Below are 56747 nucleotides of genomic sequence, written 5' to 3' on the forward strand. Positions count from 1 at the left end.
GTTCTGGGTCAATTATAGTCCGACACGTCGGGTTATTTAAAGTTCAGGATGTAAGGCTGACAAAGGAGAGCAGCCGTTACACTCACGCCTCGCCAGGGCCGATACAAGGGCCATAGAGAGGGAACAGACATGCCACGCGTTCGATCAGACGACTACGACGCCAAGAGCCAGTCCATCATGGACAGCGCTGCCGCGCTTTTTGCGAAGGTGGGCTACCCGAACGCAAAGATGCAGGACATCGCGCAAGCCTGCGGCGCGACCAAGTCCATGCTGTACCACTACTTTCCGACCAAGGACGACCTGCTCAGCGCGATGCTGACGGAACACCTGGAACGGGTGATCGCGAGCGTGGACGAGGCCGTGGCCGGCAACCGGCCGGTGAAGGAGCGCTTTGCGGCGTTCGTTCAGACGTATGCACAGAAATCGGCGCAATCCCGGCGTCGCCATGTCATCGCGATGAACGATGTGAAGTTCCTCCCCAAGGCCATGCAGACGCCGCTTCGCCAGCTGGAGAAGAAGGTGACCGACCAGGTGGCCGACCTGCTGCGCGAGGTCAACACGGGCCTGGACGACGGTGTCTACAAGCCCTACGCCATGATGCTGCTGGGCATGCTGAACTGGACCGACTACTGGTACCGCCCGGGCGGTCCGATGAAGTCCGACGAGCTGTGCGAGCGCATTACGCGCCTGTTCCTGCTGGGCTTCATGGCCGAGAAGTGATCCCGGGCCCCGGGGCGCAGTCCGTCGGGTCGTGAACGGGCAAGACCCTCCTGTGCCTGTTCTGAATCGGTGAGAGCCGTGCCTCGCTGCTCCCCTGCTGGCCGGGGCCGACGACCCGGGTTCAGCGGCGGCGAAACACCGGCTTGCGACGCTCGACGAAGGCACGAACACCCTCCGCGAAGCTCTCGCCATCGATCAACACTTCCTGGCGCTCGCGCTCCAGCCGCAGCTGCTGTTCCAGGGTGTGGGTTTCGGCCGCGGCGAACAGCGCCCGCGCCTCCTGGATCGCATGCGCGGGCAGCGCGGCCAGCTGGCGCGCCATGCGTTGCGCCTCGGCCTGCAGCTGGTCGTCCTCCACGCAGTCCCAGATCAGTCCCCAGTCGGCGGCTTTCTGTGCCGCCAGCTTGTCGCCGGTGAGCGCCAGCCCCAGGGCGCGCGCACGCCCCACGGCCCGTGGCAAGGCCCAGCTCGCGCCCATGTCCGGCACGGCGCCAAGCGCCGGAAAGAAAGGCAGATAGAAGTAGGCCGATCGCGCGGCCAGCACCACGTCACCCGCCAGCGCGAGGCCGAAACCACCGCCCGCCGCGACGCCGTTGATGGCGCACACGACGGGCACCGGCAGCTCGCGCAGCGCAAGGATGAGGGGATTGACCTTCGCCTCCATCAGTTCGCCCACGTACTGCCCGAGGCTCTGACCCGGCTCCGGCCTTTCCAGGCGGGCCATGTAGCAGGGCAAGTCGGCACCCGCGCAGAAGGCACGGCCCTGCGCGGTCAGCACCACGGCCTGGACCGATCCGTCCTCGCGCACACGGCCGATGGCGCTTGCCAATGCCGCGGCGATCTCGTCGCCGAGCGGGTTCATGCGGGCGCCATCGTTGAGGGTCAGAGTGGCAATGCCCTGCTCCACGGCGTACAGGACGAAAGGCTGCGTCATGCGTGTGAGATCCGTTGAAAACACAGAGGGCGGCGGTGCGAGGCAGGGTTCCTCGCCCCGCCGCTCGATGCCTTACTCCACCGCTTTGTAGGTGGCGCCGGCCGGGTCGGCCTTGAGCAGGAACAGCTTGGGCGCGGCCAGATGGTTGGTGGCGGTGAAGCCGATCGGCGTCATGGCACCGGTATCCAGGTTGTTCACCTTGGCAAGCTCCGCGTTGGTGCAGTCCCAGGTCAGGGCCTTGCCGCAACGACCCATGGCATCGATCAGCGCGCGCGTGGCCGCGTAACCCGTGTAGGTGTAGCGATTCACGCGAGCCATTTCCTCAGGGCTCAGGTGCTTGCCGATCCTGTCGGTGAACGTCTTGCCCTGCGCCGAGCTCTCCAGGTACACGTAGTCCACCGTGTACACATTCTCCGCAGCCGCGCCCATCAGCTTGGCGCTGGCGGGGACGCGGGACACGTAAGTCACGCCCACCGGGATCTTGTGGTTGATGCGCTCGAGTTCCTTGACCATGGTCACGTTCTCTCCGAGCACGCCGCCGGCCATCAGCACCTCGGCACCCGCCTGCTTGACCTTCAGGATTTCCGAGGAAAAGTCGGTCTGGCCCTTCTTGTAGATCTGCGTGGAGACCACCTGCAGCTTCTTGGCCTTGACGGCACGCTCGAAACCGTCGCGCACGTTCTCGCCGTAGTCGTCATCCTGCGAGATCAGTGCCCATTTCTTGCCGGGGTAGCGATCGGCCATGCGACTCACCAGCTCATCCACCGCGTTGGACATGTCGTACCCCACGGCGAAGACGTTCTTGATGGTCGGCTTGTAGAGACCCTCATAAGTCGTGATCGGTGCCATCGCAGGCAGCCCCGCCTGCTGGATCAGCGGCATCGCGGCCTGGGCCTGGGCGGTGCCGGAGACCGACGTCAGCGCGAACACCTTGTCGCTGTTGATCAGCTTGCGCACGCCCTGAATCGTGCGCGAGGGCACATAGCCGTCGTCTTCCGAGATCAGGCGCAACTTGCGCCCGTTGACACCGCCTGCCGCGTTGACCTCGGCAATGGCGGCCTTCACACCCAGGTTGTGGGCGACGCCCAGCAGCGCGGGTGGCCCGGTCAGCGGCAGGATGTCTCCCAACACGATTTCGGTGTCGGTGACGCCTTGCTGCTGGGCGGCAGCGGTGACGCAGGTGCCTGCGGTCAGCAATGCGAGCGCCGCGAGTCGGGTGAGTCTGTGCTTCATGTTGTCTCCTGTGGTTGGGGTGAGGCGGTCGAGGAAATCCAGGGGTCAGTAGCGCAGCGGCCAGAAGACCCAGGTGTGCCGGATGTCGTGCCAGATGCCGCGCAGGCCGCGCGGATCGAAACGCAGGAATCCGATGATGGCGAGGCCGTAGAGCACGCTCTTGACCTCGTGCGCGCTGGTGGTCATCACGTCCTGCAGACGCCCGCCGAGCAGTTGCACGAGCGAGCTGAAGACCTCGGGCAGCGTGACGATGAAGATCGTGCCGAGCACGGCACCGAGCACCGAACCCAGGCCGCCCACGATGATGATGGCCAGCGCCTCGATGGACAGCAGGAAGGGGAACGCCTCCACGCTGACGATGCTCAGGTACATGCCCATGATCGCCCCGGCCACGCCGGTGAGCGCCGCGCTGATCAGGAAGGCCAGCAACTTGTAGCGCACGAGGTTGATGCCCATGGTGCGTGCGGCAATGTCGTTGTCGCGCAGGGCCACCAGCGCGCGCCCCAGAACCGAACGACGCAGGTTCAACGTCACCAGCACGGCCAGCGTGCACATGAAGAGGCAGAACCAGTAGAAGGCCCGGTCGCTGGAGAGATCGACACCCAGCATCGTCGGCCGCATCACCATGATCCCCCGCCCGCCCCCGGTGAACTTGCCACCGGCCAGGATGGCGGTGGCCACGATGTGGCTGAACGCCAGTGTCGTGATCGCCAGGTACAGGCCATGCAGACGCAGGGACGGCAGGCCCACGAGCAAGCCGAAGAAGGCGGGCACCACGGCCGACATCAACAGCGCCAGCTCGGGTGGCAGCCCCAGGCGCGTGACGCCGATGGCGTACGAGTAAGCCCCCAGCATCAGGAAGCCGACGTGACCGAGAGAGATCTGCCCCGCGAAACCGGTGAGTACCGTCAGCCCCAGCACACCAATGAGGGTGAACAGGATGATGGTCACGTGCGACAGAGCGAAGTTGCTCAGCAGGAAGGGGGCGGCCACCAGCGCCACCATCAGGATCGCGACCCAGGCCTTGACGGCGGGCGAGTCCGTGAGGACAACCAGCCCGTTGTAGTGCTCCTTGAAATATCCGCTTCTCATCAGACCCTCTCGATCCGTTTTTCACCAAACAACCCGAAGGGCCGCACCATGAGCACCACCAGAATCAGCATGAAGCCCGCGATTTCCTTGAGCGAGCTCGACAGGTAGCCGCCCGTCATGTTCTCCAGCACACCGATGATCAGACCGCTCACCCCCGAGCCGAGCACCGAGTCGAAGCCGCCCAGCACAGTGGCCGGAAAGGCCTTGAGACCGAGCTCGTAGATGGTGGGCGTGAGGCCATAGATCACGGCGAAGAGCGCACCGGCCAGGCCCGCCAGCCCCGAGGAAGCGGCCCAGGCCACGGCCTGCACGCGGGCGGTGGACACGCCCATGAGGCGTGCCGTCTTCTCGTCGGCGGCCACGGCGCGCATCGCCACCCCGAAGCGGCTGTGGCCAAGGAAGTACCAGAAGCCCGCCACCGCCAGCAGCAGGGCAGCCAGCACGCCGAGCTGGCTCACACGCAACCCGATCCCGGCCACGCTCACGAGCTCGTCCGCGCCCGCCACCTCGAACTTGTGCGGCGAGGCGCCCCAGATGATGGTGACGATGGAGCGCAGCACCACCGCCAGGCCGACCGTGACCAGCACCACCGAGAGCACCGGCTCGCCCAGCATCGGTCGCATGATCAGGCGTTCGCACAGCAGCCCCAGCAACGCGCCAACCACGATGGCCAGCACCACCGTGGCCAGACTGCCGGTGCCCAGCATCGTGGCCAGCGACCAGGTGGCGTAGGCGCTGAGCATGCCCATCTCGCCCTGCGCGAAGTTCACGATGCCCGTGGCCTTGTAGATCACGGCAAAGCCCATGGCCACCAGGCCGTAGATCGCGCCCACGGCAAGGCCGGAGACCAGCAGTTCAATGAAGTAGTTCATGGCGCGCTCCCATAGATGATCTCGAGCTCGCGTGCGAACTTCTTGTTGATGAGGCCTCGGCGCACCTTCTGTGTCGCGGTGAGCTCGCCGTCGTCGTGGTCCAGTTCCTTTTCCAGCAGCACGAAGCGGCGCACGTTCTCCACCCGTGCAAAGCGCGAGTTGACCTCGTTGATCACGCCCTGCACCAGCTCGATCACCTCGGGCAACAGGGTGAGGGACTTGTAGGTCGTGTACTGCAGGTCGCGCTCGGCGGCCCAGCGGCCCACGGTGTCGAAGTCGATCTGCACCAGTCCGCCGAGGAACTTCCTGCCCTCGCCCACCACGATCGCCTCGCGGACGTAGGGGCTGTCCTTGATCGCGTTCTCGATCTCCGAGGGCGCGATGTTCTTGCCACCGCTGGTGATGATGATGGCCTTCTTGCGGTCCACCACGGCGATCTCGCCCCCGTCGTGCTTCTCGACGATGTCGCCGGTGGCGATCCAGCCATCGGCCGAGAGGATGTCGTTCGTTCCTTTGTCGTCGAACAGGTAGCCCCTGAACACGCCCGGCGAGCGCACGAACACTTCGTTGTCCTCACCCAGCCGCCACTCCACGCCTTCCATGGCCGGGCCGCAGCTGCCCCGGATGAACGGCCGGCCCGGCACCTGCACGAAGGCCAGACCACCGGCTTCGGTGAGACCATAACCCTGCCCCACCGGCAGACCGATGATGTCGAAGAACTTCAGCGTTTCCGGAGACACCGAGGCCCCGCCACACATGCGGGTGTGGGTCCGGTTCAGGCCCATGTGGCGCTGCATGTTGCGGAACAGCAGGAGGTACCAGAGGCCGAACTCCAGCCGATCGACCGGCGAGGCGAGATGACCTTTCTCGGCCCGACGGTCCGACAACACGCGACCGCGCTTCATGCCCACCCGGTACAGCCAGCGCTGCACGCGCCCGCTGTCCTTCATGCGGAATTCGAAACCTTGCTGCAGCTTTTCCCAGATGCGTGGAACACCCAGAAAGAAGGTCGGTCCGATCTCGCGGATGTTTGTGGCCACGGTGTCCACCGACTCCGCAAAGTTGACGCAGCCCCCGGCAATCAGGTGCTGCACGGTGGAGTAGGTGCGCTCGGCCACGTGGCACAGCGGCAGGTAGCAGACCGACTCGAATGGCTTGTCGGTCATCTGGCGCGCCACCATGTAGGCATAGGCGCCGTACACGAAATTGCGGTGCGTGAGCATGGCCCCCTTCGGCGGCCCCGTGGTGCCCGATGTGTAGACCAGGATGTTCACGTCATCGGGCATGAGCGCGTCAATCTGGTCATCCAGGCGGCGCTCCGCCAACGGGTCTTCCGCCACCAGCTGGTCACCCAGTTCGAGGAGGTGTTCGAACGCGTGCGGGCGGCCGGCCTCATAGCGGCGCAGGCCTTTCATGTCCACACAGAAGATGTGCTGCAGGTGCGGCAGACCGTTGCCCTCGCGCATGGCGTCGAGCACCTTGTCGGTCTGCTCCTGGTCGCCCGTCACCGCCAGTCTGGCCTGGCAGTGGCCGGCGATGTACTGCACCTCGGCCCAGGGGTTGGTGGGGTAGATACCCACCACCTGGACGCCGATCATCTGTGCGCCCAGGTCTGCGTAGAACCACTCGGGCACATCCTCGGCCGCGATGATGATGCGATCGCCGCGTTGCAAGCCCAGCCTGGTGAGGCCGTGCGCCACCCGGCGCGCGGTCTGGTAGTACTCGAGCCAGGTCCGGCCCTGCCAGATGCCGTGGATCTTTTCGCGAAGAGCCACCTGCGAACCGCGCTCCTTCGCGCGCAAGCGCAGCAGGCCTGGCATGGTGGCCTCGCCACGAATGAGCTGTGCGTGCTCAAGCATGCGCCACCTCCCCGCCCAGGTAAGCCTGCAGAACCACCGGGTTGGCGGCCACCTCGGCCGGTGTTCCCTCCGCGATCAGCAGGCCGAAGTCCAGCACGTAGACGCGGTCCGACAGGTCCATCACCACCTGCATGTCGTGTTCGATCATGAGCACCGAAATCCCGAATTCGTCCCGGATATCGAGCGTGAAACGCGCGATGTCCTCTTTCTCTTCGCGGTTCATGCCCGCGACGATCTCGTCGAGCAGCAGAAGACTCGGCTCGCAGGCCAGCGCCCGCCCAAGCTCCACACGCTTCTGCTGGCCATACGCCAGCTGCGACACGGGCTTGTCACGCAGTTCCTCGATCTCCAGGAACTCGATGATTTCCTCCACCTTGCGCCGCGCTGCGATCTCCTCACGTCGGGGCCGGCCCCAGAACATCAGCGACTCCAGCACGGTGTAGTTGAAGTGCACGTGGCGACCCGTCAGCAGGTTCTCCACCACGGTGCCGTGCTTGAACAGCGCCAGGTTCTGGAAGGTCCGGCCGATGCCGGCGCGCGCATATTCCGAGGAGCGCAGGCCCGCCGTGTCCCGGCCCTTGAAGAACACCTGGCCGGCGCTCAGTCCCAGCACGCCACTGATGAGGTTGAAGGTGGTCGTCTTGCCCGCCCCATTGGGGCCGATCAGGCTCACGATTTCGCCCGGCATCACCCGCAGGCTCACGTTGTTGACCGCGGTCACGCCACCGAATTTCTTCGTCGCACCGCGCACGTCCAGAATCGGCTCGGGCATCGGGTGGCCCCCGCCCTGCGGGCTGACGGATGAATGGCCCTGCACAACGCTCATGACAGCCACCTCTTGCGACGCTTGTAATGTTTGACGTCGCGCATGCTCGTGCGACCTTGCTGCGCGCTCAGGCCCAGGTAGAACTCGCGCACATCCGCATTGCGGCGCAGCGCCTCGCTGGTGCCGTCGAGCACCACCCGCCCGTTTTCCATGATGTAGGCGTAGTCGGCAATGGCCAGCGCGCGGCTGGCGTTCTGCTCCACCAACAGAATCGTCAGGCCCTGGGTATGGCGCAGCGTCTGGATGGTGGAGAAGATTTCCGAGACGATCAGCGGCGCCAGACCGAGCGAAGGCTCGTCGAGCGCCAGCACCTTGGGCCGGCTCATCAGTGCCCGGCCGATGGCCACCATCTGCTGCTCGCCACCCGAGAGATAGCCGGCCACCACACTGCGCTTCTCGGCCAGGCGGGGAAACAGGCGGAACACCTTGTCGCGCTCCTCTTCGAGCACCGCCCGGTTCTGGAGGTGCGCGCCGACGAGCAGGTTCTCTTCGACGGTGAGCGTGGCAAACAGGCGCCGGCCTTCGGGCACCTGCACCAGGCCACGGCGCACGATGTGGGGCGCGGCCGCCCTTTCGATGTTTTCGCCGAACAGCTGGATCGAGCCTTTCTCGATCTCGCCGTCCTCGGCATCGAGCACGGCCGAGATGGCCTTGAGCACGGTCGACTTGCCCGCGCCGTTGGAGCCCAGCAATGCCACGATCTGGCCCGCTTTCACCTCGAGCGACACGTCGCGCACCGCCTCGATGGCGCCGCCGTAGACGATCTGGATGTTGTGGATGGCCAGCACGGTGGACTGACCCGTCGCGGTGCCCGCAGGGGGTGCGACGGCCGTGAATGAAGAAGACATGGGGCGATGGTTCTGGAAGTCGTTGCGTGGTCTGCGGAAGAGGAATGGAACTAATAATTAGTCCGTCCCGTCGGTCTTTAATTGGCGCGATTATGTGGCGATGGCCCTCCCGACGGCCTAGGATTTACCCTAGGCCGGGGTGGTGGCGGCCAGAAGGTCTTTCAAGGCCAGGGTGGTGTCTGACAGGGCCTGGGCGTCCACGCGCGCGCCGGCCGCCACGGCCTTTTTCGCGAGCATGAAATCGGCTGGGCGGTTGACCGCGTCGACCGCGATCACCCGTCCTTCCCGCAGGTAGAACGCGCAGAAGCTGCGCTGCGCGAGGTCACCGCGCACCACACAGGTGTCGTGCCCGTCGGCCAGGCCGGTCATCTGCAGCTTGAGGTCGTACTGGTCGGACCAGAACCAGGGCACGGCGTGGTTGGGCCGAGGCTTGCCGCACAGCCAGCCCGCGGCCGCGCGCGCCTGCTCCAGCGCGTTGGGCACCGATTCCAGCCGCATGCGCCGGCCGTACAGCGCGCTGTCCTGCACCGTGCAGTCGCCGGCGGCGAACACGTCGGGATCGGAGGTGACCGAGTGCTCGTCCACCACGATGCCGCCCTCCACCCGCAGGCCGGCCGCTTCGGCCAGGGCCGTGTCGGCCACCATGCCGATGCCGACGATCACCACATCGGCCGGCAGGCGCTCGCCATCGCCACACACCACGGCGCTCACCGCGCCCGCCGCGTCGCGTTCGATCGCGCGCACCGTGGCGCCCGTGCGCAGATCCACACCGGCCTCACGGTGCACCGATTCGTAGAAGGCCGAGAGCGTGGGCCCGGTCACCCGTGCGAGCACGCGCGGCTGCGATTCGAGCACCGTCACGCTCGCGCCCAGCTTGCGCGATGACGCTGCCACCTCCAGCCCCACGTAGCCAGCGCCGATGATGATCACGCGGGCGCCCTCGCGCACCGCGCTGGCGATGGCCATCGCATCGGCCTGCGTGCGCAGGCTGAACAGGTGGCGCGGCGCGCCACCTTCCATGCCCGGCACCTCGAGGGCCCGAGCCCGCCCGCCCGTGCAGAGCGCCAGCTTCGAGTACGGGACAACGCTGCCGTCCTGCAGCAGCACCTGATGGCCGGCGCGGTCGATGGCGCGCACGCGCGTGCCCAGCCGCAACGTGATGTTCGAAGCCTCGAAGGCCGTGTCCTGCCTCAAGGCCAGCGAAGCCGCATCGGCGGTGCCACAAAGAAAAGCCTTCGACAGCGGTGGCCGGTGGTAGGGCAGGCAGGGTTCTTCGCCCAGCAACACGATGGCGCCAGGCCAGCCTTGCTGCCGCGCCGCGAAAGCCAGTTCAACGCCCGCGTGTCCCGCGCCGATGACGACCAGAGTCTCCGTGTTATCCATGCTTTCCCTATGTGAGTAATGGGGCATTGGACTTATAGTCCGACTAGTCGGTCTAATATAAAAGGGAAACGCCATCCATGCAACACGCGATCCAGCGGCCGGAAGGACATGTGCGATGACGCGCGTGAGGGCCAGCGACTACGAACTCAAGAAGCAGGTCATCCTCGACAGCGCGGTCACGCTGATTGCGCAGAAAGGTTTCGATGGCGCGACCATGAGCGACGTGGCCGCCGCGTGCGGTACCTCGAAGTCGCACCTGTATCACTACTTCTCGAGCAAGGAAGACCTGCTCTACGCGATCGTGAAGGAGCACATCACCGAGCAGGTGGCCACGCTGTCGGCGATCGTGCAGGAACCACGGCCCGCGGCGGAACGCTTCCGGCGCTTCGTCGACTCGTTCATGCAGGAAGGCGCGAAGTCGCGCAACCACCACCTGGTGATCATGAACGACATCAAGTTCCTGCCGACGGTGCAACGCGAGGACGTCCGCAAGCTGGAGCGGGAACTGATGCACCTGATGGTGACCCTGCTGCGCGAGATCAACCCCGAGCGCATGGCAACACCGAAAGTGAACTCGCCCTATGCCCTGCTGCTGTTCGGCATGGTGATCTGGAGTTTCACCTGGTACGAGAGGAATGGTCCGATCACGCCGGCCGAACTCGCCGACCGGATTTCCGCGCTCTTTCTCGACGGCTTCCGTGGCAGCTGAGAACCGCCTCAGTTCACCGCGCGCGTGCGGCCTTTCCAGAAAGGCTCGCGCAACACGTTCTTCATGATCTTGCCCGCACCCGACAGCGGCAGCGAGTCGGTGAAGGTGACCGAGCGCGGCACCTTGTAGCCGGCGATCTTCGTGCGGCAGTGATCGATGATGTCCTTCTCGGCGGCGATCTGGCCTTCCTTCAGCACCACGACCGCGTGCACAGACTCTCCCCACGCCTCGTTGGGGATGCCGATCACGGCGCAGTCGCGCACCGCAGGATGTGAGTGCACCGCGTTCTCGACTTCCCGCGAGTAGATGTTCTCACCACCGCTGATGATCATGTCCTTCACGCGGTCGACGATGAACACGAATCCGTCCTCGTCCATGTAGGCCGCGTCCCCGGTGTGCAGCCAGCCGTTGCGCAGCGCGGCTGCGGTGGCCTCGGGCTTGCGCCAGTAGCCGATCATCACCTGCGCGCCGCGCACCGCGATCTCGCCGTGCGTGCCACGCGGCACCTCGGTGCCCTCCTCATCGACGATGCGCACGTCCATGCCGTAGGCAGCCCGTCCGGCGGCCAGGCGTTTGCTGGGCATGCCTTCCTGGTCAAAGTGGTAGCGCCACGGCAGGCTCACCGTGAGTGCGGCCGATTCCGTCATGCCGTAACCCTGAATGAACTCCCACGTGGGCAACTTTTCCATGGCCGCGGCCAGCACGGGCACCGGCATGGGCGAGGCACCGTATTCGCAGTAGCGCACGCTGGTGAGGTCGTAGCGGCTGAAGTCGGGGTGGTTCACCATCATGTTGACCATCGTCGGCACGAACAGGCAGTAGTTCACGCGGTGGGTCTGGATCGCGTCGAAGGCCAGCACGGCGTCGAACTTGGGCAGGCACACGTGCGTGCCACCGGCCAGCGTCAGCGCGATCGCAGGCGAACAGCCGGCCAGGTGGAACAGGCCGGCGGAGTGCATGTACACCGTGTCTTCGCTGAAGTGCAGCGTGGCGATCCAGTTCACCGAGGCCGAGATGAAGTTCTTGTGCGACAGCATCACGCCCTTGGGGTGGCCGGTGGTGCCGCCGGTGTAGTAGATGCCACACAGCTCGTCGTCACGCCCGCACTCGTCGGCCATGGGCGGTGTGTCGGCGATCAGGGCTTCGTAGCCGAGCAGGCCGGCAGGCGCTGCACCCTCGCCCGCGTGAATGACGTGCGCCATGGCATGGCCTGCGAGCAGCTGCGGCACCTGCGGCACGAAGGCGTCGTCCACGATCAGCGCCTTGCATTGCGCATCGTCCAGCGTGTAGATGTTCTCGGGAACGGCCCAGCGCGTGTTCAGCGGCACCAGCACCAGGTTGGCCCAGGCGGCAGCAAAGAAGATCTCGATGTAGTTGTCGCTGTTGAGCGCCAGGATGCCCAGTCGATCACCAGGCGCAAGACCCAGCGCCCGGAAAGCCGCGGCCGCACGCGGCACGCGCTGCCCCACCTCGGCCCAGGTGCGTTTGCGGTGGGCAAAAATGGTGGCGGTGTGGTTGCGCCGGGTCTGCACCGCGCGGGTCAGGGCCTGTGTCATCTGCATCGGGATCTCCTGCTGCTGTCTTTCGGCTTCAGAGTGCGGGGTGCTTCTGGGGCCCAGGGTAGCGAGGATAGCCGTCGGCCACCCCGTATTCGCTGATGCCGACACCCTGGCGGCCTTCGCAGGTGGCCCGCACGACGTGATCGCCCAGTGTGCGGGCCCGGGCGCGCGTGGCCGCGTCGTCGAGATCCCAGACATCGTGCTCGTCGTGATAGTCGCCCTTGTGGTCGCCGTGGTTCCAGCCCTTGAAACCACCATACAGGCCACCCTTGAGATAGAAGCGCGCCACCATGCCGTCCATGCGGACCGTGCGCGGCGGGCCATCGGCGAACTCGAGGGTGAAGCGACCGGTGGAGATGGTCTGCCCCAGCGGGTCGTCCGCCCATTCCAGCTCATGAGTCACAGCCGTGGCCTCCCGGTGCGTCACCTGGCCGTCGGCACCGCGCAAGAACTCGGAGGCCGAGAGGTAGTGCGGCTTGCCGGGCTCGCGCTCCTTCAGGAAGATCGAGATGCCCATGTCCTCGAACTGGAACATCGACCAGGTCCAGAAGAAGTTGCTGTGCTGCTGCACCGGCGGGGCGGCTTCGTCGGTGCGCATCTCGGAGCGGATGCCCCACGAGTGATCGCGCTGGCCCCACCAGCTGGAGGGCGTCACCTGGTGGCGCTGGCCACCGATGGCGAACCAGCCGCGCCAGCGGCCGAACTGGGAGATGCGCACCATGTCTTCCTCGATCACGCCCTTTCGCTCGCGAAAGTTCTGTTTCTCCTGCGCAGCGGGAAAACTGGCCTCGAAGTCCAGCTCGAAGCTCAGGCCCGAGGCGTTGTCTTTCAGCGTGAGGCGGTGTCGCTTCATGCCCTCGAGCACCTCGATGCGCAGCGGCCCGGCGCCGGCCTCCAGCGGCGCCGCGCCCAGCGCGCGCGAAGCCCTGAAGTTGTGTTGCCGGCGGCCCACCGTGATGCCCGCGAAGACATCCATCACACCCTTGTTGGGGTAGTAGCCCATACCGACGTCGATGATCATCGGCACGCCGTCCACGCTGCCTTCGATGGGGTGCAGGGTGTACCAGTAGCGCTCGGTGAAGCGGGGGTCACCATGGCCGGCGCGCTCTGCGAACGGTGCGGCGGCCTGGTGGCCGATGAGATCGTCCTGGGCAGACATCATGTGCAGTCTCCTTGTGCACCGGCGGCGGCGCGCGGCGCGGTCATCGATGAAAAGTCGGCACTGGGCACCAGGCGCCGTTGTGCCTTGAGCGTGTTGCGCAGCGCGGTCCGCAGTGCCTCGTGCAGTTCCTCGGCAAAGTCCGGGGGCAGCCCAGCGGGCGATGAGAACACCCAGTCCACCAGCAGGGCGAAGCGCCGTTCGGCGTCTTCCAGCGCCGCCGACAGCGCGGCCTGCGTGATCGGGCTGGCTGGTGCGGTCACCCATGCCACACCGGCGGGCACGGTCAGCCCGATGCCTGCAATGCGGGTCGCGGCTTGCGAGAGGCAGGCTTCGAGCAGGTCCAGCTGTTCGCGCACCACATCGGGCGACCACACCACCATGCGCTCGACCTTGGCCAGCACGTCGAGCACGCCGGCCAGCTGAGAGCGAGCGTGATCACTCGCGAGTTCGGGCAGGATCTCCTCGCGCAGCGCGCGCTGGATGCTGCCCATCAGGGCATCGAGCGACTGGTTCATCCCGCCTCCGCGATCAGCTTGTTGAGCTCCATCAACGTGGAGGTGAGCTGGAAGCCCATGGCGGCCATGCGCACGTCTCGCGAGCGCCCTGCCTGCACGCGGATCATGGCGCCCATCAGCATCGATGCCATCTTGAATTGCACCATCACCTCGTAATAGCGCACCTTCTCGGGCCGAACGCGCAGGCCGGTCCTGGCCTCCCAGCGGCGGTAGAACTCATCGCGCTCGATCAGTCCGCCGATGCGCGTCGTGCCGGCGGCGAACGTGCGCAGCCCGGCCCAGGCCAGGTCCGCGTGCGGGTCACCGAGGTGAACGAGTTCCCAGTCAAGGATGGCGGTGATCCGGCCATCCTGCTGCAGAAAGTTGCCCACACGGTAGTCGCCGTGCACGATGGTGATGCGCTCGGCCTCCGGCGCATTGGCCTCGAGCCAATGCATCGCGTAATGCATCTGCGGCGGCGTGGGGCCCAGGCCCAGTCGCGCATGCCGCGTCCAGTGGCGTGTTTCGTGCAAGGCGGTGGTCTGCGGCGTGATCGTGCCGTCGCTGTCGTCCACCCAGGCCGCCAGTGGCGTGTTCGTCCAGTCGAAAGCATGGATGGCGCCCAGCGCGTCGGCGAAATCCCGGCCCAGCGAACGGTTGACCGCCTCGCCGCGTTCGTGCGCACCACCCCACGGTGTGGGCGTGTCGCCCGGCACACGTTGCGTGATGACGAAGGGCGCTCCCAGAATGCCGGGGTCGTCGCTGTGCTCGTAGGCCTTTGGAATGGGCAGGCCCGGTACGCTGGCCAGCGCGGCCAGGGCCTCGTACTCCGGACGCGAGCTGTAGGGCGAGAACAGGCCACCGGGGTCACCCACGCGAAGGATCAGCTCCAGCGGAGGCTCACCGAGCGATGCCGCCACGAAGCCGATGGTCACCCACGACATGCCCGCAGGGAAGCGGTGCATGTCGACCACCGCCACCGGTTTCTGCCAGCGATCGGAAAGCCAGGACTGGAGCCGCGCCGCGAGTTCGGGCGCTGCTGGATCGAATACAGGGTTCACGGTGTCAGACGGCTGCCTTGAACAGCAGATGGGGCAACCAGAGCGAGATGGCCGGCACGGCAGCGATGAGGAGGATGCGGAGGATGTCAGCGACGATGAACGGGATCACGCCGCGCACCACGGTCATCATGGGAATGTCGGGCATCACCGAGCGGATCACGAACAGATTCACGCCGATGGGGGGGGTGATCAGGCCGATCTCCACCACCATCACCACCAGAATGCCGAACCACACCGGGTCGTACCCCAGCGCCAGGATGATCGGGAAGAAGATCGGCACCGTCAGCAGGATCATCGACAGGCTCTCCAGCACCGTGCCCAGCAGGATGTAGAGCACGATCATCAGGAGAATGACCCCGAACGGTGGCAGGCCACTTTCTTTCACCACCGCCAGCAGGCCTTCGTGCACACCGGTGAGGTTGACGAACTCCCCGAACATCGCGGCGCCCAGGATGATCGCGAACATCATGGCCGAGGTGCGTGCCGTGTCGACGAGGATCGCGTAGATGTCCTTGAGCTTGAGCGAGTGGTGCGTCAGCGCGAACACCAGGGCGGCGGTGGCACCGATGCCGGACGCCTCAACGGAGGTGAAGAGGCCGCCGTAGATGCCACCCATGACGACACCGAAGATCAGCGCCACGGGCCACAGCGTGCGCAGCAGCGCCAGCTTGCTGACCTGCTCCTTGCCTTCGGCGAGTGGAGCAAGCGCCGGGTCGTGCCAGACCGACCATTTCACCGCCATCACATAGCCGCCGACGGCGATGAGGCCAGGCACGATGCCGGCGGCGAACAGCATGCCGATGTGCGTCTGCGTCGCCACGCCGTACACCACCATGATCACGCTGGGCGGAATCAGGATGCCCAGCGTGCCACCCGCAGCGACCGCCGCCGACGAAAGCGAATCGCCGTAACCGAGCTTGCGCATCGACGGAATGGCGACCTTGCCCATGGTGGCGGCCGTGGCCACACTCGAACCGCAGATGGCACCAAAACCGCCGCAGGCCACCACAGTGGCCATGGCCAGGCCACCACGCCGCTTGCCGATGAAGGCCTGTGCCGCACGGAACAGGTCACCGGAAATACCGGCGCCCGCGACCAGGTTGCCCATCAGCACGAACAGGGGCAGCACGATCAGCGAATACACCAGCGTGCTGTCCTTGGTGACCGTGGCGACCATGCTCAAGGCGGGCGTGAGGCCGTTGAGCACCACATAGCCGCCGAAGCCGACCAGCGCGAGCGCCGTGGCGATCGGCACCTGAAACAGGATGAACGCGAACGCGACGAGAAAACCGAGACAGGCCGCCAGCATCAGATCACCTCGGTGGAGGGCGGCGCATCGGGTGCACCAGGGTCACGGACCGTGCGCACTGCGGCCACCAGGAAAGCCAGGGTGCTGACCGCCCCCATGACGCCGATGCCCCCCAGCACCCAGGACAACGGCACGTTCAGCAACGGCGTGGCTTCGCCGTAGCTGGCCGCGCGGATGGCCTGGCGGATCAGGCACCACGCGATCAGCGCGAACACGATCGCGCCCACCGCGCAACTCAGCACACGCTGCACCACGTGCAACGAAGGCCGGACCCGGATCAGGTCCACCGTGATGTGGCCAAACCCGAGGGCGAGCAAGGGGTAGATCGCGAAGATCATCAGCGCCAGCACGATCTCCAGCAGCTCGGTGCCCCAGGGCAGCGGCCTGTTGAACAGGTTGCGACCAACGACGTCGATGAAAACGGTGACCATCAGGGTCAGCAGGCTGACCGCACCGATGGCCTCCATGGCCTGGACAATGCGGCCGCCCGAGCGGTGTGTGGACATGGTGGTGTGTTCGTTACTTGGCGGAGGCGACATCGGCGCGCAGCTGGTCCAGCACCTTCTGCGGATCCGCCATGCCCTTCTTCTTCGCCTTCTCCATCCAGTCGCGCTCGATGGGCAGCAGCACCTTCTTCAGGTCTTCCAGCGCGGTCGCCGGGAACACCTCGGCAGGTTTGCCGGCCTTGCGCATGATCTCGAAGGCGGCCTTGTCGCCATTGGCGTAGGCGCGGCCGATGTTGCGCGCAAACACATCGCCCGAGATGCGGGTGATGGCCTCGCGGTCTTCGGCGCGCAGCGATTTCCACTTGTCTTCGTTAATGCCCAGCACCAGCACGGTGTTGTAGATCGCGCCGGGAACAATGGTGGCGTAAGGCACGAGCTCGGTGAGCTTGAATGCGGGAATCGACTCGGGCGGCATGAAGGTGCCGTCGATCACGCCAGAGGACAGCAGCTCATAGGTCTCGCTCACCGGCTTGGAAATGGGCACAGCGCCCAACAGCGTGAGCGCCTGCGTGGCACTGGTCTGCGGACTGCGCATTTTCAGGCCCTTGAAGTCGGCCACGGTGCGCAGCGGCCGCTTCGAATTGAACACCTGACCCGGAGAGACCACGTAGACCGACAGCGGGTGAACGCCCTTGAACTCGTTGTACGAGGCCAGGTGCTTGCGATAGAAGCGATCGGCCAGCGGCGCGAGCACCTCGGGGTTGTCGCTCACGAAAGGCAGTTGCAAGACCTCGAGCAGGTCGAACCGGTTGGGCGTGTAGCCCGGAATGAAGATCACCAGATCGGCCTGCCCGTCGCGTGCCACATCGAACTGGGCCGGGAGTGTGCCCACCACTTTCGGCGCGGTGTCGATCTTGACCCGGCCTTGTGTGGCCTTCTCGACTTCGGCGATCCAGGGCTCCACCACCTCCACGCGCATCGCCTGACCGGGCGGCAGCCAGTTCGAGTACTTGAGGACGGTGGTCTGTGCCATGACAGGGTGGCCGGCCATGAGGGCACCCGCCATGGCCAGGGCGGCGGTGAGTCGGGGAAAGGATTTGTGCATGCTTGTCTCCAGATGGAATTGACGTGGAACGACCAACAGTTGACAAGCCATATAATAGACCGACGGGACGGTTTAACAAAATCCTTCCACAACAAAAATCCTAGGGATTTCCCGCATGCATGATGGAAATTTTCATCCTTGGGTGGATTTTCATCCACATATAAACGACCAGTGAGACGGTTTTGATGGCATCAAAACAGCAGACTCCAACCCGCTCAGGAAAGAGCGCGTGGCTGGCGCTGGTGGTCGCCCTGCTCCTCATGCTGCTGTGGGGCAGCAACTACAGCGTGCAGAAAGCGGTCATGGCGCAGATCGGACCGGGAGCCATGGTCTTCGCGCGCTACCTCGTCACGCCGGCGTGCGCGATTGCCCTGCTGCTGTGGCAACACGGGCTGCGCTGGCCATCGCTGGAACGGCGCGACTGGCTGGCGCTGATGGGCCTGGCCGCGCTCGGCCACGTGGCGCACGTGAACGTGATGACGCAGGCCATGCATCTGTCCACCGCGTTTTCAAGCGCCCTCATCTCCGCGCTCGGTCCCATGTTCACCCTGCTGCTGGTGCGGGTGCTTCACGGCCAGCGCTTCACGCACGTGCAGGTGGGTGGCGTGGTGCTGGCCATGGTGGGCGTGCTGGTGTTCCTGTCGGACAAGTTCGCGCTCATGCGCACGCAAGGCCTGGGCGATCTGCTGCTGCTGCTCGCGGCTGTGCTGTTCTCGGCCCACACCGTGGCCGCGACGCGGCTGTTCAGCCGCCACGGTGTCACCCTGATCATGGCGTACACCACGCTCCTGGCCATGGTGCCGATGCTGCTGATCAACGCGCCGCAGGCCCTGCAGGTGCCATGGTCGAGCCTGCCCGCCGTCACCTGGTGGGCCTTGCTGTGGTCGCTGGCCGTGGCATCGTTCGCCGGGTGGCTGGCATGGGGTTGGCTCAACGACCACCTGGGGGTGGCGCGCACCGCCCCGCTGCTCTACCTGCTGCCGCCGGTGGCCGGGCTGGTGTCGTGGATGGCGCTGGGCGAGACCTTCAGCGCGCTGAAGATCGCCGGAGCCGTGATGGCTGGCGTCGGCGTGGCAGCCACCCAGTTCAGCGATAGCCCGGCGGGTGATCCCCACCGTCGAAACCCTTGAGAAACACCTCGGTCAGGCGGTCGGCCAGTTCGTGTGGCGTCATGCCCCCGCCTCGGCGGTACCAGGTCGCCGTGGAGATCATCGAGCCGTAGAGAAACAGCGCGTAGGAAGCGCCTTCGCGTCGCCGCCGCATCAAATGGGGGTTGATGTCATTGAGCAGCTCCACCACGAAGTCCAGCGCCTTCGCTTGAGCCAGCTTGATCTCCTGCTGCTGCAGCGCCGGCAGGAATTTGAGATCGTTGGTGAGCACCATGTGCTCGTGGCGCTTTTCAGCGGCCCGCTTCACCATCGCCCGCACCAGCGAAGTCAACCGCTCGCGGCTGCTGCCGGAACCATGCGCGATGGTCTCCAGTTCGGCCACCGAACTCATGATGTGCTCGCTGATGATCACGTACAGCAGCACTTCCTTGCTGGGGAAGTAGTGGTACAGCGCGGACTTGGACACATTGCACGCAGCGGCAATGTCAACCAGGCGGGCGCTCTCGTAGCTCGTGCTGGCAAACAGCGCGGCAGCGACGTCGAGGATTCGCTGGCGCTTGTCGTCATGGTTGCTTGCAAGCGATCGGGCCATTGTGCTCAGCTCTGGTTTGGGAGCTGGCTATTCTGACCCAACCCGCGCGCGGCATGTTCCACACCCTCATCCCGCTTCGCGCTCATCGCGGATGGCCGATGGCTCCTGAACAGGTCGGCGCTACGACCCATTGAACGGCCCTCGATCCAGCAGGCAGTCGATGAACGCACCGAGGAGCGCGGGTCGATGTCGCCTGCTCGGGTAGTAGAGGAACAGCCCCGGGCGTGAAATGGACCAGTCTGCGAGAACCTGGACCAGACGCCCTTCGGCCAACAACTCACCCACGCCGTCTCTTTCGAAGTGGTAGGCGATGCCCAGTCCGTTGAGCGCAGCAGCCACGCCGATGTCGGCATGGTTGGTGACAACGGGCCCGTCGACCGCGACTTCGAGACGCTTGCCCCTCTTCTCGAATTCCCAGCGGTAGTGCCTGCCGTCCATCTGGAGCCGCCAGTTGACGCACGCATGGTTGTGCAAATCGGCGGGTGTCCTGGGTGTACCCCGATGGGCGAGGTAATCGGGAGATGCCACGGCCACCATGTTCAGGTCCGGCGTGAGACGGATGGCCACCATGTCTTTCTCGAGCTGTCCCCCCACGCGGATCCCCGCGTCGAAGCGGCCACCCACAATGTCGGCCAGCGCGTCATCGACCACGATGTCGAGCACCACGTCCGGGTAGGTCCGATGAAAGCGTGAAAGCCGGGGCGCAATGATGGTCCTTGCTGCGATCCCCAGCGTGTTGATACGAAGCGTGCCCGTCGTCTGCCCCGCCGCTTCACTGGCTTCGGACACTGCGGCATCCATCTCCCGGAACAACGGGGCTATGCGCCTGTAGAGCATTTCGCCACTGGCCGATGGAGCGACGCTTCGGGTGGTGCGATTCAGAAGACGGGCACCGATCCGGCTTTCGAGCTGTCGAATGGTCTGGCTGAGTGCAGAAGGCGACAGGCCCAGATGCTCTGCCGCGCGGGCGAAGCTCGCCCGTTCGACCACCGCAGCAAAGGCTTTCAGTTCGGCGAATTCGGACCCGCGCATTATGTATTCCCATCTACATAGATCATATGGATTCTAGGGCATTCACTAAATTTAACCGGGCGCGCATCCTGAGGCCTTCACGAACCCCTGGAGCCAGCAACATGACCAGCTTGAACCTTCCTGAACCCATTGCCACCTTCTTCGCGGCCGAACACGACCCCGACGCCTTGGCGACTTGCTTCACGGCGCAGGCCGTCCTCAAGGACGACGGTCACAGCTACGCAGGCATCGACGCCATCCAGGCCTTCATGGCCGAGGCCTCTGCCAGGTACAACGCGACGAGCGTGCCGTTTGCCAGCCACCGGGAGGACGACCTCCAGCTCGTCCGCGCCAACGTCACCGGCAACTTTCCTGGCAGCCCGATCGTTCTGTCCTACCGATTCCGCCTGGAAGGCGACCTGATCGCCAGCCTGGAGATCACGGCATGAACTTCGATCTTCACCTGAACGGCCTGCGGGCAGTGGTCACCGGGGGCACGCTGGGCCTGGGCGCTGCCGTCGTGAAAACCCTTGCGGAGGCCGGCGCCCGGGTGGCGACATCCGCGCGCACGGTGCCAACGCAGCCCGTGGAAGGGGTCACCTACGTGGCCGCCGACCTGTCGACGGCGGAAGGCACGAGTCACCTGGCCCGGAGCATCCTGCAGGATTGGGGTGGCGTCGACATCCTGATCAACGTGCTCGGCGGTTCCAAGACGCCCGGGGGCGGTTTCGCCGCGATCAGTGATGCGCACTGGTTCGCCGAGCTGGACTTGAACCTGATGCCTGCCGTGCGCCTGGATCGTGCACTGCTGCCAACGATGCTGGCTCAAGGTTCGGGCGTCATCATTCACGTCAGTTCCATCCAGCGCGTGCTGCCCATCCCCGAGTCGACCACCGCCTACGCCGCGGCCAAGGGTGCTCTCACCACCTACAGCAAGTCGCTGGCCAGAGAGGTGACGCCAAAGGGGGTTCGCGTGCTGAGCGTTGCGCCAGGCTGGATCGAGACCGAAGCTTCCGTCGCGTTTGTGGAGCGGATGGCCGCAGACGCCGGAACGAACTACGAGGGTGGCAAGCGAATCGTCATGGATTGGCTGGGAGGCATACCGGTGGGTCGCCCCGCCAAAACACAGGAGGTGGCCGATCTGATCGCCTTCCTCGCGTCCCCGCGATCCGCTTCGATCACGGGGGCCGAGTATCGGATCGACGGCGGTACGGTCCCGACCTTGTAGCCGACAGCCGCCACCCGGCCAGCGGCGGCGATCCCTGGGCGGGCCGCTCACCGGTCCGGCAGGGTGTCAACTGGCGCTAGACGATGCCCCGCGCCCGGAGGCCGCCGTACTGGGCCTGGGTGATGCCCAGCAACTCGGACAGCACCTCGCCTGTGTGCTGGCCCAGCGCAGGCGCAATGCCCGCCGGCAGGCGATCCATGCCGGAGAAGTTCAGCGGCAGCCCGGCGGCCAGGTGCGGCCCGACCCCTGGCTGATTGATCATGCGAAACATCGGATTGGCCGTGGAGCAGGCTTCGTCCTGCGTCACCAGTTGGGTGAGGGTCTGGTACTTGCCCCAGCAGGCGCCCTGCTTCGTGAGCGCTTCACTGGCCTGTGCGAAGCTGTGGCGCGACATCCAGGCGTCCACGAGCGCAGCCAGCTCCTTGCGTGCCTGGAAACGGTGGCCCTCGAGGTCCAGGTTCAGGCCGAGGCGCTCGCCCAGTGCCTTCACCGCCTCGTGCAGCCCCATGGCTTCACAGATGGCCTGCCATTGCTTGAGCGTCAGGCCGACCACGATCAGTCGTTCGCCATCGGCGGTCTTGAAGTCGCGGCCGAAGGCGCCGAAGAGCTCGTTGCCGTGGCGCTCACGCTGGTGGCCCAGCTGAGCCTCGGCGATCAGCCCCAGGTGGCTCACGGCAGCCAGCGCCACGTCTTCCAGCGGCAGTTTCACATGCTGGCCCTGGCCGGTCTTGAGCCGGTGGCGCTCGGCGGCCAGCAGGCCGACCGCCGCCATCTGGCCGGTGACAAGGTCCCACGCGGGCAGGACGTGGTTGACCGCTTCCTGCGTCGCCGCGCCGCCCTCATCGCCGGTGATGTACGGAATGCCGACGCGCGAGTTGATGGTGTAGTCCACCGCCGAGCCGCCGTGCCGATCGCCCTGCACGGTGAGCTGGATGAGGTCCTGCCGCCGTTCCCGCAGCTTGTCGTGATCCAGCCAGCCGCGCGGGGGAAAGTTGGTGAGCAGAATGCCCGCGTCCTCACCCGGTGCGGTGATCAGGTCCATGGCGATCTCGCGGGCCTCCGGCTTGCCCAGGTCCAGCGCGACAGAGCGCTTGGACTTGTTCAGGCCGCACCAGAACAGACTGACATCGTCGTGTGTCACCGGCCAGCGCTTGTGGTCCAGCCCTCCGCCCAATGGATCGATCCGAATCACGTCGGCCCCCATCTGGGCCAGGGTCATGCCGCCCAGCGGCGCCGCGACGAAGGCGGCGGCTTCGACAACCCGCATGCCGCTGAGGATGGCATTCATGGCAGCAACTCTCCAGAAAAGGGGTCAGGATTTGAGCGCATCTTCAAGCAGCGTCCGCCCGATGACCTTGAGCGCCAGCGTTTCCTCCGCGCCTTCGAAGATCGAAAGCACACGCGCATCGACAAAGTACCTGCTCACGGCGCTCTCTTCCGCGTAACCCATCCCCCCGTGCAGCTGCAGCGCTTCGCGCGTCACGATCTCGGCGGAGCGGCAGGCCAGCAACTTGACCAGGCTGGCCTCCATGCGCCCCCCGCCCGCATTGAGCTGTTCGGCGATCGTGTAGGCCAGCGTGCGGCAGGCTGCCAGCCTCGCGGCCATGCGCGAGAGCTTGGCCAGCGTGAGCGCGTAGTCTTGCAGCGGCGCGCCGAACACCTTGCGGTCGGCCGTGTAGCGCATCGAGGCACGCAACGCCGCGCGCATCACACCGCAGGCACGCGCCGAGGTCTGCATGCGCCCGCCCACCATGCCGGCCATGGTGAAGTAGAAGCCTTTCCCCAGGCCACCCGCCTCGCCGATCACGTTGGCGTCGGGCACGAAGAAGTTGTCGAATGCCAGGTCGAAGGAATGCATGCCGCGGTAGCCGATGGTGGGAATCGCCTTGCCCGTCAACCTTCCGCCACCGGGCTGGCAGTAGTCGAATGCATGGCCGTCGTACGACGGTTTTTCCACCAGCAGCACGCTCAGGCCACGGTAGCCGGCGGCGCGATCCGGGTCGGTTCGAGTCACCACCATCAGCAGTCCGGCCTTGCCCGCGAAAGTGCACCAGGTCTTGGCACCGTTGAGCAGCCAGCCGCCTTGCGTGCGCGTGCCCTTGAGCGCCAGGCTGGCCACGTCGGAGCCGTAGTCGGGCTCCGTGATGGCGATGGCACACAGCGGGTCGCCCGCCGCGATGCGCGGCAGCCAGACGGTTTTCTGTTCGTCCGTGCCGCCACTGATGAGCGCGCGACTCAGGATCTCCGGCCGCGTGATCAGGCTGCCGGCCGCCGCCAGTGAAGCCTCGGACAAGGCCTCGGTGACCACCACCATCATGGTGGCGTCTTCGCCGACGTCGGGCCCGGTACCGCCGTGCGACTCGGGAATCGACAGGCCGAACACGCCCATGTCCCGCATGGGCTGCAGCAGCGACTCGGGCACGGTTTCGTCGTGCCGGTGGATGGCCTCGGCCTGGGGCGACACCACGTCGGCAGCGAAGCGCCGGAACGCGTCCTGGGCCATCACCACGGCGTCGTCCAGCGTCACGCTGCCCAGTTCCACCGCATCACCCGCCGCCACCAGCGCACGGCCGGCGGTCTTGAGCGCCGGTGCTCCGCAGGCCGCACCGCGCAACGAAGCCCATCGGGCGTCGGCACCGATCTCCTGCAGGGGACCGAGCGCCAGCCCCAGCTCGATGTACAACGCCTCCAGGCGCGGCAGCAACGCGGCGATGGCATCCACCGCGAAGATCAGGGCGAGGCGCGACTGAAGCGCATCGCCATCGAGCCGCGCCAGTGCGGTCTCGGCAGCCAGCAGATCGGCGCTGGCCCAGGCGATCTCGAAGGTCGCTACCTGATGGTCGTCCAGACGAGCGTTGTCGAGCCCGCCGTGTGGGGCACACGCCTTCGCGAGCATGGTCACGCCCTGCTCGAACAGCGGTCGAAGGCGAGCCAGCAACGCGCGCGCGTGCGCGACCTGCGATGGCAGTTCAGCAACGACCGTCACGCTGCCACCACCGCACGCGCGCTGTCCAGGTGCGCCTCGGCCTGTCGCGCCGCCTCGCGACCGGTGTAGGCACACGCCTGGGTGCCCCCATCGCCGTAGTCTTTCACCGCGTCGCCCACATGCCACAGGTTGGCCAGGGGTGTGGTCTGCGGCATGTCGAAACCGGCGCAGGAGCGCTGGGCTGGCCAGCCATCCCGCATCACGCGGACCGACAACATCCTGGCCTGAGCAAAACCGGGGAATTCGTCGCGCAGGTCCTGCAGCGAGGCCTCGATTTCGGTCTTCTCGTCGAAGTCGCCGATGGCCGGACGCGGCACGGCATAGGCCACGTACTGGTACCAGCCGGCGGGCGCGAGCTCCGGACAGGTGGCCGTGAGTTCGCCCATGTTGCACAGGCGCCGCGTCTTGCCGAAGGTGACGAGGCCGGGCACGTCCACCAGGCGCTGCTGGGTGGCGAAGTTGATGACGATGTTGGCCGATGGCCTGGGCGCGGTGCGCGCGAGCTGGATGTAGTCGGCACCGAAGGCATCGCCGCCGGGCAGGTCCACGGTGGCGCGCGGCCCGATGTTGCTGATGACGGTGCGGGCCTGCACGCGCGTGGCCACGCCGCCCCTGGTCACCGTCACGCCGGTAGCCAGGCCGTCCTGCGTGTGAAGCGCCATCACCGGCGCGTCGAGCCAGATGTCGCCACCGGCCCTGCGGATGCCATCCGCCAGATCATTCCACAGGCCGACGGTGCCGCGCGGGCAGAAACCGAAGCGCTTGAACGCACCCTTCACCGCGAAGTAGGTGAGGAAGGCGCGCGCGGGCACTTCGTCGTCATTGGCGGCGAAGATGGCCGCGCACAGGTTGCGGAAGATGGCATGCACCGTGTCGTTCTTCGTGTACTGGCTGAGCCACTCCCGGGTGCTCATCTTGGCCTCGGGCAGGTCGCCCGCGCGCGCGTCGGCGAATTTCGATCCGATCTTGGCGGCCTGCCTGGTGAAGGTGCCCAGCAGCATGCCCCAACCGCCCTTGGCGACGTTGATGACCTTGCCGTCGATCAGGAACACGGTCGCCGGACTGGGCTCCCGGATGTCCAGCGGCACGTTGAGCAGGCCGAAGGTTTCCTCGAAAACGCCACCGCGCTCGATCGCAATGGCGCCGATGTTGACGGTGAAGCCGTCGATCTGTTCACTGGAAGCGCGGCCGCCGACGCGGCCGAGACTCTCGACGACGAGCACCTTGCGGCCGGCGGCCACAAGGCGCGCTGCCGCGCTGAGTCCGCCAGCGCCTGCGCCGATCACGATCGCGTCGTACACCGTGCCGTGTGTGTTCATGGGTTTGTCTCCTGTGGGGTGGAAAGGGGAGCAGTGGCGATGCGGCGCAGGATTTCCCGTGCCCGCACCACCACTGGCAGATCGACCATCTTCGAGCGGTACTCGGCAGCACCCCGCCCTTCGCGCTCGGCGTTTTCAAAGGCGTCGATGACACCTCGCGCGTGCTCGATGTCTTCGGCGGAAGGCGAGAAGCCGGCGTTCATCACCGCCACCTGTGTGGGATGGATGCACAGGCCCCCGACGAAGCCGAGCTGGCGCGCGAGACGGATGGTCTGGGCAAAGGCATCGGCGTCACCGTAGTCGGCGATGGAGCCAGGAAAACCGAAGGGAAGGATGCCCGCACGGCGGCAGGCAAACAGCACCAGCTGGTTGGGCAGCATCAGCGCGTCGCGCACCGGCGCCATGCCTGCGGAAACAGAGAAATCCTCGGGGCCCAGCATCATGCCCAGCATGCGCGGCGTGCTGCGCGCAATGTCATCCAGCGCGGGCAGCGCCTGAACGTCTTCGATCAGCGCCAACAAACGGGTGTGCCCCTGTCGCAGGCCCTTCTGTGCCTCAACGCGGTCGATGCGGTGCACCACCTCGTGCACCATCGCGGCGTCGTTGACCTTGGGCAGCACCAGCCCGCGCACGTCGGGGCCGACCACCGCCTCGATGTCGGGAATGGCAAGCGCTGAAGGCTGGTTCACCCGCACCAGCACCGGGGTGCCCCGCCCCGCGATGGCGGCCGCCGCACCAGGCACGGCGGCCCGCGCCTGCGCCTTCTGCGCCAGCGGCACGCTGTCTTCCAGATCGAGCACACAGGCATCGGCGCCGCGCGCATGCGCGCGTTCGACAAAGCGCTCCACATGCGCGGGCACGAAAAGCATCGAACGCCAGATCGGATCCTGTTCGCCCATGGGAGTCATCCGAGCGTGGCACGTGCCACCATGCCGACCTGGCCTTGTGCATCCTGCGTCCAGAGCTCCACCATGTCGCCCTCGGCGGCGGCGCAGAGCTGCAAAGTGTCGGTGTCGAAGGCGGGGCGCAGCGCGCGAAACGAGAAGGCGCGCACCGGCGCGCCGGGCCGAGCGCGTTCCAGCAGGTCCAGCAGCGCGGTGGCCAGCAGCGGGCCGTGCACCACCAGTGCGGGGTAGAACTCCTCGCGCACCGCGTAGTCGCGGTCGTAGTGGATGCGGTGGCCGTTGTAGGTGAGCGCGGAAAAACGGAACAGCAGCGCAGGGTCGGGCTTCAGAACGGCCGACCACTGCGCGGCTCTCGTGGCCTTCTCGCCCGCCGGCAGCGGCGCGGGCCCGATGGGCGCTTCGCGGTAGACGATGTTCTGCTCTTCGCGGATGCAGACGCGACCATCCTGCGCCAGCACGTGGTCCACGGTCACGAAGACCAGCGGGCCGCTGCGGCCTTCCTTCAGGTCCACGCTCCGCACGGTGGAGGTCTTGCGCGCGGGCGCACCCAGGCGCAGCGGGGTCTCGCATTGCAGCGAGCCGGCGGCCCACATGCGACGCGGCAGCGGCACCGGAGGCAGGAAACCGCCGCGCTGCGGATGGCCGTCGACACCGGTCGCGGCGCGCGCGGGCGTCTCCAGAAAGTACAACCAGTGCCAGGGAAGCGGCAACGCCTCGCCCGCCGCCGGCGGTGCGGCGCGGTCCAGCAGGCCGCTCAGGGCGGCGGCAGAAAAGGGTTCCAGCGTCTGCTCGGCCACCTGTTCGCGGCCGACCCATTCGCGCAGGTGGTGAAGGTCCATGCTCATGCGCGCGCCGCCTCGGGTGTGAGCAGCGACACGCCCAGCGCCACGCGACGCACCAGCCATGGACTGGGGCGATAGCGCGGATCGCCGGTCTCGGCCTGCATGCCCTGCAGGATTTGAAGAATGCGCGCGCCACCGATGCGGTCGCCCCAGGCCAGCGGGCCATGTGGGTAACCCAGCCCCAGCTTCACCGCGTCCTCGATGTCGGCGACGCTGGCGATGCCACGCTGGGCAATCTGCGCGGCGATGTTCACGATTGTGGCGAGCACCCGCTGTGCGATGAAGCCCGGACTGTCGTTGATGATGCTGACGGGCACACCGTCGGCGGCCAGCAGCGCCCAGGCGGCGTCGCGCACGGTGGTCGAGGTGAGCGCGGTGAGCATGAGCGTGCGGCGCAGGGCCAGAGGCACCAGAGGATCGACCGCGACCACGCGCGTGGCGTCCAGACCGAGCGCGGCCGCGGTGTGGCTGGCGTCGCCACCCCAGGGTTGCACCACGCACAGATCCGCGTGCGCGGCGTCCTGGCCCAGCGCCGCACCCGCACCCGCCAGCAACGCCGCGAGCCCGTCATGACCACTGGCGCCCGGATCGATCCAGACCGTCAGGCCCGTGGGCAGCGGTGGCACGGGGCGCGACGGCGGGGCGCGGCGCGTGTCGCCGTCGTAGGCGTACCACCCCTCGCCGGTCTTGCGGCCGAACAGGCCGGCGGCGACGCGCGGCGCGACCAGCGAAGACGGCCGAAAGCGCGGCTCGTGCTGGAACTGTTCGTAGATGGAGGCCATCACCTTGCTGGAAACGTCCAGTCCGGTGAGATCGAGCAGCTCGAACGGCCCCATGCGGAAACCCACACCTTCGCGCAGCACCTCGTCCACATCGGCAGGTGAGGCGACCTGCTCTTCCAGGATGCGCAACCCCTCCGTGTAGAGCCCGCGCCCAGCGTGATTGACCAGGAAGCCGGGCTGGTCGGCCGTGACCACTGCCCGGTGACCGGCGCTGCTCACCAGATGGCACAGCGTGTCCACCGTGGCGGGCGAGGTGCGCAGCGCCGCGATGACTTCGGCCACCTTCATCAGTGGCACCGGGTTGAAAAAATGGAGACCTGCCACCCGCGCCGGGTGGCGGCAGGCGGCGGCGATGTCGGCCACGGTCAATGATGACGTGTTGCTGGCCAGCACGGCGGTATCGGCCACCACCGCCTCCAGTGCGCAGAACAGCTGGCGCTTGACCTCCAGGTCTTCCACGATGGCTTCGATCACCACGTCGCAGTCGGCCAGATCGGCCATCTGCGGGCAGGCCAGCACGTTTTCACGGATGGCACTGAAGGACCCGGCGGTGAGCCGGCCTTTCTCGACACCGCGACCGATCATCCCGAGCGCGAACTCGACCGCCTTGGGCGCCGCACCGGGTGCCGCGTCGAAACAGCGCACACGGTGACCTGCCTGCGCGAACAGTTGCACGATGCCGCGCCCCATGGCACCAGCACCCACAACGCCCAGGGTGATGGGTTTCACGTTCGTTGAATTCATGAGGTCATTGGCCCTTGAAGTCGGGCTTGCGTTTGTCGAGGAAGGCGCGCATGCCTTCGGTCTTGTCGGCGGTGTCGAACAACAGCAGGAATTCGCGGTTCTCCAGCGCGAGCGCAGCGTCCAGCGGCAGGTCCGCACCCTGCCGGAGCACGCGGCGCGTGGCCTGCAGGGCTTTCGGCGGCATGCGCGCGGCCTTGCGCGCGAGTTCGGCGGCACGCTCCAGCGCCTGTCCTTCGGCGGTGAGTTCCGCCACCAGACCCAATTGCCAGGCCCGTTCGCCGGTGATCATTTCCCCGGTGAGCAGCATCAGTGAGGCCATCTGCTTGCCCAGCGTGCGCACCAGCCGCTGCGTGCCGCCCGCACCGGGCATGATGCCCACCGCCAGTTCCGGCTGGCCAAAACGCGCACTGGGGTCCGCCACGATGAAGTCGCACATCATGGCCAGCTCGCAGCCCGCGCCCAATGCAAAACCGCTCACCGCGGCGATCGTGGGTTTTCCACAGCCGGCCACGGGTGCCCAGTACTGCCCCAGGTCGATGCCGGCCACGTCCTGCGCGCCTTTGTCCACCAGCAGGTTCAGGTCGGCGCCTGCCGCGAAAACGCCACTGCCGCCGGTGATGACGATGGCGCGCACCGTTTCGTCGGCGTCGAGCGTGCGCACCGCCTGAGCAATGGCCGCTCGCATGGTGAGGTCGAGCGCGTTGCGCTTCCCGGGCCGGTTGAGTACGACGGTGCCCACGGCGCCATCACGGCGCAGCAGAACGGCTTCTTCCATCATCGCCTGACCCCCGGTCGACCGACAAAATCGGCGGTGCGCTTGTTCACATAGGCGTCGTGCCCTTCGACAAAGTCGGCGCCGAGCAGGCAGACGGCCTGGTCGTTTTCCTCACGCGCCAGCTCCTCGGCCAGCGAGGTCGACGGGTGATTCAGACGCAATTTCATGCGCGCGAAGGCCTCACGGGGCAACAGCGCGAGGTCTGCGGCCTGTGCCACCGCGGTGGCCATCACCTGGGCGTCGGCCACCAAGGTATCGGCCAGGCCGATGCGATGGGCTTGCGGCCCATGCACCGGCGCACCGTCGGTCAGGATCCGGCGCGCCACCGGCAGGCCAACACGGCGGGGCAGCGTGAGCAGTTGCCCCCAATCGGGCACCAGGCCGAGCTTAAGAAAGGGAAACAGGATCTTTGTGCCTTCTCCCACCACGATGCGGTCGCCCATGAGCGCCAGGCCCACGGCCGCGCCAGCACCAATGCCTTCGATGGCGCTGACCACCGGCACACCCGCTTCCGCGATGAGCTGACACAACAGGTGGATGTGCCGCATGCGCTCACGCGCCTGTGTTTCCGTGAGACCGACCATGCTGGGGACATCGCCACCGGCAGAGAACACCCCTTGTGCACCACCAAAGACGATGGCCCGAACCGACGCATCGCCGAGCAGCGCACCGAGCATTTCGGTGAGTTGCTGGCGCACGGCGTGGTCGATCGCGTTGCGCTTGTCGGGGCGGTTGATCAGCAGCCGCGCCACATGGGGCGCCGGGCGGTCGACCAGGACGACAGGAGTGCTCATCGTCACACCCCGTCGAGACCGACGATGGAGACCGAGCACACGTTCTGGGAGGGTTGACCACCCAGGTTGTGGGTCAGGCCGATTTTCGGGTCTTTCAACTGACGCGGACCCGCCCGGCCTTGCAGCTGCAGGTACATCTCGTACAGCATGCGGATGCCGCTGGCGCCGATGGGGTGCCCGAAGCACTTCAACCCACCGTCGATCTGGCAAGGGATGGCACCGTCGGCGTCGAATCTGCCGTCCAGGACATCGCGCACGGCCTGGCCCTCACCGGAGAGCCCCAGGTCTTCCATGGTGACGAGTTCGGTGATGGAGAAACAATCGTGCACCTCGGTCATGCTCACCTCCTGTGCCGGGTTCTGGATGCCGGCTTCGGCATAGGCCTTGCGCGCGGCGACACGGGCGGTGTGCACGTAACTGCCATCCCATTCGTTCGAGTGCATTTCCCAGCCATTGGAGACGGCGACCTGCAGCGCCTTGAACGTGACGAGATCGCGTTTGCCCAGCGAACGGGCGATCTCGGGCCGGGTGACGATGACCGCGGCAGCGCCATCGGACACGCCCGCGCAGTCGTACAGGCCCAGTGGCTCCGCGATGATGGGCGCCTTGAGCACCTGCTCTTCCGTCACGGCCTGGCGGAAATGCGCCTTGGGATTTTTTGCGCCATTGGCGTGGCTTTTGATCGAGACGCGCGCGATCGCACGCTTGAGCAGCGCGGGGTCCACGTTGTGCTTGCGCTGGTAGGCCGACGCGAGTTGCGCGAAATTGGCCGGGGCCACCGCATTGGGGTACCACTGGGGGATGTAGGTGCCGACGGCCGACACCGGCAAGCCCCCGTAACCGGTGTCCTTGAGCTTCTCCACGCCGAGCGCGATGGCGATGTCACACGCGCCCGCGGCCACGGCATACACCGCCGCGCGGATCGCCTCGGAGCCCCCCGCGCAGAAGTTCTCGACCCGCGTCACGCCAATGTTGGGCAGGCGCAGTGCAATGCCCATGGGCGTGCCACCCCGGCCGGTCCCCACGTCGTCCATGTGGGTGGAGAACCATGCCGCGTCGAGTTGCCCGGGCGAGATGCCCGCATCGGCCATGGCCTCGTTGTAGGCCTCGACCATGAGATCTTCCGGACTGGCGTCCCAACGTTCGCCGAACTTGCTGCAGCCCATGCCGAGAATGGCGACTTTGTCTTTGATACCGATGGCCATGGCTTACTCCTTCGATGCGGTGTGGGCGGCACTGGAGGCCACAGGCGTGGCCTTCCAGAAATAGCGCGTGAAGCCGCGCAGTTCGTCGATGTCCTTGATGCGGAACACCATCTCGACCTCGGTGCCCGAGGCGACGTCGCCCTTGGCAACGTCGGTGAACTCCATCAGGATGCGGCCACCGCCTTCGAAGTCGACCTGGCCGTACTGGTGCGGAGGTGCGCGGTGGAACGACAGCGATTCGGCCGACCAGCTGAGCACCTGGCCGCGCCGCTCGGCCAGCTTGTGGGGTTTCTGTGTGTCCTGCAGCGGCTTGCCCTGGTCGTAGGAAATCCGCGATGGCGGGAAATGCACGGTGCCGGTGACCTCGCAACGTCCGGCCACCAGCCCCAGGAGGGCGGCGCGGTGGCGGTAGGCCGTGCTCAGCGCGGTCTTGCGGTCCTGCTCGCCACGCATGCCCCGTTCCAGACGGAGTTGCTCCTTGAACGACAGGAACTTGGTGTAGTTCTTCTCCTCGACTCCGCGCGCCAGCCAGCCCGACACGCCACGCGCGGGCCGGAAGGCGGCGATCGCCGGCGTCACACGCAGCACGATGGCCTGCGCGCCGCCGCCGAACTGCGCCAGCAGGATGTGCTGACCCGGTTGCGCGCGTTCGAGCACCGCAGCGAGCATCAACAGCGCGTGCGGCGTGCCGGTTTCGCCCACCGTCGCGGCGAGCGAATCGGCCACCGCCTCCGCCCGGATGCCGCAGGCCTTGGCCAGCTGGGCGTCCATCCTGGAGAAGGTGGTCGGGAAGATGAAATGGTCCACCGAGCCGGCATCGACACCGGCAGACTGCAACGCGCGGGCGATGGCGCGCGGGCCGATCTTTCCGATGCCTTCGTCGCGCACCCAGCGCTCCTCCCAGTGGTAATCGATCTCCTCACCGGCCATGCGGAAGTGATCCACGAAATCAACCGTGATGGTTGCGCCGCCAAGGTACTCGGCGATCACGTTGTCGCGGCCGATGCTCAAGGCGGCCGCGCCGTCACCGTAGTCCAGTTCCTGTGAGCTGGCCGGACGGGTCTTGCGGTGATCGGTGGCGATCACCAGGGCGTCGCCGTCGCGCGCATTCACCCGGTCCATCGCACCAATCACGGCGGACAACGCAGCGCTGGGAGAACCGCCCATGTCCAGCGCCTCCACCCCATCGTCCAGCGTGAGGGCTTCGCACACCACGCCGGCGTTGAGGCGCTCGGCAAATGGCAAGGTGCTGGAGACCAGCTGCACGCTGCGGATGTGGCCACGGTCGTCGCCCGCGCCCAGGCAATCGCGCGCGGCGGCCACGGCCATGGTGATGCTGTCTTCGTCCCAGTTGGTCATGGAACGCGTGCCCTTGCGGCCCGCGAACTGCGGCGCGTACCAGGCGTTGGCCTGCGCCACCGCCTGGCGGCTCAGGCGCAGGCGGGGAATGTAGCTGCCGTAACCGGTGATGCCTGCTGTCATGTGTCTCTTTCTCCGTGATGGTCGCGGCGCTCAGGCCGGAAGGTGGCGCCGCAGGAAGCGGCCCAGTTCGTCGATGGCCGCGCGCGCTTCGGGCAGTTGCGCCGGGAATTGCTGGAAGACGTGGATCATGTGGTCCCAGACCTGCAAGGTGGCATCCACACCCGCCTCTCTGGCTCGCGCCACGAAATCACGCGAGTCATCGAGCACGGTCTCGCGATCCCCCACCTGTGCCAGCAACGGTGGCAAGCCACGGAGCTCGGCAAACATCGGTGAGACCAGCGGATCGGCGGGGTTGCCTTCCTTGCCCAGGTAGTTACGGGCCATGGCCACGATCATGGGGCGCTGGTGGATCGGATCGCTGTCGGCGCGCGTACCGTAGCTCGCGCCCGAGGCGGTGAGGTCGGTCCACGCCGACATGAGGACCGCAGCGGCGGGCAAGGGCTGGCCGGCGTCGCGCAGACGCAGCAACAGGCTCAGTACCAGGCCACCGCCAGCGGAGTCGCCCGCGAGCGCAACGTGCTGTGCCTCGAAGCCCTGGTCGGCGAGCCACTGCCAGGCGACCCACGCATCGTCCAGCGCAGCGGGATAGCGGTGTTCGGGCGCGAGACGGTAGTCCACGCCCAGCACGCGGCAATTCGAGGCAGCCGACAAACCCGCCATGAGTTCGCGGTGCGACACCAACGAACCCACCTGAAAGCCGCCACCGTGAAGATAGAGAACCCCATGTCGGGGGTCTGCACCGGGTGCACTCACCCATTGGGCCTTCACGCCCCCGGCATCCACATCCTCGATGGACGCGTTCACCGCTGCGCCGCCGAACAGCGTGTCCCAGTCCTGGCGCATCTGCGCCACGGGGGTGTCGCGTTTCCAGCTGCCATACACCTGGCGAACACGCTCGATGACCTGTTCCACGGCCGCGCTCATGCCCCGCACCCCATGCCGCCGGACACCCCCAGCACCTCACCGGTGACATAGCCTGCCTCGGCCGAGGCCAGAAAGGCCACCGCCGCCGCCACGTCCTCCGGCGTTCCCAGGCGGCCGGCGAGTGTGGCGCCGGTCATGGCATTCAACAGCTTTTCGCCGCCTTGTTCGAGCGCCTGGCGCAACAGCGGCGTGTCGATCGGCCCGGGTGCGATCACGTTCGCCGTGATGCCCTTGCTGCCATTCTCGCGGGCGATGGAACGGGTGAAGGCGATAACACCCCCTTTGGCCGCCGCGTAGACCGCACCACCGCGTGAGCCCAGACGGCCGGCCTCCGACGCGATGTTGATGACACGGCCATAACCGGCCGCCTGCATGGCAGGCAGGGCTGCGTGTGTGGTGGCGAAGACGGATTCCAGATTGATCGCGATCAGACGGCGCCAGTCGTCGGGTGTCGTCTTCGTGAAGAAGGCATGCTGATCCACCCCGGCGTTGTTCACCAGGATGTCGACCGGGCCATGTTCGTTCAGGACCGCAGCGACCTGCGCGAGGTCCGACACGTCCAGCTGCATGGCCCGTGCACGGATGCTGTCCGCCAGCGTACGTGCCGCATCGATATCCAGATCCGCGATGGTCACCAGCGCGCCATCGGCCGCCAGCCTGCGCGCAATGGCCGCACCGATGCCCTTGGCACCGCCGGTGACGAAGGCCTTGCGGCCGGCTAGAGGATGGGGGGTGGCCATGCTCAGCGACCCGTGAAAGTGGGCGCGCGTTTCTCGATCACGGCAGCCAGGCCCTCACGCGCGTCGGCCATGCCGGAGAGCTGGGCCTGCATGCGGTTCTCTTCGGGCATACATGCGTCCACGCTCGAACCCAGGCCATTCCACAGCAGTCGCTTGGTACCCGCCAGCGCGGCCGGCGCGCCCCCAGCCAATTGCTGCGCCAGCGCCAGGGCTTCACCCATCAGGGCCGCGTCGTCCACCACACGCGTGATGAGGCCCATGTCCAGCGCCTCCTGTGCCGTGATCACCGGGTTGAGCATCAGAATCTCCATCGCCTTGCGAAGCCCGACCAGGTGGGTGAGCGTGACGGACACACCCGCGTCGGGCACCATGGCGACGCGCGTGGCACCTGCCAGAAATCTGGCCGAGGTGCCCGCCACGACGAAGTCGGATGAACACACCAGACCCATGCCGCCGCCACCGGCCGCGAAGCCCTGCACCGCGCTGACCACCGGCGCGTTCAAGCGCATCATCATGGAGGCGACGATCTGCAGATAGGACGTCGCCATGCGGATGTAGTCCGGCAGGGCCTCGCCCCTGGAGAGGAACGTGTGCACATCGCCACCGGCACAGAAGTTCCTGCCCTCGCCCGTCAGCAGCACCGCCCGCACACGGCCATCGCCGTGCGCCGCCGTCATCACCTCGTGCAGACCCTTGAGCATGGCCAAGTCCAGACCGTTGGCGGCTTCGGGCCGGTTCAGGCGGATGTGGGCCACGCCGTCGGCGTGCAGCGCCAGCAGCGCCGGGCCTTCGCCGATCAACACCTCAGGGATTGGCGTGTTCTTGTCTTGTGTTGCCATGTGTGTGTCTCCTGCCAGGCCCGTGGCTAGATCAGAAAGGCCATCGAATAGAGCGCCGTTTCGTTGTTGACCAGCACCACCTTCTTGCGCGCCATGCGCAGGGACTCGCCTTCACGTCGCAGCGTGTATTCGTTGCGCGACGCCCAGATGGTGTCGCCCCGGGCCGGCGATGACTCGAACACCATGGCGTTGGAGGTGACCAGCAGCTCGTCGCCCTCGTGTTTCAGGATTTCCACGTTGGAGACCACCCGGCGCAATCGCGACTGCGGGGTCTGGCTGTAGCGCTTGCCCGTGTGGAACTGCCGGATGCGCAGAGCAATGCGCGAGCGGTTGTCGTAGATGATCGACATCTCCTTCTCAGGATCACCGCCTTCTCCGTTGGCTGGAATCCAGTAGACGCCGTCGTCGGTCCACAGCGCCTCCCAGTCGTCGTAGGCATGGTCGTCCTGGTAGCGCGCCTCGCGGTAGATGAACTGGGTGACCTCGTCGAGCAGGGTGCGGGCATCGAGCGCCAAGTCGGTCATGCGGCCTCCATCAGGGATTTGTAGTGACGCCAGATGCCGCGCGAGGGGGTTTCATCCGTGTTGTCGCCGATGCGGAAGCCGTTCTCGTCGATCCGCTCGCGGTGCCGGCCGCGTCCCAGATAAAGCCACTCGGGATTGCTGGCCTGCACGCCCAGCTGCGTGCGCTCGTACATGGCGGCATCGTCGGCCAGCAGGAAGCCAGCCGGCCCCACCGAGCCCATCGTCTGCTGACGCAAGCGGCGGTTGATGTCGGGCGCACCCTTGAACTGGATCGCCGTGACGTGCTGCACCGTGTGGTCCACCGAGAGCGGCTGCAGCACGAAGAGCTGTATCTCCGCAATGAACAGGTTGGGGAAGATCATGATGTGGGGCGTACCGTCGATCATGATTTCGCGCGCCTTGTCCTTGCCGTAAGCGGTCTCCATCTGTGCGACGTAGGCCGGCAACCTGTCGGCCGTGGTGCCGAACCAGCCCATCGGCACGTCGCGCTTGCGGAACTCGGGCCGCAGGTCGTTTTCCGTGTGACCTTTGCCGAAATCGCGCGACACGGCGACGGAGTCGCTGTCGTACAGCGTGCCGATACCGCTCTGCGCCACCTCGAAGATGGACGCGTGCACAAACGAAGGGTGGTACCCGTCGGTCTCGTTCTCCACCAGGAATTTCCAGTTGGCCTTGACCTTGTGCTTGAGGTAACCCGCCGTCACCTCGACCTCGCCCTCCGGTGAGTTCATGCAGAGCGAATCGATGGCCCCGGCGGCCGCCCCCAGGTGCTCCAGCAGCGACTCGCCCTCTTCCGCGAACGATCCAAACACGAAGCCCCGGTGCGATGCCACCCTGGCCACCTTGCCCAGGCCGAGCCTGGAGCGATCAGCGTCCTCGTAGCCCGAAGGGAACGGGTAGCCGCGCAGTGCGCCATCGTTGGCAAATGTCCAGCCGTGGTAGGGGCATGTGAAGGAGCGCGCGTTGCCCTTTTCCGTCATGCAGACGCGGTTGCCACGATGAGGACACCGGTTGTGCAGCAGATGGATCTGGCCCGACTTGTCGCGCGTCATCAGGATGGGTTCCGGCCCGATCGACTTCATCACGTAGTCGTTGGGGTTGGGCACCTCGCTCTCGTGGCCGACGTAGACCCAGGTGCGGTACCAGATTCTCTGGAGTTCCGCCTGATAGATCGCGGGGTCTGTGTACAGGGAACCGTGCACGTGGTCATCGCGGACGAGTTCGTCCCAGCGGATCGCCGGGCCCATCGCGGCGGCGGGCGCGACAGGAATCACATGATCACAGGTGCTCAAGTTGTCTTCTCCGTGGTGGCAGGGTTGTTTCCCGTTTCCGATGGTGCAATAATAGTCCGACGAGACGGACTATGTCAAGAACGGCGACCAGCCCACAGAAAAGGAATCTGCTCCCATGCCCATCGTGACCTTCATCGAACATGACGGCACCGTCATCCGCATCGACGCACCCAACCAGCGCAGCCTGATGCAGATCGCGGTGGACAACGGCGTCCCCGGCATCCTGGGGGACTGTGGCGGCTCCTGCAGCTGCGCCACCTGCCACGGCTATATCGATACCTCCTGGGCACCGCGCCTGCCGCCCATCTCGGAAACCGAGGCCTTCATGCTCGAAGGTGTGCCCGAACCGCGCGAGACCAGCCGCCTGTGCTGCCAGCTGCGCATGAACCCCGATCTCGACGGAATCGTGGTGCACCTGCCGCAAGAACAGGTATGAACAACGGGCACTAGCCTGCGTACGCCATCAGGCACTCCTGCGTCATCGAAGCAAGCATGTGACCCTGCCGGTCGTGCACGGTGCCGATGGACAGGCCCCTGCCCGCCTGGGCACATGGACTGTGGCCATCGACGTGCAGCCACTGGTCCGCCTGAATCGGGCGGTGCAGCCAGAGTGCGTGGTTGAGGCTCGAGATGTACAGCTGACGGCCCCCCAGGTCGCGCAGATGCAAGCCCAGCGAGGCAAAGTTGAGCCACCAGTCCGAGAGGTAGGCGAACGCTGCCGAGTGCAGATGCGGGTCGCGAGGCAGTGGACGCGCAGCGCGCATCCAGAAGCGGAATCGCCCGCCCATGTGCATCGACGACAGCTGCCGCAGGGGATCGGGAATTCGAAACTCGATGCTGGGCTTGTGATCCTGCGAGTAGCCCCCCAGTCGCGTGAGGCCCCCGACCAGCGCGGGGTCAATGTCGGCCAGTTGCGGCAGATCTTCTGGTCGCTCATCGGCAGGCGCGGAGCTCGGTGCCGCGTGCTCGGGCGCATCCAGCGGCAGCGCACAGGTGACCTGTGCATCCAGCACCGTTCGGCCATTGCCCTGCGAGCCGCTCACGCGCCGCGAGCTGAATCGCTTGCCTTCCTGCAGCGTCGTCACCTCGAAGTTCACCCCCTCGTCGGGCATCGCACCCTGCAGAAAGAGAAACTGCATCATCGTGGCCTGCCGGCCGGCGGGCACGTCCTTCAACGCAGCCATCATGGCCTGCCCCAGCAGCTGGCCTCCATACGAGCGGCCGTTCAGATTGGCATCGCCATGGCGACTGCGCCAGCGGCCTTCCCCCGTAGCATCCAGCGCCAGCAGCGCTTCGATGTGCAACTCACCCCAGGCGACTTGGGCCATGGATCAGCCCTGACCTGGCGTGCGGCGATGGCCTGCCGTGCGCGGGACGATGCCAGGCTTGAGCCGCCAGTCGGCGTCGAAGTCCGACATCGGGTGGGAGGGCATCACCTCTTCCTGCTCGATCTGGCGCAGCCGCTTTTCATAGGCGTCCAGGCAAGCGTGGCGCTGGGCCTCGTCGGTGTACTGGATGGAGAAGCCCACGAAAGGCTGCAGCACCTGCAGGCCGCCATAGCCGAAGGTGCCGTGTTGCAGATGCCAGAGGATCACGTCGCGCTGACCCAGCAGGCCGTCGGCATCCATCATCCCGGGAAAGCAGCCCGTGGTGAATGCCAGCATCGCCTTGCGTCCCTTGAGACCACCGTTGTCGAAACGCATGCCGCCCGCACCGTACACGGTGCCATTGACGAAAACCCGGTCGATCCACCCTTTCATGATCGCGGGCACCGAGAACCACCACAACGGGAACTGAAGGATCAGCAGATCGCAGGCCAGCAGCTTGTCGATCTCGGCCTGAATATCCGGCGTGAAGGTGCGGCGCTGCGACGACTGCTTCTGTTCGCGGTCGTACTGCAGTGCATCGGGAAAACGTCGCTCGGTGAAGTCTTCGCCCGTGGCCACGGGCTTGAAGTTCATCTCGTACAGATCGGACACCACCACATCGTGTCCGCAAGATTCAAGCGTTTGCACCGACCGCTCCAGCAACGCCCGGCCGAATGAACGCGGCTCGGGGTGGGCAAAAACAATAAATACCTTCATCGCTCGTCTTCCATATCGTGGCGAATGGCACTTATGATAACCCGACTAGTCGGTTTATTTATATCCCATCGAACCTTGCGCAAGTCCCGCTCGGACGGGTACGCAGCAGGGCAACGATCGGGTTTCAAAAGCGCCGCATCAGACGGCCCATGCATAGGAGACAAGCCATGCAGACAGTTGGGCGCAACGAGCGCTGCCCGTGCTCGAGCGGGAAGAAATACAAGCATTGCTGCCTGCCCCTCCGAGGCGGTGGTCGGATCACGCCAACGTCGTCCGGCGCATGGGCCACCGCAATGGCCATGTACGAAGTCGGCCAACTGCAGCAGGCAGCCCGCCTGTGCCACCAAGTGCTTCAAGTCGACGCGGGCCATGTCGATGCCTGGCATCTGCTCGGCGTGATCGCGTGTGAAGCCGGTGACACACCAGGCGCTCTGGACTTCCTGACCCGGGCGACGCAATGGAAGCCCGGATTTGCCGAAGCGCACTACCACCTGGGCCTCATCCACATGCGCCATGGCCGGCTGGATCAGGCCGCGTCGCACTACCACGAGGCCATCAGGTCTGCGCCGGACTGCTTTCAGGCACACAGCAATCTGGGTCTGGTGCTCAATCACCAGGGCCGCCCTTTGGAAGCGCTCGACGCGTATCTCCACGCCCTGTCGATCCAGGAAGCGCCGGAGGTGAAGATCGGTCTTGCAGAGTGCCTGCAGCGACTGCGTCCGGACGCCTCGCGCGGGAAACTGCGGCCCCTGCTGACCCGTGCGATCCATGAGGCATGGAGACGGCCCGAGGAACTGGCGCCGGCGGCGATTGCATGGCTGAAGGGGGAGCCCCTCATGCGGGCGGCGCTGTCACACGAGGGGCCTGTCGGGCAGCCGTCGCTGGTGGCCTGGCAGGAGGACACCTTGCTGCTGGGCTTGCTCGAAAACGCCACGGTCTGCGATGTGGCCGTGGAACGATGGCTCACAAAAATGCGAGCCGCCTTGCTCGGGTGGGCCCTGGAGCAGGATGCTGAAGACGACGCCAGCCTGAGCGCCCTGCAAGGAGCGCTCGCGCGGCAATGCTTCCTCAACGAATACGCCTGGGTCATCAGCGCCACCGAGGACGCACAACTTGAACAGTTGCAGGCCTGCCTCGACACCACGCTGGACAGCGGCGGCCAACCGCTCGCCCACCAGTTGCTCGCGCTGGCCAGCTACAGGCCGTTGCACACCCTCGCCGGTCCTTGCTTCGACGCCACCTGGCCCGAAGCCCTGTGCGCGGTGTTGCAGCAGCAGGTCGAAGAGCCTCGGCGCGAAGGCCTCCTGCGCACCAGCCTGCAGCGTCTGACCGGGATCGACGAGGGAGTGTCGTGCCGCGTGCGCCGGCAGTACGAAGAGAACCCCTACCCGCGCTGGGCGCGCGCCTCGCTGCTTCCGCCGCCACTTCGCCTGGATGACCGCCTTCGCATGCAGTTGCCACACGCGCGCTTTCAACCGATGGCGCGACGCGAATCGCTCGACGTGCTCATCGCCGGTTGCGGCACCGGCCGCCATTCGACAGAAACCGCCAGCCACTACGCAGGGGCCCACGTGCTCGCCATCGACCTGAGCGCCAGCAGCCTGGCCTATGCGATGCGCAAGTCTCTAGAGCTGGGCCAGCCGCACATCGAATACGCGCAGGCCGACATCCTTTTGCTCGCTTCGCTCGAACGGCGCTTCGACCTGATCGAATCGGTGGGCGTTCTGCACCACCTGGACGATCCCGAAAAAGGCTGGCGCGCGTTGCTGTCGCTCCTTCGCCCCGGCGGCCTCATGCGGATCGGGCTCTACAGCGAACTGGCTCGATCGTTGGTGGTGGCGGCGCGCCAGTTCATCGCGGAGCGCCGCCTCCCAGCCACCGCGCAAGGCATTCGAGCCTGCCGCGAGGCGCTGCTGAATGGTGACTGCCCGGATGTTCTGAAACCCCTCACCAGCTTCGGCGATTTCTACGGCTTGAGCGCCTGCCGCGACCTGTTGTTCCATGAGCAGGAACACCGCACCAGCCTGCCCCAGATCCAGGCGCTTCTCGACAGGCTTGGCTTGTCGTTCGTAGGTATGCATGTGGAACCCGCCGTGCTCAGCCGCTTCCGCAAGCGCTTTCCTGAAGAGGATGCGGTGCACGACCTGCAGCGTTGGCACACGTACGAAACCGAGCACCCCGACACTTTCATCGGCATGTACCAGTTCTGGGTACAGGCACCCGGCAGCCCGGCTCCCGGGGCCGCCTTGCGAAACACGACGGGATAGCGCCGGACACAGAAAGCAAAAGGCCGCCAACGAGGATCGTCAGCGGCCTTGTACAGGTCGTGTGGTGGCGGAACGCGGAACTGAACCCGCGTCCGCTTTCTGAACAAAAGTCCGTCCGCAAGAACAGAGTCCCTGTTTTGAATCATTTGGCCGCTTCGGCGGACATCGGGCGAAGCGGGTGGACAGCCAGACTCGCGGTGTTCGATATGGTCACTGGTAGGCAGTCGCCCACCGAAACTCCGGACAGGATGGCAATAGCTCTTGGCAATGCAGTTGCATTGACTTGACAAGGCGATTGCATTACCATGCAAGATATTCACATCTTTGACCGGAGCGCGCCATGCCCACCACCCTCGACGTCGAATCCACGCTGACCGACCGCTACCAGACCACGGTACCGGAAACCGTGCGTCGCGCCCTGCGGCTCGGCAAGCGCGACAAGATCCACTACACCATCCGCTCCAGTGGTGAGGTTGTGCTGACCCGCGCTGAAGCCTCCGAAGGCGACGATCCGGTGCTCGGCCAGTTCCTGGGCTTCCTGGCCCGGGACATTGCCAACCACCCCGAGCGCCTGCAGGCCGTGGATGCGGGCCTCGTCCAACGGCTCCAGTCTCTGGTCGGCAGCGTCGAAGTCGATCTCAATGCCGCCCTGTCGGCAGACGATGAATGAGCGCGGGCAAGGCCACGCCCCTGGTCATTCACGGCTGGACGATCTTTGCCCATCCGCTGTTCTTGGCGCAGATTGAGGCGCTTGCTCAGCAGGTCGAAGCCTTGAAGCAGAAGGACCCAGTCGGGTATGTGAAGAAGAACGCCAGCAAGCGACTGGCGGCAATCACTAGGTTGGCGTTCGACATCATTCCTCAAGACCCTGCGCGGCCTGAGTACCGCCAAGGCGGCACCCTTGGCGACGATCACAAGCACTGGTTCCGGGCGAAGTTCTTCCAGCAGTACCGGCTGTTCTTCCGTTACCACGCACCCAGCAGAGTAATCGTGTTCGCGTGGGTCAACGACGAGGACACCAAGCGCGCCTACGAGAGCAGCGACGACGCCTACCGGGTGTTCCGCAGAATGCTTGAAAGCGGTCATCCGCCGGACGACTGGAGCCAGTTGCTGGGCGAGGCCCGGGCCGAGGGGCAGCGACTGCAGCAGTTCGCCGCTGGCCTCACGCCGTAAGGCTTGGCTTCTATGGCGAACAGCGTTGTCATGGGGTCATCAGTCTTGGAGAAGAAGATGCACTACCCCGTGATGACCGAAAGACAGGTTGCCGCCAGATGGAAGGTCAGCCTGAAAACCCTGCGGCGCTGGCGGCTTGATAGCGAAGGGCCAATCTGGCACAAGCTGTTCCACCACGTCCGCTACCACCAGGCGGATATTCTCGAGTTCGAGCGTCAGAGCGCACAGCACTGGATGGCGATTCTTGGCGATGGTGAGCGCGTCCCACGCGCCGTTACCCACCCACAGAGAATCGATGGCGACCCTCAGCCTTCCGATACCGCCGAGCCCGAACTGCAGTACGTCAGCGCGAAGGAGGTCGTCGAGGCTACCAGCCTACCTGCGAATCTGTTCACCGACCGAGTCGAGCGAGAGCGCAAGCGCATCCCGCATCTGCTGTTGGTTAGGAACCTGCGTTTTTCGCTGGAGGCCATCCTGCAATGGGAACTGGCGAACAGCGTGCGGGGCGATGTACAGGAATCGGTGGTGCGACCCGTCGAGCTGGAGCATCAACCGGACGCCCCGGCTCGTGTGCCGCGCTGGCATGAGCTGGTGAGGGAGCAGGACGGAGAACGGTTCGATTCCGTTCCGTAGCCTGAACAGATGTCCCTCCTTTTGGCCCAAAGTCCACCGTTTCGGCCATTTGTCCCTGAGGGCGGAACACGGAACCGAACCCGCGTCCGTAATCTGAACCAGAGAGTAACACCTCGGCCTTGAGGCCGTGAATTCGATGATCTGGCCGAAACCCGTGTTGGCTTTCGGCGAATCCCCCTTTTATGTGCGTGATCCGGGCTCTCGAGGCCTCGGAGGCTCCTTTGCGGCCATTGGCCGGGCACGTCTGCTGCAAATTGCGGTTTGTCAGATACTGGCTTATACTTCTGACAAAGGAGCCATGACCATGAGCCATCTTGCCGAGAACATCTTGTCTGCCGCCCGGGCCATGCCCGAGGGTGGCCTGCTGTCGCCCAAGGAGTTCTTGCATCTGGGCTCGCGGGCGGCCATCGACAAAACCTTGTCCCGGCTGGCTCAGGAAGGGAAGTTGCTGCGCGTGAGTCGCGGTGCCTATGTCGCACCTCATCAGGGGCGATTTGGCTCCCGCCCGCCATCCACAGAATCCGTGGTGCAGGCCATCGAGGCCAGCTGCGGTGAAACGGTGGTGGCCAACGGTGCAGCCGAAGCCAATGCGCTGGGCCTGACCACGCAGGTGCCGACCCGCGAGGTTTTTCTCACCTCCGGCGCATCCCGCACCCTGCATCTTGGCAGCCGGTGCGTGGAGCTCAAGCACGCTAACCGCTGGCAATTGCTGCTGGGCAAGCGCCCCGCAGGCAAGGTGATTCGTGCGCTGTCATGGCTGGGGCCGGAGAGCGCACCGGCGGCGCTGAAGCAACTGCGCGCCAAACTGCCCGAGTCCGAATGGGAGGCCGTGCGTGGCGCACGGGCCGCACTGCCGAGCTGGATGGCCAAAGTGGTCAGCGAGGCCATGGCACATGGCTGATTCCTGGTTTTCGCTCAGCCGGGAAGATCAGGTTGAAGCTCTGGAGTTTGCTGCAGCCCGTACCGGGCGGCCCGCGCATCTGCTCGAGAAAGACATCTGGGTGGTCTGGGTGCTGTCCGCCATTTACGAATCCGACTTGGCCAGCAAACTCACCTTCAAGGGTGGCACCTCGCTGTCCAAGGTCTATCGCATCATCGACCGGTTTTCCGAGGACGTGGATCTCACCTATGACATCCGCGAACTGGCCGCCGACCTTTTGAAGCAAGGCAACCCCATTCCCGATTCCGCCAGCCAGGAAAAAAAGATCAGCAGCGCGGTACGTCACCGCCTGCCCGACTGGATCGAGGCGACGGTCAAACCGGTCATCGCAGCGGCGCTGGCGAAAGATGGGTTGGATGCGAGCTTGACGCTGGCGGGCAAGGATCGGGACAAGCTGATCCTGTCGTATCCAGCGGTCAAAACCGGCACCGGCTATTCTGCGCCCACGATCCAGCTGGAGTTTGGTGCCCGCGCCACGGGCGAGCCGCACCATGTTCAGCCGGTGGCTTGCGACATTGCGCCGGAAATCGAAGACATCATTTTCCCTGTCGCCCAACCCTTGGTGATGGCAGCAGAGCGCACCTTCTGGGAAAAGGCCACCGCAGCACACGTGTATTGCTTGCAGGGACGGCTGCGCGGCGAGCGCTATTCGCGGCACTGGTACGACTTGGCCGCCATCGCAAAAACGCCGCACTTCGCTGCGGCCTGTGCCGACCAGGCGCTGGCTCGGGCCGTTGCAGAACAAAAATCGGTGTTCTTCGTCGAAAAAGACGCTGCCGGTGCCAAGATCGATTACTTCGCCGCCACCAGTGGCCAGCTGCAACTCATCCCGACGGGCGAATCGTTGACGGCGCTGGAAAACGATTACGCCGCAATGCTGGAAGACGGTCTGCTGGCGCTGAATCAACCGAACTTCGCCGACATCATCGAGCAGTGCCGTGTCATTCAGGATGAGGCCAATCGGCAGCCCCTTTAAACGGGTGTAAATGGGCGTAATTGTGGTTTGCCCACAGATCGTGCCGTCCTGTTGCATCGCCTCGCATCAAGCCTCCCTGATTGCAGCCACCGGCCAGCAGTTCCCATATGAATTTTCATATGGAGAACTTCGATGTCCAGCACCCTCTGCGCCTGCTGTGGCCAGCCGTTCGAGCCGCGCCCACAAGTTCCTGGTCAAGCCTACTGCTCCTTGCCCGGCTGTCAGCGCGCCCGCAAGCGCCAGTGGCAGCGGGCCAAGCTTCAGTCCGATTCCGACTACCGAATCAACCAGCGCGCCGCCCAGCAGGCGTGGTCGCAGCGCAATCCTGACTACTGGCGCAACTACCGTGGCGCTCGGCCAGAGTACGAACAGCACAACCGAGCACAGCAGCGATTGCGCGATCTCAGGGGGCAAGATGCTGGTCTTGCAAAGATGGACGTGTGCGGCCTGCCGACGGGCCTGTATCGAATCGCGCGGCATCCAGCATTCCCAATGGAAAACGGCGCTCCATGGATCGTCGAGATCACGCCGGTGTGCCTGACGTGTCCGTGCAAGATGGACGTGTCAAGAGAGGACTTGATCGACACCTCGGCGATTCGCCCTTAACTTCTTTCTCCAAATGGGCTCTCGATCATCCTGAATGGCAACAGTTTCAACCCTGCGCATCCCGACCGGCACACCGCTGGTCGCGGCCGTGCCAGTAAGGTGAAAAGCAGACCCGAGAGCAGGTGCACATAACAATGAGTGATCGGGTCTATGCAGGCAGAAGAATTTTCAACGGAGGCGGAGTCACCTCCTCCGACATTTCGGGCCGCCGAGTATGTGCGGATGTCGACCGAGCACCAGCAGTACTCGACGGAGAATCAGGCCGACAAGATCCGTGAGTACGCCGAGCGGCGCAACATCGAGATCGTTCGCACCTATGCCGACGAAGGCAAGAGCGGCCTGCGTATCGATGGGCGCAAAGCACTGCAGCAACTGATCAAGGATGTCGAGACGGGCAAGGCCGATTTCCAGATCATCCTGGTCTATGACGTCAGCCGTTGGGGGCGGTTTCAGGACGCCGACGAGAGTGCCTATTACGAATACATCTGTCGCCGCGCCGGAATCCAGGTTTCCTACTGTGCCGAACAGTTTGAGAATGACGGCTCGCCCGTGTCCACCATCGTCAAAGGCGTCAAGCGCGCGATGGCGGGCGAATACAGTCGGGAGTTGTCGGCCAAGGTGTTCGCCGGGCAGTGCCGCCTGATCGAGCTGGGCTTTCGGCAAGGCGGGCCCGCCGGTTATGGCCTGCGGCGTGTGTTGATCGATCAGTCCGGCACGTTCAAAGGTGAACTGGCTCGCGGCGAGCACAAGAGCCTGCAAACCGACCGCGTCATCCTGCAGCCGGGACCCGACGACGAGGTCGCCGCCGTCAACCAGATCTACCGCTGGTTCGTCACCGACAACCTGACCGAGCTGGAGATCGCCGAACGGCTCAACACGCAAAACATCCGAACAGATCTCGGGCGCGATTGGACGCGGGCGACGGTGCGCGAGGTGTTGTCCAACGAGAAGTACATCGGTAACAACGTCTACAACCGGCGCTCCTTCAAGCTCAAGAAGCACCGGGTGGTCAACAGCCCCGAGATGTGGATCAAGAAGGAAGGTGCGTTCGAGAGTGTCGTGCCGCCGGAGCTCTTCTACACCGCGCAAGGCATCCTGCGCGCACGGTCACATCGCTACAGCGATGACGAACTGATCGAGAAGCTGCGTAACCTGTACCAGCGCCACGGTTACCTCTCCGGCCTGATCATCGACGAGGCCGAAGGCATGCCCTCGTCGGCGGCCTACGCACATCGTTTTGGCAGCCTGATCCGCGCGTACCAGACCGTCGGCTTCACCCCGGATCGGGACTACCAGTATCTGGAGGTGAACCAGTTCTTGCGCCGACTGCATCCGGAGATCGTCGGCCAGACCGAACGGATGATCGCCGAGGTCGGCGGCATGGTCGAACGTGATCCGGCCACCGATCTCCTCACCGTCAACCACGAATTCACCGTCTCGCTGGTACTGGCCCGTTGCCAGTTACTCGACAACGGGCGGCGGCGCTGGAAGGTGCGCTTCGACACCAGCCTCGCACCCGACATCACCGTGGCCGTGCGGCTCGATGAAACCAATCAGGCGGCGCTGGATTACTACCTGTTGCCGCGACTCGACTTCGGCCAGCCCCGCATCAATCTCGCCGATCACAACGGCATCGAATTCGAGTGTTACCGCTTCGACAGCCTGGACTACCTGTATGGCATGGCACGGCGCATCCGCATACGGAGGGCCGCATGAACCAGGACAAAGAGCATCGCCACTCGGAATTGCGGATGATCCCGCTGAACCGGATCGAGGTTCTCAATCCGCGCGAACGCAACAGCCGAGTGTTCGAACAGATCGTCGGCAACATCCAGAGCATCGGCCTGAAAAAGCCCATCATCGTGACGCCGCGTCCGGGAAATGATGGCGAGCACTACCTGCTCATCTGTGGTGAGGGGCGTCTCAAGGCCTTCAAGACACTCGGTCACCAGGAAATCCCGGCGATGGTGATGAACGTCGACGACGAGTCGGCCTTCATCATGAGCCTGACGGAGAACATTGCACGACGAAAATTCAGCCCGCTAGAACTCTTGGTTGGCATTGAGCAGCTGCGGGATCAGGGATACGACAAAAAAGACATCGCCCAGAAAACGGGCCTGAGCCCGGAGTATGTCCAGGGCATCCTGTACCTGCTCAAGAACGGCGAAGAGCGTCTGTTGATGGCCGTCGGCAGCGGACGCATCCCGCTCAACGCGGCGATCACCATTGCTGGCGCGGGCACGGATGACAAAGCGATTCAGGCCGCCCTGCAGGAAGCCTATGAATCCGGCAAGCTGCGTGGCAGCCAACTGATCCAGGCGCGTCGGGTCATCGAACGTCGCCGCACGCAAGGCCGGGCTGTCGGCGGCAAGATGTCATCCCGCAAACCCAATGCGGACGTGACCACGTCGAGTCTCGTGCGCAACTACCAGCGTGAAGTCGAGCGCCAGAAGCAGCTGGTCAGGAAGGCAGAAACCGCCCAGCGCAACCTGCTGTTCATCGTTGGTGCGCTGCGTCAGTTGCTGGCAGATGAGAATTTCACCAACCTGCTGCGCGCCGAGGGAATGGACTCATTGCCGCAGTATCTGGCGGATCGGGTCTGGGCGCGGGGGTGTGGAACGTGAGCAGACCACCACTGGGCTTCGTGCCGGAGCCTCTATTTCTTGAGCTTTCGGCCATCCTGCCATCCCGCAAGACCCCCGAGGGCTTGTTTGCCTCCCGGAAATTCAAGCAGATCCTCGCGTCCATCGAGGCTGTCGGGCTGATTGAACCCCTGTCGGTGGGAAAGCCCTCCCGTGAGGGCCAGTACATCTTGCTCGACGGGCACACGCGGCTGGTGGCGCTGAAGCAGTTGGGCTTCGACAAGGCACCGTGCCTCGTGGCCACCGATGACGAGAGCTACACCTACAACAACCGGGTCAATCGTCTCTCCAGCATCCAGGAACACCTGATGATCCGCCGCGCCGTCGAACGCGGCGTCACCCCTGAAAAGCTCGCGAAAGCATTGGACGTGGATATCAGCCACATCATCAAGAAACTGAACCTGCTCGACGGCATCTGCCCGGAGGCTGCCGAGTTGCTGCGCGATCAAACCTTCTCGGCCAACCTTGGCGCGGTGCTGCGCAAGCTCAAGCCAACCCGGCAGGTTGAATGCGTCGAACTGATGGTCAGCGCCAACAACATCACGGTGGCCTACGCGCAGGCCTTGGTAGCCGCCACACCCAGCAATCTGCTCGTCGGCGAGACCAAGCCCAAGAAAATGACCGGCGTCAGCGCCGATCAGATGGCCAAGATGGAGCGGGAAATGGGCAATCTCCAAGAGCAGTTCAAGCTGGCCGAGCAGACCTACGGCCAAGACATTCTCAATCTGGTGCTGGCCAAGGGCTATCTCGCCAAGCTGATGGCCAATGAAGCCATCTTGCGTCACCTGACGAAGAATCATCCCGACGTGCTGAACGAGTTCGACAGCATCGTCCGCATGGTGGCGCTGGATAAGTAAGTGGCGCGCACTCAGAAGTGGTGAGCGAAATCCTTCCTGTCGGAAGGTCGTAGTGCTGCCCGTGTGGGCGATACGCTGTTCTTTAACAATTTGGATGTATCAGCGTCATCGCTCTCGAAGCGGAGGACGTCCTGCTTTTGCCCGTTATCAGGAGCGATGACCGACAGGCTTGCCGCTGGCCTGCCCATTCGTAGAGGGGCGTGCGAATGGGCGAACAGCGGCACTTTTTAGATGTTGTTTTTTGTGGTGGAGCTCAGAATTGACCGCGATCACAGAATGTCACGGGCTTCCCAGTTCCTTAAAGATATTTGACAGGTGCTGGGATCGTTTTTCAACGAAGGTTCGGAACGACGCAAAATCAAGCGGTGCGTCTGCGGGAATCAGTAGTCCGTCAAGGCTGAGCCCCTCTTGCTCCTTGAGCCAATCAGCGAATGGCCGGTCTTGCTTCGACTTGTTTCTGGATTCCTCCAAGAGATGGAGGTTGACGATGCTGTTCCAGTTTTCGCGGCTAAGAAAAAACTCCAGCGCCTCTGGTTTCCCTTTCAAGAATTCGCACTGGGACAGCTTGTCCTGGCTGAAAGATGCCGCTGGATGGATATGATCTTTTTGCAGTGCTCGTGTGTAGTCGAGGTCCGGCATGAGCAACGCCAAGATCGAAAAGCACGACGCATCATCTTTCTGGGTTTTGAGCAATCGGCTGATGAAGTCATCATCGAAAAGCAGATCCTTGCTATGCCCCCGGTAGTCTTCGATGATCTTCGTCAGCGGGAACGCCTCTGCCGGCATATTGGCTTTGATAGTCTTGCGCAAGTTTGTCAGCAGTGCATCGCCTTGGCCGCCGAAAACGCCCTTGAGCAGCGACATGTGCAACCACTGCCGGATCAGTTTCCGATCTTGAATGTGGAACGCTTGCTTGTTGATGCTTAAGAACACCCCCTTCTTGCCAGTGGAGGCATCGCGACCCTTGTGATACAGGTAGTAGGCAATGGGAATGGCTGCGTTCTTTGCACGGAGAGATGCATCGTTCAAACCAAACGATCGGATCAATCGAAACGTTTCCAAGATGCAGGCGCTGATCTCATCCCATTCACTCTCAATTCGGGCAACCTGCGCACCGGCGAAGTTTTCGACCTTGAAGCGGATATCGGCATCCGTCAACGCCAGTGCCGCCTTCAATATCCAGTCACGATCAATTGAGAACTCCATGTCAGAGCCAAACCTGACCTTGTCCACCAGATCGTCGATTTGCTGACGCGCATCCTTCTTCCAGTTCGCGATGGCAATCGACATCAGCAAATCGGAAAATGACAATGGAGTCCCACCGTGATTGGTGCGGATAAAGATATCCAGGACATGGTCGATTTTCTGGCTGGTCTCGTTGTAGTAATGAATCAGGGTGTCGCGCCGAACGGCGAAATAGAGCCGCGTTAGTGTTTTTCTGGCATACGCGTTTGACGACATGCCAACCTTTTCAAGGTGGGACATGACTACGTCCAGTACCTGATCTGCCGTCTCCGCCTCTTCGAGGTCCAGTACATCACCGACAAGAAACCAGCATTTGCCGTCGGTGGATTTGTCTCGTTCTTGCTTTGTCAGGAAGGAGAACTCATAAGACATCATCTCCTCGTTGCGCTCTTCGTCCAAGGGCGCAGCGATATTCAGATAGAGCCGCCTCGGAGGCAAAACGGAATCATCCTGAGTCTTTGGCCACCACTTGCGCGGCAACCTGTACGCGTAGGTGCCTTTCAGGCCGATGTACAGCGAGGTCAGTCGCTGCTGGCCATCAATGACGGCCTGGAAGTTTCCGTGGCCCCTGGTATCGAAGTCAGGATTGTTCTCACCGAAACGTTCACAGTATTTTTCCAGGAACTGGTAGAAACGGAAGTTAGTCTTGACCTCCGCATCGGTCACCTCCCAGAACATGAATGTGTTGATGGGATAGCCGCGCATGATCGAGTCGAACAGCACTTCGATCTGGGATGTGCTCCATGTGAACTTCCGCTGTATCGCAGGCAGGAGATACCGGCGCGAGACAATATTCTGGATTGCCTTGCCGATAGAAATGGCCTTTTCGTACTCGCCTGACATTCAAGATTCCTTATTTCGATACAAGCCCAGAGGACGCCTCACGCGCAGCGTCGTCAAACCGGGGAGACCAATTTCGTGTCGACCAAGGATCGCAAGTGGTCGTCCAGCAGTCTGGGTATACGTCCTCCTGAGATGAGCACGCCAGCCTCCATGTTCTTCTCCATCGCGTAGCCGGTGAGATTGGCGCTGGTGATGAAGCAGGAGTTCTTGTCGGCGACAGCGACTTTGGCGTGCACGCGGCCATCCGCAAAATCACCGGTCTTGTCGCGCCATGCATAGAGCTGTGCGCCAGGCACCAAGCCTCGCATCTTGCCAATGACGTCGATGTTGATGCTGCCGCCATGGTCTTGCGAGGACTCCAGCAACATAGTGATGCGCACCCCACGCTCATTGGCGGTATTCAAGGCTTTGACGATGGTCGACACGTCGTAGGCTACGAAGCTGGTGATGAACAGGGACTGTTCAGCGGAGTTGATGACCTGCAGAAGCGCCTGCTCTGTTCTACGCGCCGATACGAAAGGCGTCGTCGGGCCAGTCCACACGAGTTCGGTGGATTGCTCCGAAGCGGCTTTGGTGTAGACGTGGCTGGCAGCGAGAAGCATCGAGGCCAGTTCGTCTGAGCCGACCTTGGTGTTTTGCCACGCGGTCGCAAGTTGCTCGACCACGGTGCTGGCCACCGGTGTTCCCACTACGCTCGGCAACGTCGACGCAGCCTTGCTGGCTTCGGTTCGACGAACGCGGGCGGCAACGGCCTGTACCTTTTCCGGCGAAACGAGAGAGACCAAGGCTGCAATGGCATCCAAGAGTTCATCCATATCAGAAACCCTTGAAGAAACCAGCGTCAGCGCGTTCGAGTGTCGGGACGAGCAGTGAGCGATCCAGATAGCGGTTGCCACGCTCGCAAGAGGTCTCCGCTACCAAACTGCACGCATGACAGGCAGCACCATGCAGGGATCGATCCTTCTCCGGATCATGTTCCGAGCAGAGTGGATCAGAGGAGCAGACCTTAGAGCGATTCAGTGCCTGCTCCAGCAAGCGGCCAAGGTTTTCAGGCTTGCCGAGATCGACGAGGCCGCCCAGCGTGCCGTCCGAATCGGCCGCTGCCGTGTAGATGAGGATGCCTGCCTGTGGGCCATCGCCCGATGTGTCGGCATAGATGCGCTCACGAATGCTCGCGGCGTTGTATCCGCATTCCAGCGCCAACTCACGAATCAATAGGTGAGAGAGCGTGTGCAGCATCGCATAACGAATGCCGGGGTAACCCTCGTTCGGGTCGAGGTGGCGTGAATTGCGCCATCCCTTATGGCCACCACGGAGCATCTGGTCGACCTTCTTCACGCCATCCAGAGCTTCCCACTCGACGAGCGCGGCTTCGTCGAACTGGATGAAGATTCCTTCACCATGAACTTGGTTGGCTGGCACCCAGTCTGGCTTGCTGCGCGACAGGCTGGCCATCTGCGGACGCTCATTGGGGTCGCCAGACTCTTCAGGTGCTTCGACCCGAGTGAAACCCAGCAGCGCATTCACCTCGCGCAAACGCTCGAGGAGCAAGACTCGACTGATATGGCCGCCGAGCCCTGGCGGCGTACCGACCTTCTTGCTCATGAAGTGCGGGTAGTCCGTGGGCGGGTTGGCTTCGGTCAACACATCCCACTCGGGCCCTTTGATGTCGGCCTCACCCACGACATCCTGCCCGCCGCCGGAGCGATGCGCCTCGATGGCCGACCAGATCAAGGCAGCCTCGTACTTGTCGATTCCCGGCAGCGCCCCGGTCTTCTTCAAGGTCTTCACCGTTACCGACACCTCGGCTTCGGAATCGAGATCTTCGAAAAACTCCCAGCCATCCTGGATCAGCTGACTGAGCGGGTCTTTGGTCTGAGGAATCGCGAGCGCCGAGAGCGTAATAGGGAACCAGCTATTCGTGGCTCCCAGCAGAACTGCGCGAGCCTCTTCATCACATTCATTCTCGAAGTGATCCAAGTGGGGGTGACGCCCTCGGCAACCCGGCAGATTCTCTTTGCCTGCCTTACCGAATGCGTGCGCCATGCTTCTGGATGCGCCACAGGCATCACACTTCACCCACAGGTTTTCGGTTTGCAGCGACGCGCCACTCTCGAAGAAGCGCAGCGTGCCTTTGCACGAACTGTTGCCGCCGTGGACGAAATAATGCCAAGGGAAGTCGTCGAGATGACCGTCGCGGCAGGCCAGCAGAAAACGTGCGGGAACGGCATCCGCATCCTTGGCCGGTTGATCGCCTTTGGAGCCACGGCAGCCTTTGTGAACGAAGCGGGTTCGCTCCGGCCTGAAACGGTTCTCCTTGATCTCGAACAGACCGGCATCAAAGGGCGACAGCAGGCCGCATTTCACGCAACGCATCCAGCGCGGGAATGGTCGAACAGGCACGCCGATATTGGCTTCAGCCGACCAGACGTCGACGAGTTCACTCTTCTGGAATGGTGGCATCCGCAGGTTTTCGACCTGCGCCCCCAGAACCTTCCGAACGGCAGCGAGCAGTCGTGCCTCCTGAATCGGCTGGCAGCGATCCTTTTCCCATCGGTCGATGCCGAGTGTCACGACGGACAAGCTGGGCAGGTCGATCAGCGCACCGGGGCCATAAGTCCACAGCAATTGGCTGGGGCGTACTTCGCCGACTGGCGTTTTGTTGTTGATGATCATGTTCAATCCTCATCCTTCGTTGCGGGACGAGGCTTCCAATCGTGATCGTCCGTGATATGGCTCGTGTTCATGATCAGACGCACGCCGGGCTCGACCTCTCGCATCGACATCGGCACGGTCCAGTTGTCCCAGGCTTGAAGTCCTGGCGACTTGATCAATGCCACGGTCTTGTCTTTCTCGGGGCCGCGCTTTTCATACGCCAAGATCCGTCCGCCCTTGCTGACTTCTTTCGCCCATTCGTCGGCGCGCTCTTTCAGCTCGGTCTCAGCCAACTGCTTACGCGAGTTGTCTTCAGCGACATTGCCTGCGCGAGTCGCCAACACCTTGATGGCATCAATGATCTCGGCCTGATTGGACATGCTAAGTTGGCCAGCGCCTTCGTTCGGGCTGAACTCGTCGTTCTCCAGACGCATCAAACTCAACAACGAGCCCGTCAGACCACGATCCATCGCGCGTGGCGAGAATGGCGTCACCGATTGTGCCTCGACGTGTTTGTAGAACGTGGCGTGGTAGTGCTCGAAGGTTTCGTAATGCGACAGGTCGCGCGGTCTGGCCCACGTCAGCACCGTGCAGACCAAGCCCGGGAAGGAACGCCCGACACGACTGGTGGCCTGAATGTATTCGGCGGTTCCCTTGGGCTGCCCGTTCACAGCCATCAGGCCGAGTCGATTCACGTCGACACCCACCGACAGCATGTTGGTCGCCAGCACCACATCGATGGCGCGCGTGTCGCCTTCCTGCCAGCGGGTCACGTACTTGCCGGTTGACGTGTCGAACTCGGACTTGAACTTGACCTCCAGGTTGTCGAGGTACTTGGGAATATCCTGACTCGACACCCGCGACGTCAGCTCGCGAATGTTGCTGATGCTGCGTTGTGCCAGTGCGGGCCGCTCCACCATGCTCATCTGCACGCGATAGGAACGTGTCTGCACATCATCCTCTGCCAGTCGCTTCATCCCGCCCAGCTCACGCAGGGAGTTGAAGTAACCGACCATGGTCATGTACGGGTCGGCAGGCTCGCCGAAGTGATCAAACAGCTCCTGTGCTGCCGTCAGGAATGCGGTGTAGACGCGGATCAGCATCGCGGGGCGCGAACTACCGGGCGAGCACACGCCGAGGTAACGCCGTCCCGGCCGTTCTTCGATCGGGCGTTGCACCGAGAAGAAGTTGTCTTCCACGTCCAGACCGTGCGGTGGAAACACCGAAACGCGACGCATGAAGACGTTGTTCACTTGCTCCTTGGCTTTGCGCACCGTCGCCGTGGAGGCGATGATCTTCGGCTTGACCGTCTTGCCATCGAGCGTCCAGCCGCACAGCTCATCCACGGCGGTCTCATACAAACCCACCATGGTGCCCAGCGGCCCACTGATCAGGTGGAATTCATCCTGAATGATCAAGTCGGGCGGGCGAATCGGGTTGATGGCCTTCACCTTCGAGGAAGGAAAGCCCTTGCCCGCTTGGTGATTGCCATTGCAATCGGCACCTTGCCAAAGCAGGCCGTGGCGCTCGCATTCCTGGCCCACGCGACCAAACAGTGTGCGCACCTGACCACGCCACGCCATCATGGCGAACTTATCCACGGTGGCGATCATCATCGTCGGTGGGCGGTGGTAGATCTCTTCGTCGACCACCAGCACCGGAATCCCTGGATGCGGCTGCTTGCTGGACTTTCCCTTGGAGAAGTCGCAGCGGCCTTTCTTGTCGCCGCAGTAGACGAAAGTACGGCCAGAGCCCTTGTCGACCTCCACGTCGCGCCCGGGAGCCACTTCCGAGCCACACCACGGGCAACTGGAGAGCTGCGCGGGTGATGCCGCTCCGGCGTTGTATTTGCCGGGGTTGCGTACATCCTCGATGGCACGGTGGCTGTCCTCGGTCGTCCCCGGCGTCACCTTGTTGCCAACCCACAGGCCGATGGTGAAGGGTTCCGTGCCGAGGGATTTGTCGCCTTTATCCAGTGCCTCGCGTCGCAACACCTCCATCGCGCAAATCAATGCCGTGGCGCGCTGGAACTGCTGGAGCGTCAGCAGGCGCAGCGTGTAACGCATGATCACGGCCAAGCCGCGTGAGCTGTCGTAGCCGCCAAGATTGCCCTGCATGCGT

54 protein-coding genes and 1 pseudogene (1 of these 55 cut by a window edge) are annotated in these 56747 nt (G+C 64.5%); 17 read left to right on the plus strand and 38 right to left on the minus strand.

Annotated features, from left to right (window positions below; all coding sequences use genetic code 11):
• The first annotated feature begins 129 nt into the window (after nt 1-129).
• A complete protein-coding gene (locus J2X09_RS04070) occupies nt 130-720 on the plus strand; it encodes a TetR/AcrR family transcriptional regulator (protein ID WP_204731848.1) in 591 nt (196 codons plus the stop codon).
• Between the two features lie 121 nt (nt 721-841).
• Here the strand turns inward: J2X09_RS04070 and J2X09_RS04075 are convergent, their stop codons facing one another.
• The 8 genes from J2X09_RS04075 to J2X09_RS04110 all read right to left on the minus strand — a co-directional run bounded on the left by J2X09_RS04075 (nt 842) and on the right by J2X09_RS04110 (nt 9767).
• Complete coding sequence (locus J2X09_RS04075) at nt 842-1654, minus strand: enoyl-CoA hydratase-related protein (RefSeq protein ID WP_204731849.1); 813 nt, start codon at nt 1652-1654, stop codon at nt 842-844.
• A gap of 72 nt (nt 1655-1726) precedes the next feature.
• Nucleotides 1727-2887, minus strand: a complete 1161-nt coding sequence (locus J2X09_RS04080; RefSeq protein ID WP_204731850.1) for an ABC transporter substrate-binding protein — start codon at nt 2885-2887, stop codon at nt 1727-1729.
• Between the two features lie 45 nt (nt 2888-2932).
• Nucleotides 2933-3979 (minus strand): branched-chain amino acid ABC transporter permease, encoded by a 1047-nt coding sequence (locus J2X09_RS04085; protein WP_204731851.1) that lies wholly within the window; start codon nt 3977-3979, stop codon nt 2933-2935.
• A complete protein-coding gene (locus tag J2X09_RS04090; protein WP_204731852.1) occupies nt 3979-4851 on the minus strand; it encodes a branched-chain amino acid ABC transporter permease in 873 nt (290 codons plus the stop codon). The genes J2X09_RS04085 and J2X09_RS04090 overlap by 1 nt, the downstream gene beginning before the upstream one ends.
• On the minus strand, nt 4848-6710 hold the full coding sequence (locus J2X09_RS04095; RefSeq protein ID WP_204731853.1) for an AMP-dependent synthetase/ligase: 1863 nt from the start codon (nt 6708-6710) through the stop codon (nt 4848-4850). The genes J2X09_RS04090 and J2X09_RS04095 overlap by 4 nt, the downstream gene beginning before the upstream one ends.
• On the minus strand, nt 6703-7482 hold the full coding sequence (locus J2X09_RS04100; RefSeq protein ID WP_204731954.1) for an ABC transporter ATP-binding protein: 780 nt from the start codon (nt 7480-7482) through the stop codon (nt 6703-6705). Before J2X09_RS04100 ends, J2X09_RS04095 begins: the two co-directional genes overlap by 8 nt.
• 50 nt (nt 7483-7532) lie before the next feature.
• Nucleotides 7533-8384, minus strand: a complete 852-nt coding sequence (locus tag J2X09_RS04105) for an ABC transporter ATP-binding protein (RefSeq protein ID WP_204731854.1) — start codon at nt 8382-8384, stop codon at nt 7533-7535.
• A 129-nt stretch (nt 8385-8513) separates the two neighbouring features.
• A complete protein-coding gene (locus J2X09_RS04110) occupies nt 8514-9767 on the minus strand; it encodes an NAD(P)/FAD-dependent oxidoreductase (protein WP_204731855.1) in 1254 nt (417 codons plus the stop codon).
• Between the two features lie 115 nt (nt 9768-9882).
• Here J2X09_RS04110 and J2X09_RS04115 point away from each other — a divergent pair, with 115 nt between their 5' ends.
• The gene (locus J2X09_RS04115) at nt 9883-10476 is read left to right on the plus strand and encodes a TetR/AcrR family transcriptional regulator (protein WP_204731856.1); all 594 of its coding nucleotides are present in this window, start codon (nt 9883-9885) and stop codon (nt 10474-10476) included.
• An 8-nt stretch (nt 10477-10484) separates the two neighbouring features.
• Here the strand turns inward: J2X09_RS04115 and J2X09_RS04120 are convergent, their stop codons facing one another.
• The 7 genes from J2X09_RS04120 to J2X09_RS04150 are packed head-to-tail and all read right to left on the minus strand — an operon-like array spanning nt 10485 to nt 17612.
• On the minus strand, nt 10485-12143 hold the full coding sequence (locus J2X09_RS04120) for an acyl-CoA synthetase (protein WP_310307484.1): 1659 nt from the start codon (nt 12141-12143) through the stop codon (nt 10485-10487).
• On the minus strand, nt 12067-13197 hold the full coding sequence (locus J2X09_RS04125; RefSeq protein WP_204731858.1) for an Rv3169 family protein: 1131 nt from the start codon (nt 13195-13197) through the stop codon (nt 12067-12069). The genes J2X09_RS04120 and J2X09_RS04125 overlap by 77 nt, the downstream gene beginning before the upstream one ends.
• On the minus strand, nt 13194-13712 hold the full coding sequence (locus tag J2X09_RS04130) for a hypothetical protein (RefSeq protein ID WP_204731859.1): 519 nt from the start codon (nt 13710-13712) through the stop codon (nt 13194-13196). Before J2X09_RS04130 ends, J2X09_RS04125 begins: the two co-directional genes overlap by 4 nt.
• Nucleotides 13709-14752, minus strand: coding sequence for a phosphotransferase family protein (locus J2X09_RS04135; protein WP_204731860.1), 1044 nt, complete (start codon nt 14750-14752; stop codon nt 13709-13711). Before J2X09_RS04135 ends, J2X09_RS04130 begins: the two co-directional genes overlap by 4 nt.
• Before the next feature lie 4 nt (nt 14753-14756).
• A complete protein-coding gene (locus J2X09_RS04140) occupies nt 14757-16061 on the minus strand; it encodes a TRAP transporter large permease (protein WP_204731861.1) in 1305 nt (434 codons plus the stop codon).
• Complete coding sequence (locus J2X09_RS04145) at nt 16061-16567, minus strand: TRAP transporter small permease (protein WP_204731862.1); 507 nt, start codon at nt 16565-16567, stop codon at nt 16061-16063. Before J2X09_RS04145 ends, J2X09_RS04140 begins: the two co-directional genes overlap by 1 nt.
• 13 nt (nt 16568-16580) lie before the next feature.
• Nucleotides 16581-17612, minus strand: coding sequence for a TRAP transporter substrate-binding protein (locus J2X09_RS04150; protein WP_204731863.1), 1032 nt, complete (start codon nt 17610-17612; stop codon nt 16581-16583).
• A gap of 185 nt (nt 17613-17797) precedes the next feature.
• Here J2X09_RS04150 and J2X09_RS04155 point away from each other — a divergent pair, with 185 nt between their 5' ends.
• Nucleotides 17798-18742 carry a DMT family transporter gene (locus J2X09_RS04155; RefSeq protein WP_204731864.1) on the plus strand — a complete coding sequence of 315 codons (945 nt, stop codon included), beginning with the start codon at nt 17798-17800 and terminating at the stop codon, nt 18740-18742.
• On the opposite strand, the gene J2X09_RS04160 is transcribed toward J2X09_RS04155, so the two are convergent.
• Both J2X09_RS04160 and J2X09_RS04165 read right to left on the minus strand, forming a co-directional pair.
• Nucleotides 18699-19313 (minus strand): TetR/AcrR family transcriptional regulator, encoded by a 615-nt coding sequence (locus J2X09_RS04160; protein WP_204731865.1) that lies wholly within the window; start codon nt 19311-19313, stop codon nt 18699-18701. The genes J2X09_RS04155 and J2X09_RS04160 overlap by 44 nt on opposite strands.
• 120 nt (nt 19314-19433) lie before the next feature.
• Nucleotides 19434-20345, minus strand: a complete 912-nt coding sequence (locus tag J2X09_RS04165; protein ID WP_204731866.1) for a LysR family transcriptional regulator — start codon at nt 20343-20345, stop codon at nt 19434-19436.
• A 101-nt stretch (nt 20346-20446) separates the two neighbouring features.
• Here J2X09_RS04165 and J2X09_RS04170 point away from each other — a divergent pair, with 101 nt between their 5' ends.
• Complete coding sequence (locus tag J2X09_RS04170) at nt 20447-20773, plus strand: nuclear transport factor 2 family protein (RefSeq protein WP_204731867.1); 327 nt, start codon at nt 20447-20449, stop codon at nt 20771-20773.
• A complete protein-coding gene (locus tag J2X09_RS04175; protein WP_204731868.1) occupies nt 20770-21552 on the plus strand; it encodes an SDR family oxidoreductase in 783 nt (260 codons plus the stop codon). The genes J2X09_RS04170 and J2X09_RS04175 overlap by 4 nt, the downstream gene beginning before the upstream one ends.
• A 76-nt stretch (nt 21553-21628) precedes the next feature.
• On the opposite strand, the gene J2X09_RS04180 is transcribed toward J2X09_RS04175, so the two are convergent.
• From J2X09_RS04180 to J2X09_RS04250, 15 genes are read right to left on the minus strand one after another with little or no spacing between them, the layout of a single operon-like run.
• Nucleotides 21629-22840, minus strand: coding sequence for a CoA transferase (locus tag J2X09_RS04180; protein ID WP_204731869.1), 1212 nt, complete (start codon nt 22838-22840; stop codon nt 21629-21631).
• Nucleotides 22841-22864: 24 nt separating this feature from the next.
• Complete coding sequence (locus tag J2X09_RS04185) at nt 22865-24538, minus strand: acyl-CoA dehydrogenase family protein (RefSeq protein WP_310307490.1); 1674 nt, start codon at nt 24536-24538, stop codon at nt 22865-22867.
• The gene (locus tag J2X09_RS04190; RefSeq protein WP_204731870.1) at nt 24535-25857 is read right to left on the minus strand and encodes a phytoene desaturase family protein; all 1323 of its coding nucleotides are present in this window, start codon (nt 25855-25857) and stop codon (nt 24535-24537) included. Before J2X09_RS04190 ends, J2X09_RS04185 begins: the two co-directional genes overlap by 4 nt.
• Nucleotides 25854-26756 (minus strand): HpcH/HpaI aldolase/citrate lyase family protein, encoded by a 903-nt coding sequence (locus tag J2X09_RS04195; protein WP_204731871.1) that lies wholly within the window; start codon nt 26754-26756, stop codon nt 25854-25856. The genes J2X09_RS04190 and J2X09_RS04195 overlap by 4 nt, the downstream gene beginning before the upstream one ends.
• A gap of 5 nt (nt 26757-26761) precedes the next feature.
• Nucleotides 26762-27607, minus strand: a complete 846-nt coding sequence (locus J2X09_RS04200) for an HTD2 family dehydratase (RefSeq protein WP_204731872.1) — start codon at nt 27605-27607, stop codon at nt 26762-26764.
• Complete coding sequence (locus J2X09_RS04205; RefSeq protein ID WP_204731873.1) at nt 27604-29130, minus strand: 3-hydroxyacyl-CoA dehydrogenase; 1527 nt, start codon at nt 29128-29130, stop codon at nt 27604-27606. Before J2X09_RS04205 ends, J2X09_RS04200 begins: the two co-directional genes overlap by 4 nt.
• Before the next feature lie 4 nt (nt 29131-29134).
• Nucleotides 29135-29905 carry an enoyl-CoA hydratase-related protein gene (locus J2X09_RS04210; RefSeq protein ID WP_310307495.1) on the minus strand — a complete coding sequence of 257 codons (771 nt, stop codon included), beginning with the start codon at nt 29903-29905 and terminating at the stop codon, nt 29135-29137.
• The gene (locus J2X09_RS04215) at nt 29905-30699 is read right to left on the minus strand and encodes an enoyl-CoA hydratase/isomerase family protein (RefSeq protein WP_204731875.1); all 795 of its coding nucleotides are present in this window, start codon (nt 30697-30699) and stop codon (nt 29905-29907) included. Before J2X09_RS04215 ends, J2X09_RS04210 begins: the two co-directional genes overlap by 1 nt.
• 2 nt (nt 30700-30701) lie before the next feature.
• On the minus strand, nt 30702-31904 hold the full coding sequence (locus J2X09_RS04220; protein ID WP_204731876.1) for an acetyl-CoA acetyltransferase: 1203 nt from the start codon (nt 31902-31904) through the stop codon (nt 30702-30704).
• Between the two features lie 3 nt (nt 31905-31907).
• Nucleotides 31908-33386, minus strand: coding sequence for a hydroxymethylglutaryl-CoA synthase family protein (locus J2X09_RS04225; RefSeq protein WP_204731877.1), 1479 nt, complete (start codon nt 33384-33386; stop codon nt 31908-31910).
• Nucleotides 33387-33416: 30 nt separating this feature from the next.
• Entirely contained in the window at nt 33417-34310 is an 894-nt protein-coding gene (locus tag J2X09_RS04230; protein WP_204731878.1) for an alpha/beta hydrolase, read from the minus strand.
• Complete coding sequence (locus J2X09_RS04235; protein ID WP_204731879.1) at nt 34307-35050, minus strand: SDR family NAD(P)-dependent oxidoreductase; 744 nt, start codon at nt 35048-35050, stop codon at nt 34307-34309. The genes J2X09_RS04230 and J2X09_RS04235 overlap by 4 nt, the downstream gene beginning before the upstream one ends.
• Nucleotides 35051-35052: 2 nt before the next feature.
• Complete coding sequence (locus tag J2X09_RS04240) at nt 35053-35889, minus strand: enoyl-CoA hydratase/isomerase family protein (protein ID WP_204731880.1); 837 nt, start codon at nt 35887-35889, stop codon at nt 35053-35055.
• Between the two features lie 26 nt (nt 35890-35915).
• Nucleotides 35916-36413: an aromatic-ring-hydroxylating dioxygenase subunit beta gene (locus J2X09_RS04245; protein WP_204731882.1), complete on the minus strand. Its 498-nt coding sequence runs from the start codon at nt 36411-36413 to the stop codon at nt 35916-35918.
• Entirely contained in the window at nt 36410-37705 is a 1296-nt protein-coding gene (locus tag J2X09_RS04250) for an aromatic ring-hydroxylating oxygenase subunit alpha (protein ID WP_310307500.1), read from the minus strand. Before J2X09_RS04250 ends, J2X09_RS04245 begins: the two co-directional genes overlap by 4 nt.
• Nucleotides 37706-37820: 115 nt before the next feature.
• Between J2X09_RS04250 and J2X09_RS04255 the strand changes: the two genes are divergently transcribed.
• On the plus strand, nt 37821-38141 hold the full coding sequence (locus J2X09_RS04255; protein WP_204731883.1) for a 2Fe-2S iron-sulfur cluster-binding protein: 321 nt from the start codon (nt 37821-37823) through the stop codon (nt 38139-38141).
• A 10-nt stretch (nt 38142-38151) separates the two neighbouring features.
• Here the strand turns inward: J2X09_RS04255 and J2X09_RS04260 are convergent, their stop codons facing one another.
• Nucleotides 38152-39033: an acyl-CoA thioesterase gene (locus J2X09_RS04260; RefSeq protein ID WP_204731884.1), complete on the minus strand. Its 882-nt coding sequence runs from the start codon at nt 39031-39033 to the stop codon at nt 38152-38154.
• A 3-nt stretch (nt 39034-39036) separates the two neighbouring features.
• Nucleotides 39037-39789: an NAD(P)H-dependent oxidoreductase gene (locus tag J2X09_RS04265; RefSeq protein WP_204731886.1), complete on the minus strand. Its 753-nt coding sequence runs from the start codon at nt 39787-39789 to the stop codon at nt 39037-39039.
• Between the two features lie 167 nt (nt 39790-39956).
• On the opposite strand from J2X09_RS04265, the pseudogene J2X09_RS27045 reads away from it, so the two are divergent.
• The 11 genes and pseudogenes from J2X09_RS27045 to J2X09_RS04315 all read left to right on the plus strand — a co-directional run.
• Nucleotides 39957-40028 (plus strand): annotated as a pseudogene (locus J2X09_RS27045) (SEC-C metal-binding domain-containing protein); the annotation flags it as partial.
• A gap of 60 nt (nt 40029-40088) precedes the next feature.
• Entirely contained in the window at nt 40089-42056 is a 1968-nt protein-coding gene (locus tag J2X09_RS04270; RefSeq protein ID WP_310307505.1) for a methyltransferase domain-containing protein, read from the plus strand.
• 340 nt (nt 42057-42396) lie between these two features.
• On the plus strand, nt 42397-42726 hold the full coding sequence (locus tag J2X09_RS04275; protein WP_204731889.1) for a type II toxin-antitoxin system PrlF family antitoxin: 330 nt from the start codon (nt 42397-42399) through the stop codon (nt 42724-42726).
• On the plus strand, nt 42723-43229 hold the full coding sequence (locus J2X09_RS04280) for a type II toxin-antitoxin system YhaV family toxin (protein ID WP_204731890.1): 507 nt from the start codon (nt 42723-42725) through the stop codon (nt 43227-43229). Before J2X09_RS04275 ends, J2X09_RS04280 begins: the two co-directional genes overlap by 4 nt.
• Nucleotides 43230-43286: 57 nt before the next feature.
• Nucleotides 43287-43862: a helix-turn-helix domain-containing protein gene (locus J2X09_RS04285; protein WP_204731891.1), complete on the plus strand. Its 576-nt coding sequence runs from the start codon at nt 43287-43289 to the stop codon at nt 43860-43862.
• A 136-nt stretch (nt 43863-43998) separates the two neighbouring features.
• Nucleotides 43999-44763, plus strand: coding sequence for a DUF6088 family protein (locus J2X09_RS04290; protein ID WP_445352001.1), 765 nt, complete (start codon nt 43999-44001; stop codon nt 44761-44763).
• Nucleotides 44756-45778, plus strand: coding sequence for a nucleotidyl transferase AbiEii/AbiGii toxin family protein (locus tag J2X09_RS04295; RefSeq protein ID WP_204731892.1), 1023 nt, complete (start codon nt 44756-44758; stop codon nt 45776-45778). The genes J2X09_RS04290 and J2X09_RS04295 overlap by 8 nt, the downstream gene beginning before the upstream one ends.
• 132 nt (nt 45779-45910) lie before the next feature.
• Nucleotides 45911-46384: a hypothetical protein gene (locus J2X09_RS04300; RefSeq protein WP_204731893.1), complete on the plus strand. Its 474-nt coding sequence runs from the start codon at nt 45911-45913 to the stop codon at nt 46382-46384.
• A gap of 150 nt (nt 46385-46534) precedes the next feature.
• Nucleotides 46535-48100: a recombinase family protein gene (locus J2X09_RS04305; protein ID WP_204731894.1), complete on the plus strand. Its 1566-nt coding sequence runs from the start codon at nt 46535-46537 to the stop codon at nt 48098-48100.
• On the plus strand, nt 48097-49008 hold the full coding sequence (locus tag J2X09_RS04310; RefSeq protein ID WP_204731895.1) for a ParB/RepB/Spo0J family partition protein: 912 nt from the start codon (nt 48097-48099) through the stop codon (nt 49006-49008). The genes J2X09_RS04305 and J2X09_RS04310 overlap by 4 nt, the downstream gene beginning before the upstream one ends.
• Nucleotides 49005-49883 (plus strand): plasmid partitioning protein RepB C-terminal domain-containing protein, encoded by an 879-nt coding sequence (locus J2X09_RS04315; RefSeq protein WP_204731958.1) that lies wholly within the window; start codon nt 49005-49007, stop codon nt 49881-49883. The genes J2X09_RS04310 and J2X09_RS04315 overlap by 4 nt, the downstream gene beginning before the upstream one ends.
• A 279-nt stretch (nt 49884-50162) precedes the next feature.
• Here the strand turns inward: J2X09_RS04315 and J2X09_RS04320 are convergent, their stop codons facing one another.
• The 4 genes in view from J2X09_RS04320 to drmA are tightly spaced (at most 53 nt apart) and all read right to left on the minus strand, a layout consistent with a single transcriptional unit that may run on beyond the window.
• Nucleotides 50163-51971 carry a DUF262 domain-containing protein gene (locus J2X09_RS04320; protein WP_204731896.1) on the minus strand — a complete coding sequence of 603 codons (1809 nt, stop codon included), beginning with the start codon at nt 51969-51971 and terminating at the stop codon, nt 50163-50165.
• Between the two features lie 53 nt (nt 51972-52024).
• Nucleotides 52025-52786 (minus strand): DISARM system phospholipase D-like protein DrmC, encoded by a 762-nt coding sequence (drmC, locus tag J2X09_RS04325; RefSeq protein ID WP_204731897.1) that lies wholly within the window; start codon nt 52784-52786, stop codon nt 52025-52027.
• Nucleotide 52787: 1 nt separating this feature from the next.
• Nucleotides 52788-54647: a DrmB family protein gene (gene drmB / locus J2X09_RS04330; protein ID WP_310307512.1), complete on the minus strand. Its 1860-nt coding sequence runs from the start codon at nt 54645-54647 to the stop codon at nt 52788-52790.
• Nucleotides 54648-54649: 2 nt separating this feature from the next.
• Nucleotides 54650-56747, minus strand: partial view of a DISARM system helicase DrmA gene (gene drmA / locus J2X09_RS04335; RefSeq protein ID WP_204731898.1) — the 3' portion only. The gene runs 1904 nt beyond the window's last position; the window shows 2098 of its 4002 coding nt (coding positions 1905-4002); the start codon falls outside the window, past its right edge; the stop codon is at nt 54650-54652.

The organism is Hydrogenophaga laconesensis, assembly GCF_031457235.1.
Classification (GTDB): Bacteria; Pseudomonadota; Gammaproteobacteria; order Burkholderiales; family Burkholderiaceae_C; genus Hydrogenophaga; species Hydrogenophaga laconesensis.

Bases quoted from the DNA above. Each gene is read 5' to 3' on its own strand.
- J2X09_RS04280 (WP_204731890.1), top strand. From the start codon at position 42,723: ATGAGCGCGGGCAAGGCCACGCCCCTGGTCATTCACGGCTGGACGATC.
- J2X09_RS04095 (WP_204731853.1), bottom strand. From the start codon at position 6,710: ATGCTTGAGCACGCACAGCTCATTCGTGGCGAGGCCACCATGCCAGGC.
- J2X09_RS04200 (WP_204731872.1), bottom strand. From the start codon at position 27,607: ATGAGCATGGACCTTCACCACCTGCGCGAATGGGTCGGCCGCGAACAG.
- J2X09_RS04145 (WP_204731862.1), bottom strand. From the start codon at position 16,567: ATGTCCACACACCGCTCGGGCGGCCGCATTGTCCAGGCCATGGAGGCC.
- J2X09_RS04110 (WP_204731855.1), bottom strand. From the start codon at position 9,767: ATGGATAACACGGAGACTCTGGTCGTCATCGGCGCGGGACACGCGGGC.
- J2X09_RS04310 (WP_204731895.1), top strand. From the start codon at position 48,097: ATGAACCAGGACAAAGAGCATCGCCACTCGGAATTGCGGATGATCCCG.
- J2X09_RS04245 (WP_204731882.1), bottom strand. From the start codon at position 36,413: ATGACCGACTTGGCGCTCGATGCCCGCACCCTGCTCGACGAGGTCACC.
- J2X09_RS04160 (WP_204731865.1), bottom strand. From the start codon at position 19,313: ATGGCCCGATCGCTTGCAAGCAACCATGACGACAAGCGCCAGCGAATC.
- J2X09_RS04105 (WP_204731854.1), bottom strand. From the start codon at position 8,384: ATGTCTTCTTCATTCACGGCCGTCGCACCCCCTGCGGGCACCGCGACG.
- J2X09_RS04140 (WP_204731861.1), bottom strand. From the start codon at position 16,061: ATGCTGGCGGCCTGTCTCGGTTTTCTCGTCGCGTTCGCGTTCATCCTG.
- J2X09_RS04075 (WP_204731849.1), bottom strand. From the start codon at position 1,654: ATGACGCAGCCTTTCGTCCTGTACGCCGTGGAGCAGGGCATTGCCACT.
- J2X09_RS04255 (WP_204731883.1), top strand. From the start codon at position 37,821: ATGCCCATCGTGACCTTCATCGAACATGACGGCACCGTCATCCGCATC.
- J2X09_RS04290 (WP_445352001.1), top strand. From the start codon at position 43,999: ATGATCTGGCCGAAACCCGTGTTGGCTTTCGGCGAATCCCCCTTTTAT.
- J2X09_RS04090 (WP_204731852.1), bottom strand. From the start codon at position 4,851: ATGAACTACTTCATTGAACTGCTGGTCTCCGGCCTTGCCGTGGGCGCG.
- J2X09_RS04085 (WP_204731851.1), bottom strand. From the start codon at position 3,979: ATGAGAAGCGGATATTTCAAGGAGCACTACAACGGGCTGGTTGTCCTC.
- J2X09_RS04240 (WP_204731880.1), bottom strand. From the start codon at position 35,889: ATGGCAACACAAGACAAGAACACGCCAATCCCTGAGGTGTTGATCGGC.
- J2X09_RS04130 (WP_204731859.1), bottom strand. From the start codon at position 13,712: ATGAACCAGTCGCTCGATGCCCTGATGGGCAGCATCCAGCGCGCGCTG.
- drmB (WP_310307512.1), bottom strand. From the start codon at position 54,647: ATGATCATCAACAACAAAACGCCAGTCGGCGAAGTACGCCCCAGCCAA.
- J2X09_RS04235 (WP_204731879.1), bottom strand. From the start codon at position 35,050: ATGGCCACCCCCCATCCTCTAGCCGGCCGCAAGGCCTTCGTCACCGGC.
- J2X09_RS04125 (WP_204731858.1), bottom strand. From the start codon at position 13,197: ATGATGTCTGCCCAGGACGATCTCATCGGCCACCAGGCCGCCGCACCG.
- J2X09_RS04300 (WP_204731893.1), top strand. From the start codon at position 45,911: ATGTCCAGCACCCTCTGCGCCTGCTGTGGCCAGCCGTTCGAGCCGCGC.
- J2X09_RS04180 (WP_204731869.1), bottom strand. From the start codon at position 22,840: ATGAATGCCATCCTCAGCGGCATGCGGGTTGTCGAAGCCGCCGCCTTC.
- J2X09_RS04195 (WP_204731871.1), bottom strand. From the start codon at position 26,756: ATGGGCGAACAGGATCCGATCTGGCGTTCGATGCTTTTCGTGCCCGCG.
- J2X09_RS04215 (WP_204731875.1), bottom strand. From the start codon at position 30,699: ATGAGCACTCCTGTCGTCCTGGTCGACCGCCCGGCGCCCCATGTGGCG.
- J2X09_RS04230 (WP_204731878.1), bottom strand. From the start codon at position 34,310: ATGAGCGCGGCCGTGGAACAGGTCATCGAGCGTGTTCGCCAGGTGTAT.
- J2X09_RS04150 (WP_204731863.1), bottom strand. From the start codon at position 17,612: ATGCACAAATCCTTTCCCCGACTCACCGCCGCCCTGGCCATGGCGGGT.
- J2X09_RS04260 (WP_204731884.1), bottom strand. From the start codon at position 39,033: ATGGCCCAAGTCGCCTGGGGTGAGTTGCACATCGAAGCGCTGCTGGCG.
- J2X09_RS04220 (WP_204731876.1), bottom strand. From the start codon at position 31,904: ATGGCCATCGGTATCAAAGACAAAGTCGCCATTCTCGGCATGGGCTGC.
- J2X09_RS04270 (WP_310307505.1), top strand. From the start codon at position 40,089: ATGTACGAAGTCGGCCAACTGCAGCAGGCAGCCCGCCTGTGCCACCAA.
- J2X09_RS04320 (WP_204731896.1), bottom strand. From the start codon at position 51,971: ATGTCAGGCGAGTACGAAAAGGCCATTTCTATCGGCAAGGCAATCCAG.
- J2X09_RS04305 (WP_204731894.1), top strand. From the start codon at position 46,535: ATGCAGGCAGAAGAATTTTCAACGGAGGCGGAGTCACCTCCTCCGACA.
- J2X09_RS04170 (WP_204731867.1), top strand. From the start codon at position 20,447: ATGACCAGCTTGAACCTTCCTGAACCCATTGCCACCTTCTTCGCGGCC.
- J2X09_RS04070 (WP_204731848.1), top strand. From the start codon at position 130: ATGCCACGCGTTCGATCAGACGACTACGACGCCAAGAGCCAGTCCATC.
- J2X09_RS04155 (WP_204731864.1), top strand. From the start codon at position 17,798: ATGGCATCAAAACAGCAGACTCCAACCCGCTCAGGAAAGAGCGCGTGG.
- J2X09_RS04080 (WP_204731850.1), bottom strand. From the start codon at position 2,887: ATGAAGCACAGACTCACCCGACTCGCGGCGCTCGCATTGCTGACCGCA.
- J2X09_RS04295 (WP_204731892.1), top strand. From the start codon at position 44,756: ATGGCTGATTCCTGGTTTTCGCTCAGCCGGGAAGATCAGGTTGAAGCT.
- J2X09_RS04205 (WP_204731873.1), bottom strand. From the start codon at position 29,130: ATGAATTCAACGAACGTGAAACCCATCACCCTGGGCGTTGTGGGTGCT.
- J2X09_RS04275 (WP_204731889.1), top strand. From the start codon at position 42,397: ATGCCCACCACCCTCGACGTCGAATCCACGCTGACCGACCGCTACCAG.
- J2X09_RS04210 (WP_310307495.1), bottom strand. From the start codon at position 29,905: ATGGAAGAAGCCGTTCTGCTGCGCCGTGATGGCGCCGTGGGCACCGTC.
- J2X09_RS04285 (WP_204731891.1), top strand. From the start codon at position 43,287: ATGCACTACCCCGTGATGACCGAAAGACAGGTTGCCGCCAGATGGAAG.
- J2X09_RS04115 (WP_204731856.1), top strand. From the start codon at position 9,883: ATGACGCGCGTGAGGGCCAGCGACTACGAACTCAAGAAGCAGGTCATC.
- J2X09_RS04165 (WP_204731866.1), bottom strand. From the start codon at position 20,345: ATGCGCGGGTCCGAATTCGCCGAACTGAAAGCCTTTGCTGCGGTGGTC.
- J2X09_RS04225 (WP_204731877.1), bottom strand. From the start codon at position 33,386: ATGACAGCAGGCATCACCGGTTACGGCAGCTACATTCCCCGCCTGCGC.
- J2X09_RS04175 (WP_204731868.1), top strand. From the start codon at position 20,770: ATGAACTTCGATCTTCACCTGAACGGCCTGCGGGCAGTGGTCACCGGG.
- J2X09_RS04265 (WP_204731886.1), bottom strand. From the start codon at position 39,789: ATGAAGGTATTTATTGTTTTTGCCCACCCCGAGCCGCGTTCATTCGGC.
- J2X09_RS04190 (WP_204731870.1), bottom strand. From the start codon at position 25,857: ATGAACACACACGGCACGGTGTACGACGCGATCGTGATCGGCGCAGGC.
- drmC (WP_204731897.1), bottom strand. From the start codon at position 52,786: ATGGATGAACTCTTGGATGCCATTGCAGCCTTGGTCTCTCTCGTTTCG.
- J2X09_RS04100 (WP_204731954.1), bottom strand. From the start codon at position 7,482: ATGCCCGAGCCGATTCTGGACGTGCGCGGTGCGACGAAGAAATTCGGT.